49 protein-coding genes and 2 tRNA genes (1 of these 51 only partly in view) are annotated in these 57,237 nt (G+C 57.8%); 30 read left to right on the top strand and 21 right to left on the bottom strand.

Features of this window, described 5'->3' with window-relative positions; translation table 11 throughout:
* A protein-coding gene (locus tag ABJZ52_RS17915) for a DUF2867 domain-containing protein (RefSeq protein ID WP_348191582.1) crosses the window boundary here: on the bottom strand, positions 1-474 show its 5' portion. Its footprint begins 18 nt before the window's first position; 474 of the gene's 492 nt are visible here — the first part of the coding sequence; its start codon is at positions 472-474; its stop codon lies beyond the left edge, outside the window.
* A gap of 5 nt (positions 475-479) precedes the next feature.
* Positions 480-863 carry a hypothetical protein gene (locus ABJZ52_RS17910; protein ID WP_348191579.1) on the bottom strand — a complete coding sequence of 128 codons (384 nt, stop codon included), beginning with the start codon at positions 861-863 and terminating at the stop codon, positions 480-482.
* A 98-nt stretch (positions 864-961) separates the two neighbouring features.
* Between ABJZ52_RS17910 and ABJZ52_RS17905 the strand changes: the two genes are divergently transcribed.
* Positions 962-1,843, top strand: coding sequence for a LysR family transcriptional regulator (locus tag ABJZ52_RS17905; RefSeq protein ID WP_348191576.1), 882 nt, complete (start codon positions 962-964; stop codon positions 1,841-1,843).
* Positions 1,844-2,024: 181 nt separating this feature from the next.
* Here ABJZ52_RS17905 and ABJZ52_RS17900 read toward each other — a convergent pair whose 3' ends face one another.
* Positions 2,025-2,492 carry a MarR family winged helix-turn-helix transcriptional regulator gene (locus tag ABJZ52_RS17900; RefSeq protein WP_348192351.1) on the bottom strand — a complete coding sequence of 156 codons (468 nt, stop codon included), beginning with the start codon at positions 2,490-2,492 and terminating at the stop codon, positions 2,025-2,027.
* A gap of 70 nt (positions 2,493-2,562) precedes the next feature.
* Here ABJZ52_RS17900 and ABJZ52_RS17895 point away from each other — a divergent pair, with 70 nt between their 5' ends.
* Together ABJZ52_RS17895 and ABJZ52_RS17890 are read left to right on the top strand one after the other, a co-directional pair.
* Positions 2,563-3,612: a YHYH protein gene (locus ABJZ52_RS17895; RefSeq protein ID WP_348192348.1), complete on the top strand. Its 1,050-nt coding sequence runs from the start codon at positions 2,563-2,565 to the stop codon at positions 3,610-3,612.
* A 68-nt stretch (positions 3,613-3,680) separates the two neighbouring features.
* Positions 3,681-4,043 (top strand): hypothetical protein, encoded by a 363-nt coding sequence (locus ABJZ52_RS17890; protein WP_348192345.1) that lies wholly within the window; start codon positions 3,681-3,683, stop codon positions 4,041-4,043.
* 152 nt (positions 4,044-4,195) lie between these two features.
* Here ABJZ52_RS17890 and ABJZ52_RS17885 read toward each other — a convergent pair whose 3' ends face one another.
* The gene (locus tag ABJZ52_RS17885) at positions 4,196-5,047 is read right to left on the bottom strand and encodes a hypothetical protein (RefSeq protein ID WP_348192342.1); all 852 of its coding nucleotides are present in this window, start codon (positions 5,045-5,047) and stop codon (positions 4,196-4,198) included.
* Between the two features lie 217 nt (positions 5,048-5,264).
* Entirely contained in the window at positions 5,265-5,969 is a 705-nt protein-coding gene (locus ABJZ52_RS17880; RefSeq protein WP_348192339.1) for a GntR family transcriptional regulator, read from the bottom strand.
* A gap of 154 nt (positions 5,970-6,123) precedes the next feature.
* Here ABJZ52_RS17880 and dctP point away from each other — a divergent pair, with 154 nt between their 5' ends.
* The 5 genes from dctP to ABJZ52_RS17855 all read left to right on the top strand — a co-directional run bounded on the left by dctP (position 6,124) and on the right by ABJZ52_RS17855 (position 11,935).
* On the top strand, positions 6,124-7,122 hold the full coding sequence (dctP, locus tag ABJZ52_RS17875; RefSeq protein WP_348192336.1) for a TRAP transporter substrate-binding protein DctP: 999 nt from the start codon (positions 6,124-6,126) through the stop codon (positions 7,120-7,122).
* A gap of 139 nt (positions 7,123-7,261) precedes the next feature.
* A complete protein-coding gene (locus tag ABJZ52_RS17870; protein ID WP_348192333.1) occupies positions 7,262-7,750 on the top strand; it encodes a TRAP transporter small permease subunit in 489 nt (162 codons plus the stop codon).
* Positions 7,747-9,063: a TRAP transporter large permease gene (locus ABJZ52_RS17865; protein WP_348192330.1), complete on the top strand. Its 1,317-nt coding sequence runs from the start codon at positions 7,747-7,749 to the stop codon at positions 9,061-9,063. The genes ABJZ52_RS17870 and ABJZ52_RS17865 overlap by 4 nt, the downstream gene beginning before the upstream one ends.
* Complete coding sequence (locus tag ABJZ52_RS17860; RefSeq protein WP_348192327.1) at positions 9,060-10,418, top strand: malonyl-CoA decarboxylase; 1,359 nt, start codon at positions 9,060-9,062, stop codon at positions 10,416-10,418. The genes ABJZ52_RS17865 and ABJZ52_RS17860 overlap by 4 nt, the downstream gene beginning before the upstream one ends.
* A gap of 2 nt (positions 10,419-10,420) precedes the next feature.
* Entirely contained in the window at positions 10,421-11,935 is a 1,515-nt protein-coding gene (locus ABJZ52_RS17855; protein WP_348192324.1) for a malonyl-CoA synthase, read from the top strand.
* A gap of 80 nt (positions 11,936-12,015) precedes the next feature.
* Here ABJZ52_RS17855 and ABJZ52_RS17850 read toward each other — a convergent pair whose 3' ends face one another.
* Complete coding sequence (locus tag ABJZ52_RS17850; protein WP_348192321.1) at positions 12,016-12,765, bottom strand: SDR family oxidoreductase; 750 nt, start codon at positions 12,763-12,765, stop codon at positions 12,016-12,018.
* 95 nt (positions 12,766-12,860) lie between these two features.
* Here ABJZ52_RS17850 and ABJZ52_RS17845 point away from each other — a divergent pair, with 95 nt between their 5' ends.
* Complete coding sequence (locus ABJZ52_RS17845; protein ID WP_348192319.1) at positions 12,861-13,781, top strand: AraC family transcriptional regulator; 921 nt, start codon at positions 12,861-12,863, stop codon at positions 13,779-13,781.
* Positions 13,782-13,953: 172 nt separating this feature from the next.
* Positions 13,954-14,571, top strand: a complete 618-nt coding sequence (locus ABJZ52_RS17840) for a nitroreductase family protein (protein ID WP_348192316.1) — start codon at positions 13,954-13,956, stop codon at positions 14,569-14,571.
* A gap of 78 nt (positions 14,572-14,649) precedes the next feature.
* Here ABJZ52_RS17840 and ABJZ52_RS17835 read toward each other — a convergent pair whose 3' ends face one another.
* From ABJZ52_RS17835 to ABJZ52_RS17825, 3 genes are all read right to left on the bottom strand, one after another.
* Positions 14,650-15,210: a rhodanese-like domain-containing protein gene (locus ABJZ52_RS17835; RefSeq protein WP_348192313.1), complete on the bottom strand. Its 561-nt coding sequence runs from the start codon at positions 15,208-15,210 to the stop codon at positions 14,650-14,652.
* 119 nt (positions 15,211-15,329) lie between these two features.
* Positions 15,330-15,983 (bottom strand): cupin domain-containing protein, encoded by a 654-nt coding sequence (locus ABJZ52_RS17830; RefSeq protein WP_348192310.1) that lies wholly within the window; start codon positions 15,981-15,983, stop codon positions 15,330-15,332.
* Positions 15,984-16,179: 196 nt separating this feature from the next.
* A complete protein-coding gene (locus ABJZ52_RS17825; RefSeq protein ID WP_348192307.1) occupies positions 16,180-17,535 on the bottom strand; it encodes a hypothetical protein in 1,356 nt (451 codons plus the stop codon).
* Positions 17,536-17,602: 67 nt separating this feature from the next.
* Between ABJZ52_RS17825 and ABJZ52_RS17820 the strand changes: the two genes are divergently transcribed.
* Complete coding sequence (locus ABJZ52_RS17820; RefSeq protein ID WP_348192304.1) at positions 17,603-17,917, top strand: hypothetical protein; 315 nt, start codon at positions 17,603-17,605, stop codon at positions 17,915-17,917.
* A gap of 487 nt (positions 17,918-18,404) precedes the next feature.
* Positions 18,405-19,880: an ATP-binding protein gene (locus ABJZ52_RS17815; protein ID WP_348192301.1), complete on the top strand. Its 1,476-nt coding sequence runs from the start codon at positions 18,405-18,407 to the stop codon at positions 19,878-19,880.
* On the opposite strand, the gene ABJZ52_RS17810 is transcribed toward ABJZ52_RS17815, so the two are convergent.
* Both ABJZ52_RS17810 and ABJZ52_RS17805 read right to left on the bottom strand, forming a co-directional pair.
* Entirely contained in the window at positions 19,881-20,141 is a 261-nt protein-coding gene (locus ABJZ52_RS17810) for a hypothetical protein (RefSeq protein ID WP_348192298.1), read from the bottom strand.
* A gap of 170 nt (positions 20,142-20,311) precedes the next feature.
* Entirely contained in the window at positions 20,312-20,680 is a 369-nt protein-coding gene (locus tag ABJZ52_RS17805) for a hypothetical protein (RefSeq protein WP_348192296.1), read from the bottom strand.
* A 277-nt stretch (positions 20,681-20,957) separates the two neighbouring features.
* On the opposite strand from ABJZ52_RS17805, the gene hmgA reads away from it, so the two are divergent.
* From hmgA to ABJZ52_RS17765, 8 genes are all read left to right on the top strand, one after another.
* Entirely contained in the window at positions 20,958-22,307 is a 1,350-nt protein-coding gene (gene hmgA / locus ABJZ52_RS17800; RefSeq protein WP_348192293.1) for a homogentisate 1,2-dioxygenase, read from the top strand.
* Entirely contained in the window at positions 22,307-23,206 is a 900-nt protein-coding gene (locus ABJZ52_RS17795; protein WP_348192290.1) for an MBL fold metallo-hydrolase, read from the top strand. Before hmgA ends, ABJZ52_RS17795 begins: the two co-directional genes overlap by 1 nt.
* On the top strand, positions 23,203-24,216 hold the full coding sequence (locus ABJZ52_RS17790; RefSeq protein WP_348192288.1) for a fumarylacetoacetate hydrolase family protein: 1,014 nt from the start codon (positions 23,203-23,205) through the stop codon (positions 24,214-24,216). The genes ABJZ52_RS17795 and ABJZ52_RS17790 overlap by 4 nt, the downstream gene beginning before the upstream one ends.
* A gap of 142 nt (positions 24,217-24,358) precedes the next feature.
* A complete protein-coding gene (locus tag ABJZ52_RS17785; RefSeq protein ID WP_348192285.1) occupies positions 24,359-25,309 on the top strand; it encodes an MBL fold metallo-hydrolase in 951 nt (316 codons plus the stop codon).
* 5 nt (positions 25,310-25,314) lie between these two features.
* Positions 25,315-25,836, top strand: coding sequence for a DinB family protein (locus tag ABJZ52_RS17780; RefSeq protein ID WP_348192282.1), 522 nt, complete (start codon positions 25,315-25,317; stop codon positions 25,834-25,836).
* A gap of 46 nt (positions 25,837-25,882) precedes the next feature.
* A complete protein-coding gene (locus ABJZ52_RS17775; protein WP_348192279.1) occupies positions 25,883-27,499 on the top strand; it encodes an FAD-dependent oxidoreductase in 1,617 nt (538 codons plus the stop codon).
* A gap of 17 nt (positions 27,500-27,516) precedes the next feature.
* Entirely contained in the window at positions 27,517-27,702 is a 186-nt protein-coding gene (locus tag ABJZ52_RS17770) for a DUF2783 domain-containing protein (protein ID WP_348192277.1), read from the top strand.
* A gap of 264 nt (positions 27,703-27,966) precedes the next feature.
* Complete coding sequence (locus ABJZ52_RS17765) at positions 27,967-30,216, top strand: EAL domain-containing protein (RefSeq protein ID WP_348192274.1); 2,250 nt, start codon at positions 27,967-27,969, stop codon at positions 30,214-30,216.
* Positions 30,217-30,240: 24 nt separating this feature from the next.
* On the opposite strand, the gene ABJZ52_RS17760 is transcribed toward ABJZ52_RS17765, so the two are convergent.
* From ABJZ52_RS17760 to ABJZ52_RS17735, 6 genes are all read right to left on the bottom strand, one after another.
* The gene (locus tag ABJZ52_RS17760; RefSeq protein WP_348192271.1) at positions 30,241-31,185 is read right to left on the bottom strand and encodes a 3-keto-5-aminohexanoate cleavage protein; all 945 of its coding nucleotides are present in this window, start codon (positions 31,183-31,185) and stop codon (positions 30,241-30,243) included.
* Positions 31,182-32,129 (bottom strand): 3-hydroxyacyl-CoA dehydrogenase, encoded by a 948-nt coding sequence (locus ABJZ52_RS17755; protein WP_348192269.1) that lies wholly within the window; start codon positions 32,127-32,129, stop codon positions 31,182-31,184. The genes ABJZ52_RS17760 and ABJZ52_RS17755 overlap by 4 nt, the downstream gene beginning before the upstream one ends.
* 190 nt (positions 32,130-32,319) lie before the next feature.
* Positions 32,320-34,458: an autotransporter outer membrane beta-barrel domain-containing protein gene (locus ABJZ52_RS17750; protein WP_348192266.1), complete on the bottom strand. Its 2,139-nt coding sequence runs from the start codon at positions 34,456-34,458 to the stop codon at positions 32,320-32,322.
* Between the two features lie 502 nt (positions 34,459-34,960).
* Entirely contained in the window at positions 34,961-35,974 is a 1,014-nt protein-coding gene (locus tag ABJZ52_RS17745) for a YihY/virulence factor BrkB family protein (RefSeq protein ID WP_348192263.1), read from the bottom strand.
* 16 nt (positions 35,975-35,990) lie between these two features.
* Positions 35,991-36,572 carry an exopolysaccharide biosynthesis protein gene (locus ABJZ52_RS17740; RefSeq protein ID WP_348192260.1) on the bottom strand — a complete coding sequence of 194 codons (582 nt, stop codon included), beginning with the start codon at positions 36,570-36,572 and terminating at the stop codon, positions 35,991-35,993.
* Between the two features lie 68 nt (positions 36,573-36,640).
* Positions 36,641-36,901 carry a Rho termination factor gene (locus tag ABJZ52_RS17735; RefSeq protein ID WP_348192258.1) on the bottom strand — a complete coding sequence of 87 codons (261 nt, stop codon included), beginning with the start codon at positions 36,899-36,901 and terminating at the stop codon, positions 36,641-36,643.
* Positions 36,902-37,035: 134 nt separating this feature from the next.
* Between ABJZ52_RS17735 and ABJZ52_RS17730 the strand changes: the two genes are divergently transcribed.
* The 9 genes from ABJZ52_RS17730 to cysG all read left to right on the top strand — a co-directional run bounded on the left by ABJZ52_RS17730 (position 37,036) and on the right by cysG (position 50,761).
* Positions 37,036-37,623, top strand: a complete 588-nt coding sequence (locus tag ABJZ52_RS17730) for an ANTAR domain-containing protein (protein WP_153771185.1) — start codon at positions 37,036-37,038, stop codon at positions 37,621-37,623.
* 53 nt (positions 37,624-37,676) lie between these two features.
* Positions 37,677-38,846, top strand: a complete 1,170-nt coding sequence (locus ABJZ52_RS17725) for a CmpA/NrtA family ABC transporter substrate-binding protein (RefSeq protein WP_348192255.1) — start codon at positions 37,677-37,679, stop codon at positions 38,844-38,846.
* Between the two features lie 350 nt (positions 38,847-39,196).
* Entirely contained in the window at positions 39,197-40,603 is a 1,407-nt protein-coding gene (locus ABJZ52_RS17720) for a CmpA/NrtA family ABC transporter substrate-binding protein (RefSeq protein ID WP_348192252.1), read from the top strand.
* A gap of 92 nt (positions 40,604-40,695) precedes the next feature.
* Positions 40,696-41,778 carry an ABC transporter permease gene (locus ABJZ52_RS17715; RefSeq protein ID WP_348192249.1) on the top strand — a complete coding sequence of 361 codons (1,083 nt, stop codon included), beginning with the start codon at positions 40,696-40,698 and terminating at the stop codon, positions 41,776-41,778.
* A 9-nt stretch (positions 41,779-41,787) separates the two neighbouring features.
* The gene (locus tag ABJZ52_RS17710; RefSeq protein WP_348192246.1) at positions 41,788-43,557 is read left to right on the top strand and encodes an ABC transporter ATP-binding protein; all 1,770 of its coding nucleotides are present in this window, start codon (positions 41,788-41,790) and stop codon (positions 43,555-43,557) included.
* Between the two features lie 123 nt (positions 43,558-43,680).
* Entirely contained in the window at positions 43,681-46,134 is a 2,454-nt protein-coding gene (gene nirB / locus ABJZ52_RS17705) for a nitrite reductase large subunit NirB (protein ID WP_348192243.1), read from the top strand.
* Positions 46,131-46,478, top strand: a complete 348-nt coding sequence (nirD, locus tag ABJZ52_RS17700) for a nitrite reductase small subunit NirD (protein ID WP_153771191.1) — start codon at positions 46,131-46,133, stop codon at positions 46,476-46,478. Before nirB ends, nirD begins: the two co-directional genes overlap by 4 nt.
* 97 nt (positions 46,479-46,575) lie before the next feature.
* Positions 46,576-49,272: a nitrate reductase gene (locus tag ABJZ52_RS17695; protein ID WP_348192240.1), complete on the top strand. Its 2,697-nt coding sequence runs from the start codon at positions 46,576-46,578 to the stop codon at positions 49,270-49,272.
* Between the two features lie 52 nt (positions 49,273-49,324).
* Positions 49,325-50,761: a siroheme synthase CysG gene (cysG, locus tag ABJZ52_RS17690; RefSeq protein WP_348192494.1), complete on the top strand. Its 1,437-nt coding sequence runs from the start codon at positions 49,325-49,327 to the stop codon at positions 50,759-50,761.
* Between the two features lie 18 nt (positions 50,762-50,779).
* Here cysG and ABJZ52_RS17685 read toward each other — a convergent pair whose 3' ends face one another.
* From ABJZ52_RS17685 to ABJZ52_RS17670, 4 genes are all read right to left on the bottom strand, one after another.
* Positions 50,780-51,508: a hypothetical protein gene (locus ABJZ52_RS17685; RefSeq protein WP_348192239.1), complete on the bottom strand. Its 729-nt coding sequence runs from the start codon at positions 51,506-51,508 to the stop codon at positions 50,780-50,782.
* Positions 51,509-51,577: 69 nt separating this feature from the next.
* Positions 51,578-53,527, bottom strand: coding sequence for an adenylate/guanylate cyclase domain-containing protein (locus ABJZ52_RS17680; RefSeq protein ID WP_348192236.1), 1,950 nt, complete (start codon positions 53,525-53,527; stop codon positions 51,578-51,580).
* 52 nt (positions 53,528-53,579) lie between these two features.
* A complete protein-coding gene (locus ABJZ52_RS17675) occupies positions 53,580-55,757 on the bottom strand; it encodes a caspase family protein (protein ID WP_348192234.1) in 2,178 nt (725 codons plus the stop codon).
* Between the two features lie 416 nt (positions 55,758-56,173).
* Positions 56,174-56,250: transfer RNA gene (locus ABJZ52_RS17670), tRNA-Pro, on the bottom strand.
* 391 nt (positions 56,251-56,641) lie between these two features.
* Between ABJZ52_RS17670 and ABJZ52_RS17665 the strand changes: the two genes are divergently transcribed.
* A tRNA-Gln gene (locus ABJZ52_RS17665) sits at positions 56,642-56,716 on the top strand.
* Positions 56,717-57,237: the final 521 nt, after the last annotated feature.

The raw sequence follows: 57,237 nt of genomic DNA, 5'->3' as shown, positions 1-57,237 counted from the left end.
CACATCTGCCGCCGCGTGTGACGAAACCCGCCTCAGAGCATCCTTTGCGATCAGAATGTGAAACGGCATGATGCAGAGAAGATAAAGACGTCCTCCCAAATTGTGTACATGCACCCAAGTGGCGAGGGATACCCTCCTGTCTTTCGCTATGACCGAGACGCGAAAATTCAGGTGCTTGTCATTGAAACCTGCGATGACCTCCTCGCTCGTTTCGATTTCGACCGGGAACGGCCCGACTTTGTCGACAACATCAGGTCCGTCGGTGGATAGTCCAAAGACAAAGGCGACCATGCCACGCACCTTCAAAAGGATGCGGGCCCAGAGCGGAAAAGCCGTGATGATCTCGGCCGCGCGGCGGGGAGGAACCACCGCCGCGATGACGAAACAATCAAGAAAGTCATCAGGTTCGGCCCACTTCCAAAGCAGGCTGTCTGCCGGAAGTTCGCATTGGTGAACGATCGGGGTCTTGCTCATTTCTTTCAGACGCCTGCCGAAAGCACGTAGCTGCAAATGCCGAGCACGGCGATACAGGTGAAGAGTGGCATGGGCGGAAATTTCAAGGGGTTCGCGCCAGCTTGAACGGCGACGAATACGGCTGCGATAGCCAATCCTCCGGCAAGAAGCGCGTTGTAGAGAACCAGCAAGCCAGCCTCCAGAAAAAAACCACTGCCAAATGCGATGGTCATGAAGAGCATCAGGACGCTGTTGGCTTTCCATGAGAACATCAGTGTGTTGCGCGGATCTTCAGGCAGCGTTGTGTTTTTCAAGATGGGTGACGCGTTCTGTGCGGTCCCGATAGTCATGTGAGTGACGAGTGCCAGCAATGTAATGGCCGTTGCCAGGGCTAGGCAAATGAGTTGCATTTTTAGGTCCTTCCAGATGTCTCCTGACTAAGAACTAGCAACGAAATCACGCGACAGTTAGTTGCGCAGATAGAAAGTGGAGTTCTACAATCGCAACCATGCTTGAATGGAATGACTATCTCGTCATCTTGGCAATTGCTCGCAACAAGAGCCTCTATAAGACCGCACGTGCGCTCGGTGTCGCCGTCTCAACGGTTATGCGGCGTGTCGCTCAGATCGAAGAACGTGCGGGTGCCCCCCTGTTTCGAAAAGCGGAAAGGGGGTACGAGCCAACACATGTAGGCAAGCTACTGATTTCCAAGGCAGAGGAAATGGAGGCGCTCGCGCAAGCTGCGGAGCTTTCATTGAAATCCGCAGTCAATGCCGGTCAGAACAGGCTCCGCATCAGTGCGAGCGAGGTGATTGCTCCCTTTTTTGTCGCGAGGCATTTGGCGAAAATCCGCGAGAAATGTCCGAACCTCGATATTGCCTTGAGCGTATCGGATCGGAGCCCAAGTCAAACAGCAGAAGAGTTCGATATCTCTCTTTGGCCATCGACACCCTCCAACGAGGATCTGTTTGGGCGGAAGTTGACGAGAGTGAAGTGGGCTCTGTTTGGCATGACGCAATCGGAAGATATGCCCGCAGAGCTTTCGGCACGAAGCGGAGCCGTCGTAAACCTGTTCGGTCGTGATGGTGCAGAGGAAATCATCCCGACCTGCACCGATGCGGTCGATGTAACCACACCGTCGATGTCGACCAACTCTCTCATTGCAGCCGCATCACTTGCGGCGTCTGGCATCGGGTCCGCCTATCTTCCTTGCATCTTGGGACGAAACTGGCCTGGGCTTCAGCAGCTTACTTCGTCTGCCGATCATCAAATTGGTGAGCTTTGGGCCATCTACCGCAAAGATGCTGCGGACAGCCCGCAAATACGAACCTCCATAGATCTCCTCGTCGAAGCTGCAGCGAGTGATGAAAGCATGTTTCTGGGGAATTAGGTGCCGGGTATCCGTGGCGCCATCTTAAGAAGCTGTTTTTGAAATCTCAGTGAACGCCGGTGCAGCGACTAAAACCCGAAATTGAACGCAAGTTGCCGGAACATAAGTTGCCAGAACGCAAATTTGTTCGCTTCCCCGCCATTTGCCGGGGTTGTAATGCACAGACTTGTCATTCCGCCGCTTAGACCTCTTCGCCGGAATTAGCCCGGTCCGTTCCGGGGATCTTGCCGCCCAGGCCATTTCGGAGCTGACGGGCGAGGTTGAAGAGCGCCGGTGCGTCTTCGCCCAGAACCGCCTTGATGACGGCGTCGACTTCCGACCAGGCCGTGACTATCCCGTCCAGCAAAGTGCGGCCGTTGTCGGTCAACTCCAGGATGTTGCTCCGGCGCGAGGCTGGGTCAACGGAGCGGGTGAGATAGCCTGCCGCCAGTAGCCGTTCGGTCATGGTGCTCATGCTGGCGGCGCTGACGCCGAATGTCGCTGCTAGCTCTACCTGGGATACAGGTCCCATGCGGCTCATGGCTTCAAGCACAAGCGCCTGGCGCGGCTGAACACCCAAAGGAGCAAGCTTCTTGCGCAGTTCCGTTTCGACGAGATTGGCGCTGTGAAGCAGTCCGTGAAAATCGATCTGATCAACTTGCATGATCATTGTTAATATACTAAGTGTTTTCGCGCAACAAGTCGGGGGCGACCATTGCAAACACGTTGAGGGGTTCCTCATGCGCTTGAATTCGGCCGAAATTCGCAGATCTGCGAAGGCGGTTCGCCTGCTCTCCACCCTGGCCGCCGTTGTCCTTGCCGGACCGGCTGCCGCCCATGGAGATCACCCCGCCGATCCCGACCTTGCCCGCGTCGCCAGCTTCTTTTCCGGCGCGCAAATCGTCGAGGGGCCGACCAAGGTTGATTGCACCCTGTCGGAAGGGGCGAAGACAACCTGCTTCTCCATCACCGTCCGTCCGGATCCGCAGGATTACACGCCGGGCCCCTGGTGTCCGACGAATGTGTCGCAAGGCGCCGAGGCCGGCGGCATCTGGTTCCTGGATGGCAAGGCGGTCGATGTCGACGGTGACTTCATCACGCGACTGGCCGAGGTCTATGGAGATTCCAAATGGAAGCTCTACGATCCGGAAACCGGCGACGTGCGCTACACCGGCACCCTTGAGGCCTGCGAGGCGGCCGCACGGCCGGACGTTGATCCGCAATATCAGAACCACTGCGTCCAGTGCCTGCCCGAGTATATGCCCGAAGATGCCTCGGTGACGTATGTCATTCCGTTGGAACCCGTTCCCGGCAAAAGGCAGCAGGCGACGCAGCGTGGTGGCTCGGGGGTCGCCTCAAATGGGGTGCGCCTCGATGGACCTGCGCCGCTGGATGCGATCCTGGGCGCGCATACCATCGCGCCGTTTGATGACTGCGGCGGCCATGTGAACCTGCATGTCGGTTATCATTATCATGCGGTGACAGATTGCCTGTCGCCGGCCGCCACGACGCTGAAGGGGGTCGACCCCGAGGCGGCGGAGGCTCATGGCGGGCAGATCGGTATTGCCATGGATGGCCATGCGATCTTTCCGCATATGATGGCCGATGGCACCGAGCCGGAAGGCCTAGATGCCTGCTACGGCCGTGAAGGTGAGGGGCTGCCCTATCACTATCATGTGGGCTCTGCCGGTTCGAACCAGATCCTCGGGTGCCTGGCGGCCCAGACCGGCTGTGTTCTGCCTGAAAGTGGCATGGTCTGTGATGCCAGCCGCCGCCCTCCGCGGCCCTGAGGTCACGGCGCCCGCTTGCGGGCAAACTCCCCCAAAACTGAACCTGAAGCTTAAACAAGAGAGTTCAAATGAAACGTATGTCCCTGCGCTTCGCGCCGGCTGCTGCCGCCGTGTTGATGTCCCTGTCTGGTCTCGGCCAGGCTGTCATGGTCCAGCCTGTTCTGGCCGACGAGGCTGCTGCGTTCACGCCAATCCGGATCGAAAGGGTCCAGCTCGCCCAGTCCGGTCAGGGCAACTCCGAACGTCGGCCCCGGGGCGGGCGCCCGCCGCAGGAAGCGTTTGACGCCTGCCAATCAAAGGCCGTGAATGACAGCTGCCAGGTTACCCTTCCGGACGGCAACGCGATGACCGGTACCTGCATGGCACCGCCTCAAGGTGGCGACGGCGCGGTTGCCTGCGTACCAGCCGGTGGCCCGAAGCCGCGCGGCTGATCGACTGACTGCCAGAACGAGCTCCTGTTCTGGCGGCTGTCTAGGCAGCCTCGGGGCGAAGCGGCAGTTCAACAGTGTTGTGATTGACAGCTACTTTCCTCCGCTCAATTGCATGCCGAAGGGCGGTATTCGGCAAAGTCGCTTCGAAGTGTTTAACCGGGCATTTCGTCATATTCGATGATGAACCCCCTGTTGTAGCCAGAGGGTATGTCGCGCTCGCCATATTGGGAGACGGTGTCCCAATAGTCGCCCCAAGTGGCAACGGGCAAATTCAGCTCGCCAAACCCCATCACGTTCTGACGCCCCTGCCCATTGGGCTGGGTGTCGTCGCGCGGGTCGCGGTCTATGATGCCGTCGTCAAGGTTCTGTGCCCAGTTGCTGTATTCCCAGGGTTCGCCTGAAAGCCATTGCCATCCCTCGAGAGACACCTTTGTGTCGGATACCCGCACCCCGCCGAGGAACGGGCCGATCATGATGCGATAGTGGCTGTCAGGCGTGTAATCGTCCGGAAACCGCCAGAAATACTTGTCGTCATTAACAAGGCCGAAGACAAAGGCATTTTCCTCCGGTGAGGTGATAGAGGCGAGGTAGCCGCCCTCGGCTTCGGCGAGCACAGCGGCTTGCACCCAGCTCACATTCACACTGTGGACCAGAACGACCTCGTAATAATGCGTGTCGCCCTCGGGGCGAGTGAAGCTTCGGATCGGCTCACGCACATAGTCCACATCATCAGGTAATGCTTCGAAATTGTCGAAGAACGGATAGTTGACTGCAAAGCTGGCCGGGCCGACCTGGATCTCCTGCGATTGCAAATTGCCCTCGGGTGGTTTGCGGCGAAGCTTGCCTTCGCCAGGCTTTTGGCCACCTTGGGGATACATGCCGGTCGTCGGCAGTCCGCTGAGATCATGGAACCCCTCGGCAGGGGTGTAGTCTTGCGCGGTGGCTGGCCAGAGCGGAAAGGTGAATGAGACGGCAAGGGCGATGCAAAACTGTTTGCGTGTCATTGCGGTGGCTCCTTTTCCTGACCTCGTCGCGCGGCGCAGATCGCGTTGGTGAGGCCTTGCTTGCTTATTCCAAGAGCCGCATGACGCAGTCGGAGGCGAAACCTCTGAAGGTCTTTCCAAACGCAGGCATGTTGGGGACGTCTTGCCCCTGGACGCTTGCCGGCAGCAGGCTTTCAGAAGAGCCCGGCAGCTGCCGTCATGCAATCCGGATCAATGACTACACGGCCGCGTTGATCTGCTCGGCTGAGCTTCCCTGGCGGTGGGCGGAAACCGAGGCGACGAAGTCGTTGAAACGTTCGCCCTGGATCAGCACATGCTGGCGCATCGCTTCGGCAGCAGCGGCGGCATCGCCGGCGGCAATTGCCTTGACGATCTGCTCATGTTCGGCGTGCGAATTGGAAACGCGGTTCGGCACTCTCAGCTGCACGCGGCGGTAGACCTTCAGTCGGTTCTGCAGGTGCAGGGCCTGCTCTGCCAGAAAGCTGTTGTGGCTCGCGCCATAGATGGTTTCGTGAAAGGTCTGGTTGGCGCGGAAATAGGCGTCGGGATCCCCGTCGCGCTGAGCCTCGGAACAGGCGGCATGGGCGTCCTTCAACCGTATCAGTTCTGCGGATGTGATCCGGCGCGCCGCCAGCCGGCCGCAACTGGCCTCAAGATCTGCCATCACTTCGAACATTTCGATCAGACGCCCGATGCTGATGTCGCGCACGAAGCTGCCCCTGCGCGGGCGAATCTCGACCAGACCTGCAACCGACAACTCGATCAGCGCCTCGCGGATCGGCGTGCGTGAGACTTCAAACCTGTTGGCCAGAGTAACTTCGTCCAGGCGCGAGCCCGCCGGATAGCGGCCCGTGACGATGTCGTTTTCAAGCATTTCACGCAGGGCCTGAGCCCGTCGGGTTCTGGTCGGGTGCTTGGTCATCTTTTCAAAATATGCAAAGAGCTTATTCTTGTATACAAAATTCGTTGACTCGCATGCGGGCTCTATGATTGCCTGCGTGAAGGCGGATAACGCCGCAAGGGGCAGAGGAGCGGAAGGCCGGGAACCGGACGCTCGCCCCCGATGGGAGGAAATAATGAACTATTTTACGAAAACGGCACTGGCCATGAGCGTCGCGATGCTTGCTGCATCTCCGATGGCCCAGGCCGAGACAACACTCAAGGCATCGCACCAGTGGCCAGGTGGCAAGGGCGACGTCCGTGACGAGATGGTCCAGATTCTGGCCCGTGAAGTCGCCAATGCCAATGTCGACCTGAAGATCCAGGTCTATCCGGGCAAGTCCCTGTTCAAGCCGCGCGAACAGTGGGGCGCCATGGTCAAGGGCGTGCTGGATATCTCGGCATTCCCGCTTGATTATGCCTCGGGCCGTCACCCGGAATTTTCCGCGACCCTGATGCCGGGCCTGGTGCGCAACCACGATCGCGCTGCTCGCCTGAACACGTCGCCTTTCATGGATGACATCAAGAAAGTCATCAATGACGCTGGCGTTGTAGTGTTGGCCGATGCCTGGTTGGCCGGTGCCTTTGCTTCCAAGAAGCAGTGCATCACCAGCCCGGAAAGCATGAAGGGTCAGGTGACTCGCGCAGCAGGTCCTGCGTTTGAACAAATGCTGGTCGGGGCAGGGGCCTCCATCGCCTCCATGCCGTCGTCCGAAATCTACACGGGTCTTCAGACCGGTGTTCTGGATGCCGCCAACACGTCTTCCGGCTCCTTCGTTTCTTACCGGATCTATGAGCAGGCAACTTGCCTGACCAAGCCTGGCGCAAACGCCCTGTGGTTCATGTACGAACCGATCCTCATGTCCAAGCGCAGCTGGGACGAGCTGAACGAAGACCAGCAGAAGGCCTTGCTAGCCGCCGGCAAGGTTGCCGAAGAGTACTTCCTGGGTGAAGCGAAGAGCCTCGATGACAAACTGGTAGAGGCCTATTCGAACGCTGGTGTCGAGGTCGTGGAAATGTCGGGTGACGACTACGACCAGTGGCTCGCGATCGCAAAGGAGACTTCCTACAAGAACTTTGCCGAGAAGGTCGATGGTGGCCAAGCGTTGATCGACAAGGCATTGGCCGTCGAGTAACGCAAGCCTCCAAGCTCAAGTTCCTCCGGGCCTGTGTGCGTCAAGCCGCAGGTTCGGAGGACTTTTCTCACCTGCAAATACTCATAGATGTTGCGGGCGCTTTCGAGCGCTCTTGGCTGTCTGACGTCGGACCACATTCATGACTGCTTACATTCGCTGGGTTTCGGCCCTGTCTCGCTTGGCGGCCGTCGCTGCCTTGTTTCTTTTGGCCTCGGCCATCGTGGTCGTGACCCAGATGGTGGTCATGCGCTACTTCCTGAACGCCTCAACGGTCTGGCAGACAGAGTATGTGATCTATGCCTTGGTCGCGATGACATTTCTGGCGTCTCCGTTCGTCCTTATGGAAAAGGGTCATGTGAACGTCGATCTGCTTTATCTCAAACTCCACGGTTCTGCACGGCAAGTCGTCCAGACGCTGGCCGGTCTGGTCGGGCTCCTGTTCTGTGCCTTGCTCGCCTGGTCTGGCTGGACCTATTTCGAGGAGGCCTGGTCCTACGGCTGGACCACGGACACGGTCTGGGCGCTTCCGCTCTGGATTCCTTTGCTGCCTCTGCCCCTGGGTATTGGTCTGATGACGCTTCAATATATTGCTGAAGTCGCCAAGATCTGGAGAGGAGAGTCCGCATGAGCCCGCTGTTTACAGGCCTTCTCATCCTTTTTGCCCTGCTTGCGCTTCTTGGCATCGGTACGCCGATTGCCTTCGCCCTGGGCTTCGTTTCCATCGCCGCGCTCTTGATTGTCGACGGGGCCGGAAGCCTGTCCATTCTGGGCGAGACCTTCTTCGGCGGTCTGGCTTCCTTTGGCCTTGTTTCCATTCCCATGTTCATCCTGATGGGATCTGCCGTCGCGTCGTCTCCTGCAGGCAAGGATCTGTATGAGGCACTCGATCGATGGCTGAACCGGGTGCCCGGTGGCCTCGTGCTCTCCAATATTGGCGCCTGCTCGATCTTTGCAGCGCTCTCGGGCTCATCGCCGGCAACCTGTGCGGCCATCGGCAAGATGGGCATCCCGGAGATGACCAAACGCGGCTATCCCAATGAGATCGCCTCGGGCTCAATCGCGGCGGGTGGAACGCTCGGCATCCTCATTCCGCCATCGATCACGATGATCGTTTACGGCATTGCCACGGAAACCTCGATCGGTCGCCTGTTCCTGGCCGGCTTGCTTCCTGGTTTCATGCTGACGGCACTGTTCATGGCCTGGACAATCTACGATTGCCGTCGCCGTGGCATCGGCCTGTCCGCGCTGACCGAGCGCTTCACCATGAAGGAACGCTTTGCGGCCTTGCCGCGGGTGCTGCCTTTCCTGGCGATCATCATCGGCATTCTCTACGTGCTGTATGGCGGCGTCGCCACACCGTCGGAAGCTGCCGGTGTCGGCGCGCTCTTCTGCATCGTTCTGGTGGTGGTCATCTACCGCATGTGGAGCGTGACCAAGGTCACGGGCATGTTCCGCGACACGCTGAAGGAAAGCGTGATGATCATGATGATCATCGGCGCGTCGGAGCTTTTCTCCTACACGCTGTCCTCCATGTTCATCACCCAGTCGATCGCGGAATGGATCGCAGCTCTCGACGTGAACCGCTGGATTTTGATGGCGATCATCAACTGCTTCCTGCTATTCGCCGGGTTCTTCCTGCCGCCGGTCGCCGTCATCCTGATGACGGCACCGATCCTCCTGCCGATCATTCTGCAGGCGGGCTTTGATCCCTACTGGTTTGCGGTGGTTCTGACGATCAACATGGAAATCGGACTGATCACCCCGCCGGTTGGCCTGAACCTCTACGTGATCAACGGCATCGCACCGAACATCACGCTGGCCGAGATCCTGCGCGGATCGATCCCCTATGTCTTGTGTATGGTGGTCGGTATCGTCCTTCTTTGTCTCGTACCGGGCATTGCGACCTGGCTTCCCGAACTGATGATGGGCAAGGCACTATGAACACCAGCTTCTTCGGCGAACTCCTGACGTCAATCACCGAGCAGGGCCGGGCCCTGCTCGATGCAGGCCGCGGACGGAATGGCGAAGTGCCGCTCGTCGACCTGTGCGAGGCGCTCTTGTCCGGTCGCGGCGAGGCTTCGGGAGTTGCACTCGCCGGAGAAGTGCTTTCCATCTATCAGCAGCTAGACGGGGAGCGAAAGCTCTCCTTCTTTCTGTCCCTGCGCGATCATTTCGGAGCGGATCTGGACAAGGTGCGCGAGACGTCGGCGGCCCTCAATGATGCGCCGGAAGACATGACCCTCCTGCGCCGGCTGCATTCGGTGTCGGAGCCCCGGCGCCAGGAGCTGATCCGGCGCTTGAACCTTGCCCCCGGCGGCACGAAGGCCCTTGTGGCCATGCGCTCGGACCTTCTGGATTTTCTGCGCGAGCATCCTGATCTGCGGGAGGTGGACCGGGACTTTGAACACCTGTTCTCTTCATGGTTCAATCGCGGCTTTCTGGTCATGCGCAGGATCGACTGGAGCACGCCGGCCAACATTCTTGAAAAGATCATCGCCTATGAAGCGGTGCACCAGATCGACGGCTGGGAGGACCTGCGCAGGCGTATCGGTCTGGCAGACCGGAGGCTTTACGCCTTCTTTCATCCTGCCCTTGTCGATGATCTTCTGATCTTTGTGGAAGTCGCCCTGACCCGTGAAATTCCGGGTGCTATCGGGCCGATCCTGGCAGAACAGCGCGCGGAGATCACCGCCGAGGAAGCCAATACGGCGGTATTCTACTCAATCTCGAACTGCCAGAAGGGCCTGCGCGGCATCTCCTTCGGCAATTTCCTCATCAAGCAGGTTGTTGAAGAGCTGCGGCGGGAGTTGCCCTCGCTGAAGACCTTTGTGACGCTGTCTCCGGTGCCGGGTTTTGCCCGCTGGCTATCTCGTGCCTTGAAAGACGAGACCGGCCAGATTGCCGCACACCTCAATGAGGACCAGATCGCGGCCCTGTCAGAGCTCGACTGGCCTCAGGACGCAGAGGCGGCCAAGAAGCTTGAAACCGTTCTGCCGCACCTGTGCGCCCACTACCTGACCCGCGAGAAAGACCGCAACAATCGCCCGATTGACCCGGTTGCCCGTTTTCACATCGGCAATGGGGCCCGGCTGGAGAGGGTCAACTGGCTCGGCGACCTGTCGCCCAACGGTCTTTCCCAGGCTCACGGCCTGATGGTGAACTACTTGTATGATCTCAAGTACATAGAGCGAAATCACGAATCCTATGCGGCCAACGGAACCGTCGCGGCAAGCTCTGCCGTGGCCCGTCTCGCCAAAGCCGTACCTGAAGCCAAACAACTGACGCCGGTAAGCTGACAATGACAAATCACCTTTTCTCCGAAATTCGCGCCAACATGCCGGATCTTGCCAAGACGTTCCTCGAAACGGCGGAGGGCATGTCGCTTTCCTATGGTGATGTCATTGCCCGCTCGGCGCGCTATGCCAATGCGCTGGTCGGTTTGGGTCTTGCTCCGGGAGACCGCGTCGCGGTTCAGGTGGAAAAGACACCTGACGCCTTGATGCTCTATCTGGCAACGGTGCGGGCAGGTGGCGTGTTCCTGCCGCTGAACACCGCTTACACACCCGCCGAGATCGATTATTTCGTCACCGATGCCGAACCGGCGGTCTTCGTCTGCGACCCATCCCGTGCAGACGCGCTTCAGTCGACAGCATCAAAAGTTGGTGCAAGCCTTCAGACACTCGACGCGTCCGGGAAAGGGTCGCTTCTCGACCTTGCCGAAGCGGCCAGCGACACTTTCGAGGATGTCGCCAGAGGCGCTGATGATCTGGCCGCCATCCTCTACACATCTGGCACGACAGGCCGCTCGAAGGGAGCGATGCTCAGCCATGAGAACCTCGCGTCCAACGCCAGGACGCTGGTCAAATACTGGGAGTTCACGTCTGACGACGTTCTGTTGCATGCTCTGCCGATCTTCCACACACATGGCCTCTTTGTTGCGACCAACTGTCTGCTGATGGCCGGCGGGTCCTTGCTGTTCATGCCAAAGTTCGATCTGGATACTGTTCTGGAGCTTCTGCCGCGGGCGACCACGATGATGGGCGTGCCGACCTTCTACACCCGGCTTCTGGGGTCCGAGGCCTTCACCCGGGATCTCGTGGCACATATGCGCCTGTTCATTTCGGGGTCCGCGCCGCTTTCAGCCGAGACGCACAAGGAGTTCAGCGCGCGCACCGGCCATGCGATCCTTGAGCGCTACGGCATGACCGAGACCAACATGAACACCTCCAACCCCTATGACGGCGACCGGCGTCCGGGGACGGTTGGCTTTCCCCTGCCGGGAGTTGCGCTCAGGATTGCGGATCCAAAGACCGGCCGCGCGCTGGATCAGGGCGACGTTGGCATCATCGAAGTCAAGGGCCCGAATGTCTTCCAGGGCTATTGGCGGATGCCTGAAAAAACCGCCGAGGAGTTCCGTGCGGACCGCTATTTCATCACCGGCGACATGGGACGCATTGATTCAGATGGTTATGTGGCCATCGTCGGTCGGTCCAAGGATCTGATCATCACCGGGGGCTTCAACGTTTATCCGGCAGAGGTCGAAGCGGCGATTGATGAAATCGAGGGGGTTGCCGAAAGCGCCGTCATTGGTGTTCCACATCCGGATTTCGGAGAAGGTGTCGTTGCAGTCGTCGCTCCAAAGAAGGGCGCGAAGCTCGACAAGCCTGCCGTTACGCAAGCGCTTGCGGATAAGCTCGCCAAGTTCAAACAACCCAAGCAGGTGCACGTTTTGGACGCGCTGCCGCGCAACACCATGGGCAAGATCCAGAAGAATGTCTTGAGAGATCAATTCAAGGCAGACTTCGAAGGCTAGCCGCCTTTCCTTGGCGCAAAAACGCGCAGTGTTGAACGAGGTTTCAGGGCAGCGGTCTTCCGCTGCCCTTGGCGTTTTGTCTAGACGGCCAGGGCTTCGGCGTCACTGCCGGCAGGCAGATGCAGCGGGCAATTCGGATCGGTTACCGCGCGCCAGACCGCATGAACCACATCATCCGTTTTTGTGGGTTCAGCGGCCGCGCTTTTTTGAAGCTCGCTCACGGCTTTCTCCATGAAAGGCCTGTAGGCCTCAGGGGTTTCCTTTGCCTCTGCCATGAGGGCGCGTGCGTTGCTGCCAAAGCTGGTCGAGGGGGCTTGGCCCGGAAGAACCAGCCGGGTTTGTATCCCCAAGGGAGCAAGTTCCAGCGCAAGACACTCGGTATAGGCGTTCACGGCGGCCTTGCTGGCCGTATAGATCGACAGCAGTGGAAGCGGCTTCAGCGTCACGCTTGACGAGACATTGACGATGATACCGGCGCCTTTCGCACGCATTTGTGGCAGCACGGCCCGGATCATCTCGAAAGTGCCGAGCGTGTTTGTTTTCAAGATCTTGCGGATAGTCTCCTCCGCCGTGCTTTCGAACGGTGACAGCCAGCCAATCCCGGCGTTATTGACCAGCGCATCGATCGGGCCAGCAGCGGCGACCGCGTGGGCGATGCTCTGTGCGTTGGTCACATCCAGAGGAAGGACCCGCAATCGATCGGAGACAGGGAGCAGCGTTTCGTCCGGCTGCCGCATCGTAGCAACCACGGACCAGCCTTGTTGCAGAAAGTGGTGTGCGGTCGCCAGACCAAATCCGGAGGAACATCCAGTGATCAGTACGGTTTTCATAGCAAAGTCTCCTGCTGTTGGATGTCTTTGGTATCGACCGATTTGATCGGATGATCTATGGTTGGGAATCCTTTGTTTATTATTGAAAGTCCGAATTGGCTGATACGCTCTCAGAAGTGATCTCACTCTTGCGCCCCCAGGCACCCTATTCGAAACTAGCGGAAGCTTTTGGGCCGTTCCGCGTGCGCCGTGAGGATATTAACGAGGTCTTCTATTGCATGCTGCTTGTCGGCCGACTGCGACTGGAGGTCGATGGCAAGGCACCTTTGGAGTTGCGCGCTGGAGACTTCGTTCTTGTGCCGAAGGTGACCGGCCTGACGGTCTCCAGCCTCGATCCACCGGCACCGCCGGGCCTCGTCAGCTTGCCTGACTTTGGCGTGGACGGGATTGCTCGCATCGGTCGACCAGAAGGTCTTGTGGAGACGCCGCCCGAGGTTCAGCAGCTTATCGGTCACTGTCGTTTCGCCAGTCCTGATGCCGAGCTTTTGATGTCGCTTTTGCCCGAGATGGTCGTGGTGCGTGGTGAGGGACGCCTCGCGACTCTGGCTACGCTGGTTCGAGACGAGGCACGTGCGGATCGGCCAGCGCGCGATATGGTGGTTGAGCATCTCCTGCAAGTTCTTTTGATTGAGGCGTTCCGCGCCAAGACGCAGTTCGAGGCGGCACCTGGCCTTCTGCGCGGTCTGGCAGACCCAAGGGTCGGGCAAGCGCTGCGCGCCTTGCATCATGCGCCGGACCGGGGCTGGACAGTGCCTGAACTGGCGACAGAAGCGGGATTGTCCCGCTCCGCTTTCTTCACGCGCTTCACCCGAATTGTTGGCGTTCCGCCCATGAGCTATTTGCTGAACTGGCGGATGACACTTGCAAAGCACATGTTGCGCTCGGGCGGCTATGGCATTGCGGAGGTCACAGACAGGATCGGCTATGGTTCGGCAAGTGCCTTCAGCACGGCCTTCACTCGCCATGTCGGTTGCCCGCCGGCCAAATTTGCGAAAGGTGTTCCCGCTGCAGGGTAGGTGGAAATTACGTTCTACCGGCATTGTTCAATCAGCTGAAACGCACTGGTCAATTGTCTTGACAAAAAGTATCTTGATTTAAAGATAAAAATACGCACATTGCAAACCAGTGGCTTATCAGGTTTTACCCGACCAGGTAGGCTCCCGCCCCGATGTGCTTCAGGAGATGACCATGACGGTCCAGACCACCAAGGAATTTCAGATATCCGATCACCGGCACGCCGCGTATGGCGTCGATCCTCTTTTCGTCGGCCGCTGGTCGCCTCGCGCCTTTGACAGCTCCGACATGCCGGAAGCCGAACTGAAGACCATTCTGGAGGCGGCGCGCTGGGCACCTTCTGCTTTCAACGTTCAGCCTTGGCGCTTTGTCTACGCGCGGCGCGCAGATGACAGCTGGGAGACGTTGGTGAACCTCTTGAACCCGTTCAACAAGGACTGGGCGCAGCATGCCTCCGCATTGGTCTTCCTGCTGTCCGATACGCAGATTGACGGCCAGAATGGCGAGATCCGTCCGGCAGGCACCAATTCCTTCGATGCAGGGGCCGCTTGGGCTCAGGCCGCACTTCAGGCGTCGACTCTCGGCTACCATACCCATGCGATGGCGGGCATCTTGAAGGAAGACGTTCATCAGGCGCTCAACGTGCCTTCGAGATTCAAGGTGGAAATCGCCTTCGCTATCGGCAAGAGGGGCGATGTTGCAAGCCTTGCCGAAGGGCTTCAGGCGCGTGAGCTTCCAAGTCCTCGCAAGCCCTTGGCGGAAATTGCCTTCAACGGGACCTTTGGAGGCTGACAGGGGCGCTCGAGGCAACATATGACCCGGCAGTCGGCGAGAGACTGCCGGGATAGCTCTTCGACCAGTTTGGCGGCGTCAGAACATGTCCTCGGCTGTGCTCAGGCCCAGAACGGTCCAACTCTGCATGCCCCCGCGATAATAAAAAATCTTGTCCGTTGGAAAACCTTCGCGGGCCATTGCGCGGATGGCAATCGGGCTCTGACCGCAGGCAGGTCCATTGCAAAAGGCGATGACGTTGTCCGCTGTTGTGCAGTCCCACGCGCCGGATGAGCTCGTGCAACCGAGCTCATCCAGCCGGCTGGCAACTTCTGTGTAGGGGATGTGAACACTGCCGGGGATCGTGGCCTGTGTACGCCATTCCAGCGTCCGCATGTCCACGACCTTGGCGCTATGCGTTTCCAGTGCATCCAGAACGTCAAGCTCGCCAACCGGCGTGACGCCAGGCACAGGCACCATCGGCTGAAGCACGCCGCCGATCAGCGCGGCATCAGTTTTTTCGCGCGTGATGTCGAAGGCGCCGTCTTCGGTCTCGATGGTGATCACCGTATCCTTGTCTCGGATTGGCAGTCCATCGCCAGCAAAAACGGCGCTTGAGATCAGCGCCAGAGCCATAAGGCCCGTGAAGAGCGTTTTCATGATTTCCTCCGCATATGCCGCAAGCGCCAGTGTGTTCGGTTAGTCTACGACATATGCAGAAAATCATATGTTTTTAATATTGTCCATCGGCAAAAGGACGCGGAAAATCGGTCAAAGGTTCAGCCCAGGTGGCCGGTCTTGCGCCAGACCTTTGCGCCTGTTTCGGTGCGGATCGTGTGGCTGGATCCGGGCGGCAGCCTCAGCCATGTGCCTTCATGGTAAGAGCCGTCATCATCGGAAAAGCTGCCCGAAATAACGAAGTACTCCGCGCCGCCTGGAAGAGAAACCGGGCGGAATGCGCAGGCTCCGGTCCATTGCAACATATCGACTTGCTCATGCGGGCTCGCGAAAAGCGGCAGGATTGCTTCACCCTCACGCCCATCCTGCCAGGCGCTTGCATCTGTGGTGTTGACCCTGACATAGGTATCGTCGTCCGGCGCCATCTGCCGCAATTTGACGAGGATGATCCCGCCTGGTGCAGAAGAGGGTACATGGGTGGAGCCGGGAGGATTGCGGACATACATGCCTTTGTGGAAATCCCCGGTCTCGTCAGAAAAGACGCCTTCGAGCACCAGGAACTCTTCGCCAAGGTCATGTCGGTGGGCAGAAAATGACGAGTCCGGAGCATAGCGCACAAGACTGGTTGCCCGGGCGACTTCTGCGCCATCTCGTTCCAGCATCCGGCGCTCAACGCCGGCCATCGGCGATGCGATCCAGTCAAGCGAAGAGCTGTCGACAACCGCACGTTTGGAAAGGTCAGCGTGGATTTGCATGAGTTTGGACGTCCCTGCGATGGTGGCCGCTGGTTCCGTCGGCCGATTGGCTCAGATGCAGCAGCATGTATCTGACTTGCAGATAAGGCCCGCCGGGCAAACTTCAAAGGCCTTGGTATGTGAAAAGTCCGTGAACTGAAAATACCGCTGCCGTGATCGGTTCATGATCTGGCTCGAGCGCCTTGACGCAGCTGGCTCAGGTCTCGGGCGGCTCCCAGCCAGCTTCCTTCAGCGCAGAGATCAGGTCGTCGACGGGAGCGCGCTCCGTGAAGAAAGAATACAGAAACCGGTCGAAACGGGAGTTTGGCCAAGTTGCCTGGAACTGTTCGAGCAGCTCTTGCGCATGCTCCAGCTCTCCTGCCTTCTGGTTGGCGGCAATCAGATAGGCAAAGTTGATTGGCCCCGAAGGGCCGCCGGTTTCCATGTTTCGCTCGATGGTCTCAATCGCACCCGCAAAGTCACCGAGGTGAAATTTCGCTGCCCCCACGCAGACCTGGAAGAGATGCCCATCCAGGGGAAGAGTTTCATAGCGCGCGGGATCCGTGACCGAGATCGTTCGCGTGTAGTCCCCACTGAGAACCGAAATGAGGGCATCGAAATCGACCGCAAACAGGTCTGCCGGCGCGATCTCCATGGCTCTGGCGGCGTGAATGCGGGCGTCGGCAATGTCTCGGCGTGCAAAGGCCGCCCATGCAAGGGCGGACTGGGTCCATGCGTCGGCCGCGTTGAATTTTTCGGCTTCCTTGGCATGAAATTCTGCCAGATCCACGAGGGCGTCGCGCTCTGCGCCTGGTGGCAGGTGAAAGGATTGAAAGCCGATCACTTGCGCCAGCCCGGCATGGGCCCCGAAGTAGTGTGCATCCAGTTTGACGGCGTTCTCATACAAGGCCCGCGCTTCTGCCAGCTGCTTCTTGCCAAGCTCGGGGTAATAGAAGTTGCGAGCCTGCTCTGTCAGGTTGAACGCGTGGACGGAGGCAGGGGATTTTTCAAGGAAGGCTTCGCGCAGCGCTGTGCGCCGACTTTCAGACTGCGGAGTTGGCGGCGCAAGGGTCACGGTTTCATGTTCGTGAGAGACGAACATGTGGATGACCGAGAAAATGGCGGCCGCAAGGGCCACCGTTGCGGCAACGGCCAGCACCACAGGGCCGGGCCGCCAGAAAGATCGCGGTGGCGTGGGCGCCGTGCGGCGTTCTGAAGTCTCGAATCGCGCCGCATACTGACCAGGGTCGATGTGAATGCGGATGCGGTCGTTCTCGCCCGGCCCGGCATAATAATCTTCAAGGGCGCGGCGAAGTCTGCGTGCATCGACGCGCACCAGATTTGAACTGTCACCTTCCTTGTCGGGTGAACGCTTGTAGACGTCTTCTGCAATCGTCTTGCCGAAGATCTGCGCGCCCCGACCCTCGTAGGTCTCGATGACCACATAGCGGAGAAAATCCTGCAGCCTTTGTGCTGCAACGAAGCCGTCACTGGCACAGATCGCATCGAGAGTTGTCTCGACCGTTTCCCTGTCCGGAAGTGTTGGTTGTTCGATTTTTTTCCTGCCGCCCATACCCGATCTTATCCTCCGTCACGGCGTGAGAGAAGGGTGATACACCGTGAAACCGGTGAACTAAACCGTGAAACACTCCCTTTTTGTGACAATTCTGGTGAATATCGAACGCATCGAACTTGTTCGCTGCAACCTTTCAGACACGGGCAGTGGGAGGCGCGAGTTGACGGGATGGCAGAAGAAATTCGGTCTCGCAGTGGAGGAGATCGGCAGGCTGCGACTGCTGGATGAGGTCTTCGACGAGATCTGTCGGGACTATGAAGTGATGCTTGAAGAGCTTTCCAAAGGCGGTGACGCCGCGCTGGAAAGTGATGTTGCCCAGACCCTTGAGGGGCTCGAAGGCGAGATCAGGAAGCACTTGACGAGATTGGGCGCCCGTTAGCGGACAGCCCCGCCGGCTAAATGCTGGCACGGATATAGTTTTTGCGGAGCATCAGGTGATGTGACGTGAAGAGGGAAGGCAAACCGATACGAAGGTCAAAAGGCCCAGGTTTTGCCAAATCCCCAGGTCGAAAAAAGGCCCCATCGCCGCCTTGAAGCAAGGTACCGACCTAGCCCCTGTCGCCATATGGCGGCAGGGGTTTCTTCTTGGGGGCACATGTTGCCCCGATTGCTCAAGAGCTGTAGATACTGTCGGCGTCCTCTGGTCTGATTTGAGATGCCGGTTTCGATCCATGCCCTCAGCGATGCTTTGCCTGTGACTTTCTGTATGGAGAGCTCCCGCTCTCGTTGCACAGGTCCGGGAATCAGGGAACTTTGGCTGCAGAATGTGGTGCCTGCTCGGTCCATCGGTCTGACCATGAAGCCACAGGACGGACGAGGACCACAAAAGGCATGTGTGTCGCCGCGGGCGATCTTCGGGAAGTTGAATGACGGTTAGTATCGACATCGGGGAAATGGCGGGTAACGCCCGCGCCGGAATGGATCTGGAAGAACTTCTGGCCACCCGGCTCCTGGTACAGGGCAACTCCGGATCGGGAAAGTCGCACCTTCTGCGCCGCCTGCTGGAGCAGTCCACACCCTGGGTTCAACAGGCAATCATCGATCCGGAGGGAGATTTCGTCTCTCTTGCAGAAAAATACGGTCATGTTGTCGTCGATGCGGTCGGCACGGAAAAAGATCTCCAGATGATCGCCGGCCGTGTGCGTCAGCACCGCGTGTCCGTTGTGCTCAATCTCGAGGGGCTCGATGCCGACCGGCAGATGAAAGCCGCCGCCACATTCCTTGATGGTCTGTTCGACGCTGACCGGGATCTTTGGTACCCCATGTTGGTGGTTGTGGACGAAGCCCAGTTGTTTGCCCCTGCAGCAGCCGGTGAAGTGAGCGAAGAAGCGCGAAGGCGCTCTCTCGGGGCCATGACGAACCTCATGTGCCGCGGACGTAAACGCGGCCTGGCAGGCATCATCGCGACGCAGCGGCTGGCAAAGCTCGCCAAGAACGTCGCTGCCGAAGCGTCCAATTTTCTCATGGGCCGAACTTTCCTGGATATCGACATGGCCCGTGCCGCCGATCTTCTGGGCATGGAGCGCCGCACGGCTGAAACCTTCCGCAATCTGGACCGTGGCCATTTCGTCGCGCTCGGTCCGGCGCTCTCTCGTCGGCCCGTGTCTGTGAAGATCGGACCGGTCGAAACCGCAGGGCGTGGGGGAACTCACAAGCTGATGCCGTTGCCGGACCAGCCCAAGGAAGAGGCCAAGGATCTGATCTTCACGCGCTCTGCCGATGAGGAAGCGCCGCGGCGTGTGCGCACGCCCGAGCCGGTTGCCTCGACGTCGGATGTTCTAACCCAGCTGTCTGGTGCAGAGGATGCTGCCGAGGCGGAGATCGAACCGGCGGCAAGTCTTCTTGACTATGGTGAGCGCGAAGAAACCATCGACAAGATCATTGGTGAGATTCTCGACGAACCGGACGCGGCGTTTCAGCCGATTGCATCGCTTTATCAGGACTTTCAGGTGCGTTGCCGTATCGCCAAGCTGGTCGGCGGTGCGCCAGACCTGCAGGCCTTTCGCGAAAAGCTCTCGGTTGCGCGCGCAGGTGTCGAGAAAGGCGATGTGGATGACAGCGACTGGCAGCAGGCCGAACTGATCGCTGCAGAGCTTCCCGAGGACATGCGCGGGGTCTACCTGCTTTTGGCCAAGGCGGCGCTGGCCAAGGCGCCGTGTCCGGGCAATATCGAAATCGCAACAGCCTATGGCACCCGGTCTCCGGGACGCGCGCGCTGGTTGCTCAGCCATATGGAAGAGCGCGGTTTTCTGGTTTGCGCGACGGATCTGCGTGGCAACCGTATCGTGACCCTGACGGATCTGGGCTGGCAGACAGCCCCCGGCGACGAAGCGGCCGCCTGATCAGATTGCCGGTGGGGTTCTGCCGGAACGTCGTTCGGCGTTGAAGCGTGCTGGCACAAACGATTGCAGCAAGAGCACAAGCATCGCGATGGCAACGGTGACCAGTGGCCAGAAAACGGTGATCAACAGGATCAGCGCATAGCTGATCGGATGCGTGCCGTCGCGACTGTCAAGTTCCAGCCAGCAGACGGTGAAGAACGGAAGCGCCAGCAGCATGTAGACGAGGCACATCGCAAATGTCGTCATGTCAGTCAGAAGCATTGAGTGCCCCATCGCTCAATGAAAATGATCGTTAACAACGTGTTAACATGCTTCTACTGTTATCATTGCGCAAAGATCCGGTAAACTAAACTTGAATGCGGCAGTCGTAAAACGTTGGGAAATAGTTAATTGCGTTTGTCTCAAAGAGCCATGTTGCCATGGAGCTGAAGTCATAGAGCAGGGCGCATGCGTTGTGGCTTGGCTGAAAGTGATTTCATTGCATCGTCAGCTGAGTTGAGCAGGTATCGCAACTGGCTGATTTCCTGATCAATGCCGGCAATGGTGCGGCTGAGGACGCCATCGAGATAACTGCCTGCAGGGGCGTTCTCTCTGACTGTTTCTGCCTTGTCACGTGTCTTGCGCAGGTAAAGCAGGATCGTCTGAACTTCGGGTGATGTGACAGGCGTGGCGCGGCTCTTATGTGCCTCATCACCGTCAAATTGTTCGTGGGGAATACCTAGACGGGAATAGCCAATGCCGGCGGCGTGTGTCGCGATCAAATTTTCAGGGCCTGCGGTGTCTGTCAGCGGAAAGCGCATGTCTCAAACCTCAAATGTTCTTATTTTGTTCTTATAGCGAACAATCTCCCGAATAACAAGTCAGGCACGTTGGGGCAGGTGGGCTGAGCGCCGTTCTGTGGACTTTCTTGAGCTGTGAGGGAGCGCGAAACGGCCAGGGTCCAACGATTATGCGTGCGGTATTGAACGGTTCAAAAGGCCAGAGTCGGCCAGGGGTCTTCAAGGCTTGACCCTTCCGGATCAGAAAGTTACAAATGAAACTAATTTGCATGCGCCCTGTTTTGGGAGGAATCAGCATATGCGTCACGACACCGTTCAGACCGCGGGCCAAAATGCGCTCGAGTACATGCCCGGCTTTGGCAACGATTTTGAGACTGAGGCGCTTGCCGGCGCTTTGCCGCAGGGAATGAACAGCCCGCAAAAATGCCCGTACGGTCTTTATGCCGAGCAATTGTCCGGCACGGCGTTCACCGCTCCAAGCCATCAGAACGAGCGCACATGGTGTTATCGCATCCGGCCGTCCGTGAAGCATTCCACCCGTTATGCGAAAATCGACCTGCCTTATTGGAAGTCGGCGCCCCATGTGGATCCGGATGTGGTGTCGCTTGGACAGTACCGCTGGGACCCGGTACCACACACGGCGGAAGAGCTGACCTGGCTGACCGGCATGCGCACGATGACGACGGCTGGAGATGTGAACACCCAGGTTGGCATGGCGAGCCATATCTATCTGATCACAGCCTCCATGGTTGACGAGTATTTCTATTCAGCCGACAGCGAGCTTTTGATCGTGCCCCAGGAAGGCAAGTTGCGGCTGGCGACAGAACTCGGGGTCATTGATCTGGCGCCGCAGGAAATCGCGATCATCCCCCGTGGGTTGGTCTACAGGGTCGAGCTGCTTGAAGGGCCGGCGCGCGGCTTTGTCTGCGAGAACTATGGCCAGAAATTTGAGCTGCCGGGACGCGGACCGATTGGCGCCAATTGCATGGCCAATCGGCGCGACTTCAAGACGCCGGTCGCCGCCTTTGAGGATCGTGACGCGCCTTCCAGGATCACCATCAAATGGTGCGGCCAGTTTCATGAAACGAAAATTGGCCATTCCCCGTTGGATATCGTTGCCTGGCACGGCAACTACGCGCCGGTCAAATATGACTTGAGTACCTATTGCCCGGTCGGGTCGATCCTTTTCGACCATCCCGATCCGTCCATCTTCACCGTTCTGACGGCGCCGTCCGGAGTTCCGGGAACCGCCAACATCGACTTCGTTTTGTTTCGGGAGCGCTGGATGGTGGCTGAGGATACCTTCCGTCCGCCCTGGTATCACAAGAACATCATGTCCGAGTTGATGGGCAACATATACGGTCAGTATGATGCGAAGCCGAAGGGCTTCATTCCCGGCGGCATGAGCTTGCACAACATGATGCTGCCTCACGGACCGGACAAGAATGCTTTCGAGGGCGCATCAACGTCGGATCTGAAGGCTGAAAAGCTCGACAACACCATGTCCTTCATGTTCGAGACGCGCTTTCCGCAGCATTTGACCAGATTTGCGGCAAAGGAAGCCCCTCTGCAGGATGACTACATCGACTGTTGGGATAGTCTCGAGAAGAAATTCGACGGCACCCCTGAGGGCAACTGGAGCAAATGATGGCACAGGCAACGGGAAACGCTGCGCAGGATCGTCTGGTCATTCTGGGATCCAAGGGCGGTCCGGCCATCCGTCCGGGAGGGCCATCACCCGCCAGTTCTCTTCTGCAGGTCGCAGGCCGGACTTGCGTCATCGACTGCGGACTTGGAGTGACCCGTGGGTTGGTGGAGGCAGGTGTCTGGCTTAAACATCTGGATCTGATCTTCATCACTCACATGCATTCCGATCACGTGCTGGAACTCGGCCCGCTGATCCACACGGCTTGGACGACAGGGTTGTCGACAAAGGTCACGATCTATGGTCCGGCAGATCTGCAGGACTACTGGGACGGTTTCCTGGCCTCGATGCGTTATGACATCGATCTCAGGATTGAGGATGAGGGAAGGCCGGATCTGCGTGATCTCGTGGAGATTCGACTGATCGGCGAAGGTTCACTGGACGTCCAGGATGACGCGCTGAAGATTTCAGCCCTGCGAGTCGACCACCCACCGGTCATTGATTGTTTCGCACTCAGGTTCGATGTCTCCGACAACATCGGTTCATGGTCCGTTGTGTTCGGGGCAGATACGGCCTATTTCCCGCCGCTCGCCGATTTTGCAAGTGGCTGCGATATTCTGGTGCACGAAGCCATGCTTCAGCATGGAGTGGATCGGATCGTTGAAATCACGGGCAACGGCGAACGGCTGCGTCAACATTTGATGGACAGTCACACGCTCGCTCCGGATGCGGCAAGGATCGCAGCAAGCGCGCAAACGCCTCATCTGGTGCTCAATCATCTGATCCCGGCGGACCTGCCCGGATTTGAAGAGCAGGACTGGCTCGATGCGTGCGCGCCCGAATTCTCAGGAACAACAACAGTCGGATACGACGGTCTGACGATACCGAGGAAACGTTCATGAAACTTGCATCGCTCAAGGACGGCAGCCGGGACGGAAAGCTGGTCATCGTCAACAAGGAACTGACACGCTGCACCGAGGCGATGCATATCGCGCCGACGCTTCAGGCCGCACTCGACGATTGGAACAAGGTCGCGCCAAAACTGCAGGTGCTGGCCGAGAGCCTCAGCCACGATGCGGTTCCATCCCTGCGCTTTCATGAGCATGACGCGCTGTCTCCGTTGCCTCGCGCCTACCAGTGGGCCGATGGCTCGGCTTACGTCAATCATGTGGAGCTGGTGCGTAAGGCACGCAAAGCGGACATGCCGGACAGTTTCTGGACCGACCCGCTGATGTATCAAGGGGGCTCCGACAGTTTCCTTGCGCCGCGCGATCCGATTCTGATGGCGGACGAAGCCTATGGCATTGATATGGAAGGCGAGATTGCAGTCATCGTTGGCGACGTGCCCATGGGCGCGAGCCTCGAGCAGGCACGTGCCGCGATCCGCCTCGTCATGTTGGTCAATGATGTGTCCCTGCGTGGTTTGATCCCGGCTGAACTTGGCAAGGGATTTGGCTTCTTTCAATCCAAACCGTCCTCGGCGTTTTCCCCTGTCGCCGTCACGCCTGACGCGCTGGGCGATGCCTGGGATGGCGGCAAGCTCTCTTTGCCGCTGCGTGTCGACTACAATGGCAAGGCCTTTGGCCGCGCCGAAGCGGGCATCGACATGACATTCGATTTCCCGCAGCTCATTGTCCATGCCGCAAAGACCCGGCCTCTGTCTGCCGGAACGATCATCGGTTCGGGCACTGTTTCCAACAAGCTGGATGGTGGTCCGGGCAAACCGGTTTCTGAAGGTGGTGTCGGTTATTCCTGCATTGCCGAGATCCGCATGATCGAGACCATCAAAGACGGACAACCGAAAACACCTTTCATGAAGTTCGGCGATACGGTCCGCATCGAAATGATGGACAAAGCCGGTCATACGATCTTCGGAGCGATTGAGCAGGTGGTTCAGCCCCACGGCGCTTAATCGTCGACTTTCGACCGCCGCCGTCATGTTCGGGATCAAGCTCGGCATGACGAGAGCACGACTGAGCATACGAGCAATTTGGGCGTTGACGCGCCGAGACAGAAAAAGCCCCTGAAACACGGGCGCATATTAGGACGGGTACATGACCAAGAAATTCGCATCAGCTGGCGACATGGCGAAAAAGGAAATTTCCTTCACGGAGATCGGCCGCGACCTGTGGGCCTTCACCGCAGAAGGGGACCCGAATTCGGGCGTGATCATTGGCGATGACAGTGTCATGATCATCGAGGCGCAGGCCACCCCACGCCTTGCGAACAAGGTCATCGAGAAGGTTCGCACCGTCACCGACAAGCCGATTTCCCACCTGGTGCTGACCCACTATCACGCCGTCCGTGTTCTGGGAGCGTCGGCCTACAACGCTCCGACGGTGATCATGGGCGATGCCGCCCTTGCCATGGTCGAGGAGCGTGGCGCCGAGGACTGGGCGTCCGAATTCGAGCGCTTTCCGCGCCTGTTTCAGGGGCATGAGAGCATTCCTGGTCTGACCTACCCGACAACGACCTTTTCCGAGCGCATGACGGTCTATCTGGGCAAGCGCCGGGTGGATCTGATGCATCTTGGCCGCGCCCATACGGCCGGAGATATCGTCGCCTGGGTGCCAGACGAAGAGGTGATGTTCACGGGCGATATCGTTGAATATCACTCTGCCTGTTACTGCGGCGACGGCCACTTCGAGGAATGGGGTGACACGCTCGATATGATCCGTTCTTTCGACCCTCAGTCGATTGCGCCGGGGCGTGGGGACGCATTGATCGGACCGGAGATGGTGGAAGCTGCCATCGATTGCACCCGTGACTTCGTTGAAAGCACGTATCGTCCAGTGACAAAGGTCGTTGCTCGTGGCGGTACATTGAAGGAAGCTTGGGACGCAGTGCGCGCCGAGTGCGATGAAAAGTTCAAGGACTTTGCCATTTACGAACACTGCCTGCCATTCAACGTGGCTCGGGCCTTTGATGAGGCGCGAGGCATCGAAACCCCGCGCATCTGGACTGCTGAGCGTGATGCCGAGATGTGGGCGCAGCTGCAGGGGTAATGCGCATGGAGGCAATCGAGCAGCTGCGTCTCCAGGCGCGTAACAACGCCTGGGCCAACCAGCGCTTTTATGACGCTTGCTGCCAGCTGTCGCAGATCGAGTTTGACGCCGGGCGTTCCGGCTTCTTTCCCTCGATCCGGGAAACGCTGCAGCACATCCTCGCTGTCGATCGCTACTATCTGGATTCACTGAAAGAAGAGGGCCGGGGACGTTCGCTTTATGATGATCTCCTGCCGCGAACAGCTGCCGAACTTCAGGCAATGCAGGTTGAGGTGGATGCAGCGCTGATCGCCTTCTGTGACACACTTTCACCTGATGACCTGACAAAGTCAGTAGAGCAGGACCGTGGAGAAAAGGGCGTTCGCCGGGAGCGGATCGACCGCACCTTGCTGCACCTCTTTCAGCACCAGATCCATCATCGGGGCCAGGCTCACGCAATGCTGTCCAGAACCAGCGCTGCGCCTCCTCAGCTGGATGAGTTCTTTCTTGAATTTGACCGGCATGAGGCGGCCCAAAAACTGCAATAGACGACAACTGCAATAGACGAATGTCCCTGGTTCCCGGGAGGAACGCATGACCAAGATCTTCGAAACGCCGCTCTATCCATACGAGCGTTCGCCGGATCAGGATGCAACATCAACAGTCAATCATCCTGTCGTGGTCATCGGCGCTGGTCCGGTGGGGCTGGCAACCGCCATCGACTTGGCCATGTCGGACATTCCGGTCGTGGTCCTTGACGAGAACGACAAGGTCAGTTTCGGCTCCAGGGCCATCTGCTTTTCCAAGCGCACGCTGGAGATCATGGACCGGCTTGGTTGCGCGGATGCCTTCGTGAAGAAGGGCGTCGTCTGGAACGTCGGCAAGGTCTTTTTCGGAGAACGTAAGGTCTATGACTTCAACCTCCTGCCGGAGGAAGGGCACAAGCATCCCGCCTTCGTCAATTTGCAGCAGTATTATTGCGAGCTCTATCTCGTCGAGCGTGTGCGCCAGCTGCAGGCTGAAGGCAAGCCGATCCAGATCCGGGGCAACAACAGGCTGTCTGCACTTGAGACCTCTGCAACAGGCAACAGCCTGAGCGTTGAGACACCTGAAGGTGCTTACGAACTCACCTGTGACTGGCTGGTTGCATGCGATGGTGCGAATTCCCCGACCCGCAGTATGATGGGCCTCGACTTCATCGGTCGAGTATTCGAGGACAATTTCCTCATCGCTGACGTGACCATGAAAGCCGATTTCCCGGTGGAGCGCTGGTTCTGGTTCGACCCGCCGTTCAACAAGGGACAGTCGGCGCTTTTGCACAAGCAACCCGACGGGGTCTGGCGGATTGACCTGCAGCTCGGCTGGGACATCGACAAGGACGAAGAGAAGAAGCCGGAAAAGGTCATTCCCCGTCTGAAGCAAATGCTCGGAGAAGATGTAGAGTTCGAACTCGAATGGGTGTCTATCTACACCTTCCAATGCCGCCGTATGGAAAGTTTCCGCCATGGCCGCGTGCTCTTTGCAGGAGACAGCGCTCATCAGGTTTCGCCGTTCGGCGCACGTGGCGCAAATTCCGGATTTCAGGACGCGGAAAACCTTGCATGGAAACTCAAGCTTGTTCTGCAAGGCAAGGTATCTGACGGTCTGCTCGACAGCTACAACGAGGAGCGTGTTCAGGCGGCCGACGAGAATATTCTGAATTCAAGTCGCTCGACGGATTTCATTACACCGAAGTCTGAGATCAGCAGGATCTTCCGCAATGCGGTTCTTGATCTGGCTGAGGTGCAGGCTTTTGCCCGTCCTCTGGTCAATTCCGGCCGGCTGTCCCTGCCCAGCACCTATGACGGATCTACGCTCAATGGTGAGATCATCGCCCAATTGCCGCAGAGAACGCGGCCCGGCGCCCCGGCTTGCGACGCGCCCTTGGGTGAAGGCTGGCTGCTGAACCAGTTGCCGAGCGGTTTCACTTTGCTGGGTCTAGGGTGCGAGGTGCCCAAGAACACGGACTTTGGCGGGTTTCTCCTACACGGCCTGTCCGTTTCTGCAGCTGACGTGGGATCAGACCTCAGGGAACGGTATCTGTCGGACGCTAAAGCCGCAGTCTATTTGCTGCGGCCCGATCAGCATGTCGCTGCGAGGTGGCTGGCATATGATGCCAGGGACGTTGCAACCGCGATGAACAAAGTGCTCGCCAACACGGCCGCCCAATGAGAAAGGTTCCTGGCAAGATGACCGAGAACATCGGCTTCACCCACCCTGATGACTTCTATGCCCAGCTTCTTGCCGCCCATGACGGGCTCAGCAAGGCAGAGAGCGACGCATTGAATGCGAGGTTGATTCTGGTGCTTGCAGCATTTGTCGGCGATCAGGACAAATTGACGGAAGCATTGGAGCTGGCCGCGCGTAAAGAGTAGGCTGCTTTTCTAGAGATCGTTTCTCGATTTTTGTGTTGAATAATTATTTTGATATTGTTCTTTTTGTCGAAATTCATGCGATCCAAATTAATGTCGATTTTTTCTTTTAAGGGTGCTGGGTTATGAGGATAGTGTTTGGATTTTCAATGAGGTTTATTGTTAGTCAGTAATTTTAACAATGACTATATTGACGGTTTCGATGTTCTGAATTTGTTATGAAATTCCCGCTACGGTTGCCAAGTGGAACTACGTAGCGGGGACCGTATGAGCGAAGGCAGCTATCCTCTGCCGGAGAATGAAGCAGGGCGCCTATCGTCCCTGCGCGCTCTGGATATTCTTCGATCACCCAAAGACCCCGAGTTTGACGCCATCACCGAGTTGGCAGCATCCATCCTTGAGTGTCCGATTGCGCTTGTGAGTCTCGTTGAGGAACAACAGCAATGGTTCAAGTCTTGCGTTGGTGTGGCTGTGGAGTCGACGCCACGTGACGTCTCGTTCTGCACTCATGCGATTGCCACGGGAAAGCCACTGGTGGTTCCCGACACGCATAAGGATCCACGCTTCACGGACAACCCGCAGGTGACGGGCGAACCCCATATTCGGTTTTATGCTGGCTACCCTCTTTCCATTGACCGGGTTCATTATCTGGGGGCCTTGTGCGTCATGGACGACAAGCCTCGCCAGCCTACCGAGTTTCAACTCCAGCAGCTGGAACGTCTGGCGCTAGTGGTCGAGGGGCTGCTGCGCTCTTACAAGACCATGGCGCTCGCCAAGCAATCGAGCATCCTGGCGCATGCGCAAAACGCGAAAGTAGCGAGCCAGCACAAGCTTCTGAAGCAGATCGAGAGCCTGGCCAACATAGGTGCATGGCGGCTCGATCGGGACACAAATACTATAACTTGGTCCGATCAGGTTTTCAGGCTGCATGAGTTGCCGATCGGGACACCTCTCGATCTCGAAATGGCTTTGTCCTTTTATCCCGAGGAGACGCGCCCGGATGTGGAGGAAACGATCTCTCGGTCTATCGCCGCGGGAATACCTTTTCTTGTCGAGACGGACTTTGTTACCAGCACCGGACGGCAAAGGCGTGTTCGGTTCTCGGGCGAACTTGAAGATGCTGGCTCGGATGAAAACATGCTGATTGGCGTCATCCAGGACATCACGGAACAACACGAGCACGAGCAGGTTCTGTGGCAAGCAGCTCACATTGACTCGCTCTCCGGCCTTGGCAACCGGCACTGGTTTCAATCCAGGCTGGAAGAGATGATGAAGGGCTGTGGCGGCACACCTTGCGAGCATGCCCTGATCCTGATCGACTTGGACGGCTTCAAGCTTGCGAATGACAGTCTTGGTCATCTGGCCGGAGACGAGGTCATTCGAGTGGTTGCCGAACGGATCCGGGAGAGCTCCGGAGAAGGTAGTTTTTGCGCGAGAATTGGCGGGGATGAATTCGCGGTGATTGTGCCGGTGAGCGCCCCGGAAACACCGGCCGAGACGGCGAACAAACTGATTTCACGGATCAAGGATCCTATCCCGTTCGAAGGGACATCCGTTTATGTCAGCGCTTCGATTGGCCTCGCCTTTGCCCCGCAAGACGCATCAAGCGCCGAGGACCTGATGAAGTGCGCGGATATGGCTCTTTACCGGGTGAAACGCTCCGGGCGTGGACGGGTCGGCTATTATGAAAAGACGTTGAAGCAAGTCTTTGATAGCCGCCAGAAGGCGATTGACATTGTCCGCAGTGCGCATCGGTCTCACCGACTTGAAACGCACTATCAGCCGATTGTGAATCTGAACGACATGTCGATCAAAGGGGCGGAGGCTCTCGTGCGTGTGTCCGACCCAAACGGCAGCCTGCTTGGGCCTGAGGACTTCTGGGATGCCTTTAAAGACCCTGAGAGCGCACGCGTGGTCGATAGCAGCGTTTTCCAGATTGTACTGGCAAACCTAAGACATTGGCGGAGCCAGGGCTTTGCGCCTGGACGGATCAGCATCAACGCATCGAAATACTGGTTCCAGACTGATGATTTCGCGTCCGGATTTCTGGCGCAGTTGGGCGCTAGCAGCATTCCGGCAGACATGATCCGCCTTGAAGTGACTGAAAGTGTTCTGCTGAACGACGAGATAGAGTGTGTTCATCGCATTTTGTCCGAGTTGCGCGAGGCGGGCGTCTCGATCACGCTTGATGACTTCGGTGCCGGTTTCGCATCCCTGACGCATCTTCGCGACTATCCGATCGACGCGATCAAGATCGACAGATCATTCATCAAGGCTTTGTCCTTGTCTCACCAGAACACCTTGATCGTTCGCTCGATCGTCGATCTGTCGAAGAGCTTCAATCTGACGGTTATTGCCGCGGGTGTGGAAAGCTATGCGGAAGCCAGGTTCCTTCAATCCATCGGTTGTGACCAGGCCCAGGGATCTCTTTTCAGCGAGGCGGTTGATGCTGCCGAGTTGCAAAAGGCCCTTGCAGATCAGGAAAGCACCACGGCGCCTGTAAGTTATGTTATCTAGCGCGTCGCGATGCCCCTTTCTTTTTTAAAATCCGACCCTGTCAGGTCCCTTGAGCGACAATATCTCGCGCGCTTCATCGGGTGTTGCGATCTGAAGTCCAAGGCCCTCGATGATTTTGCGGACCATCGTGACTTGATCAGCGCTGGACTTGGCCAACTTGCCTTTTCCGGCCCAAAGGCTGTCCTCAAGCCCGACCCTGACGTTGCCGCCGAGGGCTGCTGCCTGTGCCGCGATCTTGAGTTGGGCTGAACCTGCTCCCAATACCGACCAGCGATAGGCATCTCCAAACAGGCGGTCCGCGGTCCGTTTCATGTGCAGGACGTCTTCGGGATGGGTTCCGATCCCGCCGAGAAGACCGAAGACCGACTGAACGAAGAACGGCGGTTTGACGAGGCCCCGATCGACAAAATGCGCAAGGTTGTAGAGGTGCGAGATGTCGTAACACTCGAACTCGAAACGGGTGTCGTTCTCGTAACAGGTCGACAGGACGTATTCGATGTCCTTGAAGGAGTTGCGGAACACCAGATCCCGGGTGGACTCCAGAAACGGCTTTTCCCAGTTGTGCTTGAAGCTGTCGTATTTCTCCGCCAGGTGAAACAGGCCGAAGTTCATGGATCCCATGTTTAGCGAAGCGACTTCCGGTTTGAACTGGGCGGCTGGCCGCACCCGTTCCTCCACAGTCATGTATGGGCTGCCGCCGGTGGTGAGATTCAGGGCGGCATTTGTTGACTGTTTGATGCGCGGCAAAAAGCGTGCAAAGCCCTCAGGGCTTTGATCCGGCTTGCCGGTTTCCGGATCTCTGGCATGAAGATGCAAAACTGCCGCCCCGGCCTCTGCCGCCTTGACAGCTTCGGCGACGATTTCATCCGGTGTGATCGGCAGGTGCGGCGACATGGTCGGCGTGTGGATTGAACCGGTGAGCGCACAGGTGATGATCACCTTGCCCTTGAGCGGATTGACTGCACTCATTGTCCTGTCTCCCTGTCCTGGGTGCGCTTATGGGCGGCCAGAGCCATCAGTCGCCGGTCCCGCCACTTCTGGCGTTCTTCGAGTTGGTCGGCAGACAGACGTTTTCGGCGATCGTTTTCAATCTCATCGAGCACAGGCCCTGCCCAGTCGACGCGGGTCTTCATTTGCTCGAACATGTTGGCGAACATGCCCTGATAACGGGTGGCATAGTCCCGCACGCCGCCCGGTGCATTGAGGTCGATGGTCTCGAACGGACCCATGAAGGCCCAGCGGGCAGCCAGCCCCTCACGGATGCCTATGTCGACATCTTCTGCGCTGGCATGACCGCCCTCAACGAGCCGGAAGGCTTCTTCCAGCAGTGCGCCCTGCATGCGGTTCATGATGAAGCCGTCGATTTCACCGGTCATCATGATCGGCGATTGACCGGCTTCGATCATCAGCCGGCGGGTGGCTTCCATCGCGTCCTGGTTCGTCCAGGGGGAGGGGACAACCTCGACAGCCTTGATCAGGTAGGGAGGATTGATCGGGTGCGCGACAAGACAGCGTGAGCGTCCATCAAGGTGTTCGGTGAACTTTGACGGCAGCAGGGCCGATGTCGAACTCGCCAGGATTGTCTCCGGCGCAACGAGTTTGTCGAGCCGGGTATAGAGCTCTTTCTTTATCTCAAGGTCTTCTGGCGCGTTCTCCTGAACGTGAATTGCGTCCTTCAGCGCTGTTGCAAGATTAGCTTCGGCGGACAGGCGAGGCATGACTTCGGCCGGTTCTTGGCCATTCAGCAAGTCGTTTGCCGCGAGGTCTTCAAGCACGTCAGCGATATAGGATATCGCGGCATCCGGTGCAGCCGGATCCACGTCCCAAAGGCAAGCCTCGTAGCCCGCCCGGGCAAATGAGATGGCCCAGGCTCGGCCGATAAAGCCGGACCCCACGATAGCGATCTTCGACATGGTGTCTTCTCCCGAATGCTGGAGCCTTGCCGCGCGTCGTTGGGAATGCGCGGCCTCCTCACAGGCTCCGAATTCGAAAAGACAAGCAAATTCACGCTGAAGAGAAAAGGCTTGAGAGGGGCGAAAGTGTTCGCTTGCTCAGATTGAAGGGAAGACCGTCAGTTGCGATCAGCATAGAGGCACTTGTCGCTCAGAAACTCAGGCGAAGTGTGCCTTTGATGCCGTGATCTTGTGCATGGGCACCCAGCTGGCCGGAGTAGCGCAGATCAATGAGCGTATTTTCGGTCATTGCCATGTCGAGACCGGCATCGAATACGAGCGTGTCGCGCTCCAGTGGCAGGCCGGAAATGGTGAAGCTGCTGGAACCGGATGCATAGGACATGGTGCTTTCCGGAGTGATTTCGCCGAAGGCATGCCGCCAGCCGACTGACCCGCTCACCCGGAATGCGCTGGTATCCGACAGGTCGATCTCGTGCCCAAGGCGGATCCCGAGCGTGGAGAAAAGATTGGTCTGATGCGTGGAGCTTACGTTCAGAGCTGCAGCGTTGCCTTTTTCAGTGAAATTCTCCGTGTGGTTGCTGATAAGGCTCAATCCGGCGAAGGGCTCGAAGCTTGAGGCAAGACCAAAGGGAAGACCATAGGCAGCTTCCATCCAGGCTTGACCAGTCCAGCCGGTGTAATCAGCGGTCAGGAAACCTGGAAGGCCGGAGATGCCGGTCTCTCGGCTGGCATCAATCTGGTTGTAGGTCGCTCCGAGGCCTGCTTGCAGTCCGATGGGACCGAACTGGGCGCTGCCATAGACGAAACCATGATACCCGTCGATCCGGGACTTGGAAAAGCGGTCCGAGGTGCTTGAGAAAGTGCGGGAATAGCCAAAGGCCATGCCAAGCCGCGCGGCGTCGTTCACCAGCGCATCGACGCCGGCCATCATTCCCGCGGTTGTCGTATCCGTGTCGGCTGCCGATCCGGTGCCACTAACACTGAGGAAGTTTCCATAGCCGCGGAACCAGATCTCCGGGCCGCTCAGGAACGGTGAATAGCCTTCGCCATCGCCGTGAAAAGCGGTAGCACTTGTGCTTCCAAGTGAGTTTTGCGTGCCTTGCATACGCCCTGTGATGACGCCAGAGGAGGCGAAGGCTGAATGGAAAGAACCGCTTGCCGCACTTGCATGGGTTTCGCCAGTCAAGCCGTTATAGATCAAGCTTGCCGACTGACTGCTGGTTGTGCCGATGAAAGCGTCATGGACGGCATGTCCATCGCCAAATTCCTCAATGATCCTGCCAACGGCCTTCTCGTTTCCCGTCACTGCCTTTGATGTTACTGCCTTCGCACTTTTGGTCAGCGTCAAATAGCCTTTGGTACCCTCAAAGCGGGCACTGGCATCCAGAAAATGATAGCCGGATTCGACCTTGAGCCCGTATGCGGTGCTGTTGATCTCGAAGCCTTCCTTGGTTTCGATGATGGTGAATTCCTTGTCGAGCTCCGGCGTGAAGCCGCGCTTGTTGGCGTTCACGGCCAGATGGATGATTGCGTACGTCAGGTGATCCAGAGAGCTTGTATAGGTCGGGTTGACCAGATCCTTGGCGACATAAAGATCCGCATGGTCATCCAGCGCGGTTGCGTCGAAAAGCATGGTGGAATCGTTACCAAAGACGAGCTGGTTGTTGACCGAAGTCGAAGGCGAGGAGCCATTGTTCCGGTCGATCATATGCAGCGTGCCGCCATAGAACCAAAGCGTTGTGTTGTTGTAGTAGGAGTTTGTGTTGGTCGTCAGATTGATGGTCTTGGCCTTTAGGACACTACCGCCATTGACCTTGAAAACATCATAGATATTTGCGCTGGGATCCGGCGTGATTGTGAGCGCGTCGACACTCAGTGTGGAGTTGTCGATCGAGACTGCCGGCTTGTAGGCGTAGCCGCTGGGGTAGGGTGCGCCCTTTGCGTTCACGGTGAACGTGCTGATATCTGCAAGTGCGCCGTCAGACATCGTGAAAGTCTGATCTGTGGAGCTTGAAACGCCCAGCACAACCTTGTTCGCGGTTAGAGAGCTGCCGGATCCGGAAATATTCAAGTTGCCTATCCCGGATCCCACGGCATGGGTTTCCGCACTGTCGTGGTAGTAGCCTCCAGTCAGTAACCGATCTGTTGTGACCGTTGCGCCATTTTCGATCGAAAGCGTGCCCGCGCCACCGTTCTTGCCCAGATAGATATGGGACGTCACGGCAAGGCCGGCTTTGCTGCCGGAAACCTTCAGGCTGCCGAGCGCGCGAACAATAGAACTGCTTACAAACTTGTGGTTCTCACCGATCGTGATGTTTTTGACAGGCATTTTGGTCACGCCGTAGTAGGAATCGACCGCGGTATCTGTAATGCTTATTTGGTAGTTCTTATTGCTTCCATGTTCCCCGATGATCACATCACTACCACCCGTGTGGTCGGGCCGATGACGATCGTGCCAGCAATCTTTGTCAGTCCAGTTTTTGCTGAGGCTTGTGCATTCAACGTAATGGTCGGCACGTGCGGATTGCGGGGCGACAATGGCCGGTACCAATATCGCCTTGGTAATTGCTAGTGTCAGGACGTGTGGTGAAACGCAGGTCACGCTGGCAGTTCGACGCTTCGAATTCATTGGCCACGTACCCTGTAAGCAACGTGAAGAGAGTATATTTTGAAATTATTAGCTAAAGAAAAACTGCCCCTTCGCGGTTAATAAATCCTTGTCGCAGGGATCAACGGCCTCAAGCCAGGTCGGTCGCAAGACCAGGACATGGAGCATCAAGAGGATTTGTGAAATCGAGCCCGTCTTCAGTCCTGCGCTGCGGCAGTCATGATTAAGGGGCCTGGCTGTTACCCAGATTATCGGCGACGGCCGCGTCTCTTGAGCCTCTGGGTTCTTTCGGGTCCACGGTCGTGTCTCTTGCGGTCTGGCGCTCTATCTCTGCGTTCACTTCAGCACCCAGTAACACCACATAAGTGGACAGGTAGATCCACATCATCATGCCGATGACGGCGCCCAGCGAGCCATAGGTCGCGCCGTAGTGACCGAAGTTCGACAGGTAGTATGCAAATCCGGCAGAAACACAGACGAGGCCCAGGGCGCTGCCTGACGAGCCAAGACTGATCCAGCGCCACTTCGCAGGCTTGCGGCTCGGGCCCCAGCGATAGAGGGCACTGATACCGATCACGCTCATGACAACGACCACGAGCGGCAGAAAGGTGCCCGCCAGCAGGGAATAGATGCCGCCGAGACCGAGGAACTGAAACACCAGGGGAATGACAACCGCCGCGTTCACAAGGATGAGGCCGAAGACCATGACGCTCAGCGTGAACAGCAGGGTAACGGACTTGAGATGAAAGAACCCTCGGCTCTCTTTCTCATTGTAGGCAACATTCATGGCCTGAAAGAGCGCGCTGACACCCTTGTTGGAGCTCCATATCGCAAGCGCAAGCGAAAACAGGAAGGAAAGCCCCAGGCTTTTGCCGGGGCTTGAAATCAGCCTCTGCAGTTCTTCGCGAATGATGTCGAGTGAACTTGCCGGGATCAGTCCGTTCAGCTCGTCGATCTGTCGCGCGAGGCTGCTCGGGTCAGTCAGTAGTCCGTAGAGAGAGACAAACGCGGCGAGAGCGGGAACGATCGACAGGATGATAAAGAAAGCTGAACCGGCTGCGACGAGACCGATCTGATCCTTCTGCAGCTGCCCGAACACGCGAAAGCCAATGTCTAGCCAGCCTCTTGCGGGGATGTCGCGTAGACTGCTTGCATGCCGCCCACGCGCTGTGTCGTCCTCCGGCGAGCTGGAGACGACCTCAGGATGAAAGGCAGAGGGTTGTGATTTACCGGACATTCAGGACAACCCTTGATCAGGAAAGTAAAAGCAGGAAATAGACCGCTGCGCCGGTTGCAAGCAAGCCTGCGAGGGTCACGAGGCCGTCACGGGTGAGAAGACCCAGCGACAGCAAGGCAATTGCGCCGCCTGGAAGAGCGGCGGCGGTCGGGATCAAGGTTGCGGGGAAAACCGCCAGCGCGAGCATGATGCAGAGCAAGGCGACGATGCGAGGCATCGGCGGCCTGGCCAGTATGGGGAGGTGGTTGCCGAGGAAACCGTCGGCTCGCCGAGCGTACGGACGGATCCGGTCGAGCACGGACAGCAGCTTGTCCTTTGGAACCGACCGCTCTCTGAGAAAGCGCGGCAGCCAGATACGGCTCGAGCCGATCAGGATCTGGGCCGATACCAGGATGATGAGGGTTGCAAGAACAACCGGAACGCCCGGAATTGCGCCTACCGGAGATATCATTACGACGGCGGGCAGGAATAGCAGCGGACCGGCGGCGCGACTTCCCGAGGCGTGCAGTATGGCATTCACATCAGCACCGTTTGTGCTCACTTCATCTTCCAGTGAATCCAGCACTTCGGTCACTGAGCTGTTTGGTCCGGCTGACATGCGACATTTCCTTGTGCGATCGCCTGGGGGTCAACCGCCGAACCTCGTTAAACGTTCCAGGGCACTCCTCAATGAGAACGAAGCGCTTCGATCAGATCATCCTTCGCCATGGAGGAGCGTCCATCGATGCCAATGTCCTGAGCCCGTTTGTAGAGCTCGTCCCTTGTCCAGTCCTCGTAGGGGGGAGCGCTGCCGCCATTCCTCGACGGTGTTCCTCCACCGGCTTTTGCATTTGAAATGCGCGCGGCCTTTTCCTTGCTCATGCCGTCGTCTCTCAGGTCTTCATAAAGCTCATCGTCCTTGATCGATGGACCATGTGACTTGGTCATTGGATTTCTCTCCTCTTAACGCGGTTCTTTCGTGAAACGGCCGAGGCGAGCCGAAGTTCCCAAGATCCGGGATGAAGGCTATTCCAATGGTAATGATGCATTGCACAATTATTTCGCATGCGCATAATGGCGCCATGACGCCATCGCTTTCCATATTGGTCATCGACGATAACAAGATCCGGGCCTCCATTATCGAGCAGGGCCTCCTTGACGCTGGTCATGACAAGGTGATCGTTGTCGATCAGATGGATGGTCTTCTGCGCAAGATCACCACCATCGAGCCAGATGTGATTGTGATCGATCTGGAGAACCCGAACCGGGATCAGCTGGAGCATATCTTTCAGGTCACGCGTGCGGTTCAGCGCCCCATTGCCATGTTTGTCGACAAGTCCGAGAGCGGCTCGATTGAGGCCGCTGTGGACGCTGGCGTGTCTGCCTACGTGGTTGATGGGCTGAAAAAGGAGAGGGTCAAGCCAATCCTGGACATGGCGATCAGTAGATTTCGAGCCTATTCGCGCCTGAACCGGGAGCTGGAAGAAGCGCGCACCGAACTGGCTGAACGCAAGACCATTGACCGTGCCAAGGGCATCATCATGAAGTCCAAGGGCATCTCGGAGGATGAGGCTTATCGTCTGCTGCGCAAGACAGCAATGAACCAGAGCCGGAAGATTATCGAGGTGGCGCAAGGGCTCGTCATCGCCAGCGGCCTTTTGGAGGATTAGGCGATGGACATGCTCTCCTTCTTCTTGTCAGACACTTCGAACAGGACAGGCTCATGAGTACGCGGTCAAGCGACACCGTTATTGCCGGGTACATCCCGCTTCTCGACAGCGCCCTGCTGGTGGCAGCAGCTCGCCTTGGATTTGCCGAGGAAGAGGGGATCGACCTGCAACTCGTGCGTGAGACATCTTGGGCCAACATCCGCGATCGAATTTCGGTTGGGCATTTCGACGTTGCACATATGCTCGGCCCCATGCCGATTGCCGCATCTCTCAACATCACCAGTCTTGCTGTTCCGATGCGCGTTCCCATGGCGCTTGGCCTGGGAGGTAATGCGATTACGGTGTCTTGCGCGATCTGGGACCAGATGTCTTCGGCAGGTGCCGGAGAGGAGGGCGATCCCTTCTCGACCGGCTCCTCGTTGGCCGAAGTGATTGCTCGGCGCAAGACCGTAGGTGGTGATCGTTTGCGCTTTGGCGTTGTGCATCCTTTTTCAGGTCATGCGTATGAGTTGCGCTACTGGCTTGCTGCCGCGGGTGTCGATCCGGATGCGGATGTGGAGATCACTGTTCTGCCGCCTCCACTGATGCCTGATGCCTTGGCTGTTGGCCAGATCGATGGCTATTGCGTTGGCGAGCCTTGGAACACTGCGGCGGTTCAGGCAGGTACCGGACGAATTGCGACGTTCAAAGAGGCCATTTGGCCGGCCAGTCCCGAAAAGGTGCTGGGTGTGACGGCAAATTGGGCCGAACGCAATCCGGATCATCTGGATCGCCTCGTGAGGTCCTTGGTCCGATCTGCGGAATGGTGCGGGAACAAGGAAAACGCACCGCAACTCGCAGCTTTATTGGCATCTGCCGAGTTCCTTGATTGTCCTGCAGGCCTCTGCCTTCCGGCGCTGACCGATCAGATGCGGTTGAGCAAGGAAAGTTCCGCTCTGGAGGTTCCATTTATGACGTTCTCGGGTCCGCTCGCTCATTGCCCGCGCCTGGAGCATGGTCTGTGGTTCTATTCCCAGATGGTGCGTTGGGGGCAGGCACGCTTTAATGCCGCGGACCTTGAGATTGTTAGGGGTACATTCAGCAGTGCGATCTATCGCAGAGCCTGTGGTGTAGATAGCCAGTCTGCTCTCGGACAACCTCAGCCAGCCCGTTTCTTCGATAAGCACTCCTTCGATCCCGATGGGATTGAGGCTTATGTCGAGGGTTTCAACGTCAGGGTTTGAGCAGATGTCAAATTGCTGCAGGTGCGTAAAAAATAGACTGATGCCGAAGAAATGGGCCTGAAAATGATGCGCCGCCAAAATATCAAATCGCACCGAAAATAAAGTAAGTTATTGATAGTAATTATGAAAAGATAAAATAGAGAGTTTGGCACGGACCCTGCATAGTAGGTTGCAGAGCCAACGAAGGCCTTCCAGAGATAACGCCCGAAGCAGGGCGGAACGGCAAAGCCGCCGATGCGATCAAACCATGCTCCTCCCGCATGTGATGATCCATCGGCGGCTTTTTTTATTTCTACCCCGTGCCGGGTGAAACAGGCCGGGAACTTGCCAGAATGAGGGATCAGCAAGTGATGAAAAAAACAGACACGCTCACCATTGGCCGCAAGCTTTTGCTTGGCACAATGTTCGCCGCTGGACTGACGGCAACATTGATGCCGGCTCAGGCTGAAATGCTTGACGTCGAGAAGGACGAATTGAAGTTCGGCTTCATCAAGCTCACCGACATGGCGCCGCTCGCCATCGCCTACGAGAAGGGCTATTTCGAGGACGAAGGTCTCTTCGTCACCATCGAGCCTCAGGCGAACTGGAAGGTTCTTCTGGACCGGGTCATCACCGGCGAACTGGACGGAGCGCACATGCTGGCGGGCCAGCCGATCGCGGCCACCATCGGCTTCGGTACCAAGGCTCACATCGTGACGCCATTCTCCATGGACCTGAACGGCAACGGCATCACCGTTTCCAACGAAATCTGGGAAATGATGAAGCCGCACCTGGAAATGCAGGACGACGGCAAGCCTGTCCATCCGGTCAAGGCAAGCGCCCTGAAGCCGGTGGTCGAGCAGTTCAAGGATGAAGGCAAGCCCTTCAACATGGGCATGGTTTTCCCGGTCTCCACTCATAACTACGAGCTTCGCTACTGGCTGGCTTCCGGCGACATTCATCCCGGCTACTACTCCAAGACCGATATCTCCGGCCAGATCCAGGGCGACGCGCTTCTGAGCGTAACGCCGCCGCCGCAGATGCCGGCCACTCTGGAAGCAGGTACGATTTATGGCTACTGCGTGGGTGAGCCGTGGAACCAGGCGGCTGTCTTCAAGGGCATCGGCGTTCCGGTTATCACCGATTATGAGATCTGGAAGAACAACCCGGAGAAGGTCTTTGGCCTGACCAAGGAGTTCACCGAGAAGTACCCAAACACAACACTGGCTCTGACCAAGGCTTTGATCCGGGCAGCCAAGTGGCTCGACGAGAATGACAACGCGAACCGTATGGAAGCGGTTGAAATCCTGTCGCGCTCTGAATATGTCGGCGCAGACGCGGAAGTGATTGCCAACTCCATGACCGGCACCTTCGAATACGAGAAGGGTGATAAGCGCGACGTTCCGGACTTCAACGTCTTCTATCGCTACTTCGCGACCTACCCCTACTACTCGGATGCGGTTTGGTACCTGACCCAGATGCGTCGTTGGGGCCAGATCACCGAGCACAAGCCGGACAGCTGGTACGACGAAGTCGCCAAGTCCGTCTATCGCCCAGACATCTACCTGCAGGCTGCAAAAATGCTGGTCGAAGAAGGTCATGTTGGTGAAGCCGACTTCCCTTGGGAAACCGACGGTTACCGTGAGCCGACACCAGCTGCCGACATCATCGACGGCATCGCCTACGACGGCCGCACGCCCAATGCCTATATCGACAGCCTTCCGATCGGCCTGAAAGGCAAGCAGATCGTGGACGGCAGCGAGGTCGTCGGCGGCTGATCGCGCTCAACAAAACCAGGTGGCGGGCATTACCGTCCGCCACCTGAAAAACAAGAACACGACAAAAAGTCTCCAGACAAAGGACCATGTCCATGGCCAATGCCGACATTTCAGCAGGTTCTGATGTTGCCCGCGCCGCGCGCCGGGAGCGTCTTTTTACGAAGATCAACAAGGCATCGAGCTGGCTGGATGCATTGGGCTTCTCCTGGCTGGTGCCTCTGCTCAAGATTGCTGCAGGCGACAGCGTCAAAGAACAGATGGCCGAGCTGAAGCGCGTTCTGGTGATCCCGCTGCTAGGGATTGCAACCTTTCTGGTTCTGTGGGGTGTTCTTGCACCACAGGTTCAGACGTCTCTGGGCGCGGTTCCCGGACCTGCCCAGGTCTGGACGCAAACGGTCAACCTTTGGGAAGATCATGTCCGTGAGCGCGAGAAGGCCGATGCCTTTTATGAGCGCCAGGACGTGCGCAACGCCAAGCTTGTTGCGGAAGGAAAATCCGACAAGGTCAAGCACAGGACCTATACCGGCAAGCCGACCTACATTGATCAGATTGGCACATCTCTCATCACTGTCGGACTTGGATTTTTCATCGCAACTGCGATAGCGGTTCCGCTCGGTATCGCCTCTGGTTTGTCGCGCAGTTTCAATGGCGCCATCAATCCGCTTATTCAGATCTTCAAGCCGGTCTCCCCGCTTGCGTGGCTTCCTATCGTCACCATGATCATTTCGGCGACCTATGTCGATCCGTGGGATTGGTTGACCAAGTCGCTTTTGATCTCAGCTGTCACGGTTACCCTGTGTTCCATGTGGCCGACGCTGATCAACACCGCGCTCGGCGTGGCATCTGTCGACAAGGATCTGATGAACGTCGGCCGCGTGCTTCAGCTGCCGACCTGGAAGACCATCACCAAGCTGGTGCTGCCGTCCTCGCTTCCGCTGATCTTCACCGGTCTCCGCCTCTCGCTGGGTGTGGGCTGGATGGTGCTGATTGCTGCGGAAATGCTGGCGCAGAACCCGGGCCTCGGTAAATTCGTCTGGGACGAGTTCCAGAACGGATCTTCCCAGTCCCTTGCCAAGATCATGGTCGCTGTCTTCACCATCGGCATCATCGGATTCATGCTCGATCGCTTGATGTTTGCATTGCAGCGCGCCTTCACCTTCTCGGCGAACCGGTAAGGAGCGACCATGTCATTCCTAGAGATCTCGGGTGTATCGAAATCCTACGGCGAAGGTGCTCATCGCACCGACGTATTGGACAGCATCAATTTGAAAGTGGACGAGGGCGAGTTCATCGCCATCGTCGGTTTCTCCGGCACAGGCAAGACCACCTTGATTTCGCTTCTGGCCGGTCTGATCGAGCCGGATACGGGCGGCATTGTCTTCAAGGGTCGCGAGATTGATGGACCGAGCCCGGAGCGGGGCGTTGTCTTTCAGTCCTACTCCTTGATGCCCTGGTTGACAGTTGCGGGAAACGTTGCCCTGGCCGTCGACAGCGTGTTCAAGAAGAAGCCGTCCGCCGAACGCGGCGCGATCGTCGACAAGTACATCAAGATGGTCGGCCTCGAGCACGCGCGTGATCGCATGCCTGCGGAATTGTCCGGCGGCATGCGTCAGCGTGTTGCCGTTGCACGTGCACTGGCCATGCAGCCGGAGCTTCTTCTGCTGGATGAGCCGCTTTCAGCTCTTGACGCTCTGACCCGCGCCAAGCTTCAGGATGAGTTCGCTGCGATCTGCGATGAGGAAAAGAAGACGATCATTCTCATCACCAATGATGTGGATGAGGCGATCCTTCTTGCCGACCGGATCATTCCCTTGAAACCTGGTGCGAAGGCAACGCTCGGACCAGAGTTCAAGGTGTCTTTCAAGCGTCCTCGCGACCGTGCGGAAATGAACTCGGATGATGATTTTATCCAACTGCGCGCATCCATCACCGAATATCTGATGGAAGCAGGAGCCGAGCGCGGCTCGGAGAACGAGCGAGAGATATCCCTGCCCAATATCGTGCCGATCACACAGCGGCCTGGCAAGGATGCCAAGGCGGATAAACTACCTGAAGCCTATCAAAGGGCTGCAAAGACCCAGGTGGAAGACCGCTACCTCGAATTCAGTCAGCTGAAGAAGGTCTATCCGACTCCAAAAGGCCCTTTGACTGTGGTCGATGGCTTCGACTTCAAGATGAAGAAGGGCGAGTTCATCACGCTGATCGGCCACTCTGGCTGCGGCAAGTCTACTGTTCTGTCGATGGTCGCGGGGCTAAACCCGATCACCGAGGGTGCGATTGTCCTGGACGGCACTCATGTCACCAAGGCCGGGCCTGATCGGGCGGTGGTGTTCCAGGCGCCAAGTCTCATGCCCTGGTTGACTGCTTACGAGAATGTCGAGCTTGGCGTGGACAAGGTCTATCCCGATGCGACCAAGTCGGAAAAAATCGACATCATCGAATACTACCTGTCCAAGGTCGGTCTCGGCGACTCCATGCAAAAGGCGGCCGCGGACATGTCGAACGGCATGAAGCAACGTGTCGGGATCGCGCGCGCCTTCGCCTTGTCACCGAAGCTTTTGCTGCTCGATGAGCCATTCGGGATGCTGGATAGCCTGACCCGCTGGGAGTTGCAGGACGTCCTGATGGATGTCTGGAAGCGCACTCAGGTGACTGCGGTCTGTGTTACCCATGACGTCGATGAAGCGATCTTGCTCGCCGACCGGGTTGTGATGATGTCGAACGGTCCCAACGCCCGGATCGGGAACGTCATGGAGGTGGATCTTCCGCGTCCACGCTCACGCAAGGAATTGCTGGCTCACCCGGACTACTACGCCTACCGCGAAGAACTTCTGGACTTCCTGGAAGCCTATGAAGGCGGTGCGGATCCGAGCGAAGAACAACTTCAATCCATTCAGCAAAAACGCGCCAGCCGGCTCGCCCGTCAAAAGGCAGCCATTGAGGCGGCCGAGTAGCCAAAGGAAACATGCCATGACGCCAGATAAAATCCAGCTCGTGCAAACATCCTTCACCAAATTCATTCCCGTCGCGGATGAGGCTGCCGGCACCGGCAGCACCGAAGCAGCAGAGTGATCAAGATGACAAAACAAAAACTCGTTGTTGTCGGGAATGGCATGGCGCCTGGGCGCATGCTGGAATTCCTGTTCGAGAAAGATCGGGACGCCTATGACGTCACGATCTTCAATGCGGAACCGAGGGTGAACTATAACCGGCTGATGTTGTCTCCGGTTCTCTCCGGCGAAAAGACATATGAAGACATCATCACTCACGATGACAGTTGGTATGCCGACCATGGCGTGACGCTGCACAAGTCGGCGAGAGTTTCCGAGGTCGACCGCGAGGCGAAAACGGTTACGTCTGAAAACGGCATCACGGCAGCTTACGACAAGTTGGTCATCGCTACCGGGTCCAATCCTTTCATCATTCCTCTGCCAGGAAAGGATCTCGAAGGTGTTTTGACCTACAGAGATCTCGACGATGTGGAGAAGATGAAGGATGCGGCTGCTCACGGTGGCCGGGCCATTGTGATCGGTGGTGGTCTGCTCGGTCTTGAGGCCGCTGCAGGTCTCAAGATGCAGGGCATGGAGGTGACAGTGCTTCACCTGATGCCGACGCTGATGGAGCGACAGCTCGATCCGGCAGCTGGCTATTTGCTCGAGGAAGAGTTCAAGCGCCGTGGCATCGACGTGAGGACCAAGGCCAACAGCCATGAGATCCTTGACAATGGTGCCGGCAAGGTTGCCGGGATCAAGCTGGACGACGGCAGTGAAATTGAAGCCAGCATCGTCGTCATGGCAGTTGGAATCCGTCCGTCTGGCGATCTGGCCAAGTCCTTGGGTCTTGAGGTCAACCGGGGCATCATAGTCTCCGACGACATGCGAACATCTGACGCTGATATCTTTGCACTCGGCGAATGCGTTGAGCACGGCGGCATGTGTTATGGCCTCGTCGCGCCACTCTACGAAATGGCGGGTGTGATCGCGGACAACCTTCTGGGGGGGAGCTCCGAATACAAGGGCTCGGTCACCGCGACAAAGCTCAAGGTCACGGGCGTCGATCTCTACTCGGCTGGTGACTTTGCAGAGGCCGAGGACCGTGAAGAGATTGTCCTGCGCGATGCGTCGGCCGGGGTCTACAAGCGGCTCGTTCTCAAGGACAACAAGATCATTGGTGCTGTTCTCTACGGAGAGACGGCAGACGGTCCATGGTTCTTCGACCTACTGAAGAAGGAAACAGACGTCTCCGAAATGCGAGAGACGTTGATCTTTGGCCAAGCCTACCAGGGGGGCGCCCCCCTGGACCCTACGGCGGCCGTTGCAGCCTTGCCGGATGATGCAGAAATCTGCGGCTGCAACGGCGTTTGTAAGGGTACTATTGTCAATGCCATCCATGAAAAGGGTCTGACCGGGCTCGACGACGTTCGGGCACACACCAAGGCGTCCGCGTCATGCGGCACCTGCACCGGACTTGTGGAGCAGCTCCTTGTAGCAACCCTCGGCGATGCCTATGACCCGGCCGCCGTCCAGCCCATGTGCGGCTGTACGGATCTTGGTCATGGCGATGTGCGCCGGCTGATCAAGGCCAAGGAACTGAAGAGCATTCCAGAGGTCATGCAGGAGTTGGAATGGACCTCATCCTGTGGCTGCGCAAAGTGCCGGCCGGCTCTGAACTACTATCTCGTGGCCGACTGGCCTGACGAGTACGCAGATGACTACCAGTCACGCTTCATCAACGAGCGCGTGCACGCCAACATTCAGAAGGACGGCACCTATTCTGTTGTCCCGCGCATGTGGGGTGGCATGACTTCGTCGAAGGAGCTGCGTGCGATCGCCGATGTGGTCGACAAATACGACATCCCGGCGGTCAAATGCACTGGCGGCCAGCGTATAGACATGCTGGGTATCAAGAAAGAAGACCTGCCGGGTGTCTGGGCTGACTTGGGCGAGGCAGGCTTCGTTTCAGGTCAGGCCTATGCCAAAGGGCTGCGCACGGTAAAGACCTGCGTTGGGACAGACTGGTGCCGCTTCGGGACGCAGGACTCGACTGGCCTGGGCATCAAGCTCGAGAAGTTCATGTGGGGCTCCTGGACACCGGCCAAGCTGAAACTGGCAGTGTCGGGTTGTCCGCGCAATTGTGCGGAGGCCACCTGCAAGGACATTGGTATCATCTGCGTCGACAGCGGCTATGAGATACACTTTGCCGGCGCAGCTGGGCTCGACATCAAGGGCACGGAAATCCTGGGCAATGTTGCAACCGAGGAGGACGCGCTCGAACATGTCGTTGCACTTGCTCAGATGTATCGCGAGCAGGGCTTCTATCTGGAGCGCATCTACAAGTGGGCCAAGCGGATCGGCGTGGAGGAAATTCGGCGCCAGATCATGGAAGATGCGACAATGCGCAAACGCTACTTTGACGCTTTCGTCTTCTCCCAGAAATTTGCACAGGTTGACCCATGGTCGGAGCGCGTCTCCGGCAAGGACAAGCATGAGTTCAAGCCCATGGCTACACTGTCTTTGGAGGCTGCAGAATGAACGTCGTCACCAAGGATTGGGTTGCGATCGGCGACCTTAGCGACATTCCGCGCCAGGGTGCCCGGGTCGTCAAGACAGATGCAGGCTGCATTGCTGTGTTCCGCACAGTCAACGACGAGGTCTATGCCCTGGATGACCGTTGCCCGCACAAGGGTGGCCCGCTCAGCAATGGCATTGTCCATGGCTCCTCGGTCACTTGTCCGCTTCACAATTGGGTCTTCGATCTGGCAACGGGTCTCGCACAAGGAGCTGACGAGGGAGCCGTCCTGACCACACCGGCAAAAGTCGAAAGTGGCAAGATCCTGCTGGCTGTTGATGCCCTCGCGTCTCGGGCCGCAGGCTGACCACAGATTTCAAGAAAAGGCCCCATCGCCCAGAAAGCCGAATAGACCAAAAAGGTAGAGCCCGGATCTGGCGAGGAAACAAGAAAGAGAGAGACAGGTGACCGAAGAAGGACAAGAAGCCACGGTTAAAACCACCTGTCCGTATTGCGGTGTCGGTTGCGGTGTTCTCGCGAACATCGCAGCCGATGGAAATGTAACCGTCAAGGGCGACCCGGATCACCCTGCCAACTTTGGTCGGCTGTGCTCCAAGGGGTCAGCCTTGGCGGAGACGCTTTCACTGAGTGATCGTTTGCTTTATCCGCAGATCGGCGGTGAACAGGCATCCTGGGATCAGGCCCTTGATCTGATTGCATCAAAGTTCGCAGCAACCATAGAAGAACATGGGCCCGACAGTGTTGCTTTTTATGTCTCGGGCCAAATTCTGACTGAAGACTATTACGTCGCCAACAAGCTCATGAAGGGCTACATCGGTTCGGCGAACATCGACACCAACTCCCGCCTGTGCATGGCCTCTTCGGTTGCCGGCCATCGGCGCGCATTCGGGTCGGACACAGTTCCTGGAACCTATGAAGACCTTGAGCTTGCGGACCTGATTGTTCTGGTCGGTTCAAACCTTGCCTGGTGTCATCCGGTGGTTTTCCAGCGGATCGAGGCGGCAAAACGCAAAAATCCAGCACTGAGGGTGGTTGTCGTTGATCCTCGCCGGACGGCTACATGCGAACTCGCGGATCTTCATCTGGCGCTCAAGCCAGACACAGATGTGGCCTTGTTCAACGGCCTTCTTTCGTTCCTCGCGGATATAGACGGCCTTGACCGCTCCTTTATCGACCAGCACACGCATGGTTTTGAAGCTGCATTGGAAGCAGCCGGCCCACTGGACATGGTGAAGGTCGCTGATCAGACCGGTCTGTCGGTTCACGATCTTGCGACATTCTACACAATGGTGGCGCGCACTGAAAAAACGGTCACGGTCTATAGTCAGGGTGTCAACCAGTCGGTCGTCGGCACCGACAAGGTCAATGCGATCATCAACACTCATCTTGCGACCGGTCGCATCGGTCGTGCAGGCATGGGGCCGTTTTCCATCACTGGGCAGCCCAACGCCATGGGAGGACGCGAGGTTGGCGGATTGGCCAACATGCTTGCCGCCCATATGGCCATTGAGAACCCGGAACACCGTCAGTTGGTGCAGGACTTCTGGCAGAGTCCGGACATGGCTCGGCGCCAGGGCTTTAAGGCCGTCGATATGTTCGGTGCGGTGCGTGATGGCCGGATCAAAGCCATTTGGATCATGGCGACCAACCCGGTCGACAGCCTGCCGGCCGCAGACGAAGTTGCCCTTGCTCTTAAGCATTGCCCATTTGTCGTTGTCTCTGATGTCTCGACAGAGGTCGATACGCTTCCCTATGCTCATGTGTCGTTGCCCGCTGCAGCTTGGGGCGAGAAGAACGGTACGGTTACAAACTCTGAACGCCGGATTTCCCGGCAGCGTCGCTTTCTGGACCTGCCCGGCGAGGCGAGGGCGGATTGGCGGGCGCTGTGCGAAGTGGCCAAGCGCATGGGCTTTGCGGAAGGATTCAATTACACGGGCGTCGATGAGGTCTTTGCCGAACACGCGGCCCTGTCGGCTCATGAGAACGATGGTACACGCGACTTTGACATCGGCGCGTTCGCCGATATCAGCCAGCAGGACTATGACAATCTGACACCCGTGCAGTGGCCTGCACGTGCAGGGGAGGCAAAGCGCGACAGCCGGTTCTTTGCAGGCGGCGGGTTCTTCACCAGGGACCGCAAGGCCAACTTCGTCGCGGTAGAAGCGACGGCTCCGGCAAGAAGGGAACGTACTTATCCCTTTGTCCTCAATACGGGACGTATCCGCGATCAGTGGCACACCATGACGCGCACGGCGAAAACCGCGCGTCTGTCGTCTCACATCGCAGAACCCTTTGCGGAAATTCATCCTGAAGATGCCGCCGCGATTGGCCTTGGCGACGCGGAGTTGGTCGAAGTGAAAAGCCCGCATGGCCGCGTTGTGGTCAGAGCACTGTTGAGTGAAAAGGCGCAAAAGGGATCTGTCTTTGTTCCCATGCACTGGACCGACCAATTTGCCTCGAAAGGTCGTGTCGATGCGGTTGTTTCTCCCGAAACAGACCTCTTCTCAGGTCAGCCGGGGTCGAAGTTTACGCCCGTCGCCCTGACGCCCGTTTCGTGCAGCTGGTACGGCTTTGCCGTCCTGCGCGACAGGCCGGAGGCCATTCCGGCCGACTACTGGGCTTTGGCTCAAGCTCCGGGTGGTTGGCGTGTCGAACTGGCGGGGCTAACTCAAGACGATCTTAAAAAGATGGCTTGCGCACTTTTACCCGGAGAGGCTGAAGACGCGGCATTCCTAAGCTATGAGGATGGGTGCGAAGGTGTGCAACGCCTCGCTCTCTGGAATGGCTGCGATCTGATCGCTGCATTTTTCTTTGCACCGGAGCCTGTTGCCGTCTCCCGGCAATGGGCGACATCTCTTCTGGAGACGAAAGCCGAAAGTCCGGTCGATCGTTACCGTGTGCTGGCCGGCCGGTCGGCGGCGGATCGGCCGGATCCTGGCGCAATTGTGTGTTCCTGCTTCCAGATTGGTATCAATCAAATCACTGCGGCTGCGGGAGAAGGGGCGTCAACCGTTGATGCCATCGGTTCGGTGCTCAAGGCAGGGACCAACTGCGGATCCTGCCGATCCGAGATCAAAAGCCTGCTGGATGGGCTTGCTCACAAGGAGACGGCCGATGTCGACATCGCGCAAGCCGGTTGAGATCAAATCGATCTCGCAAGCTTCATCGGGCGGGCGTGGACGTCCTCCACGCATGGGGCCGCTGGCCAGCCTGCCGGTCTTCTTTCCTCTTGAAACGCGCAAGATCCTCTTGGCGGGCGGGACGGAAGCGGCAGCCTGGAAGGCCGAGCTTCTGGCGGCGACCGGAGCTGAGGTTCATGTCTACGCCGAAGGCCTAAATCCGGTCATGGCAAACCTCATAAAGACCGGCGGTGTGAACGGTCGGTTTGTTCATCATGCACGGCCTTGGAGTTCGGACAGCTTTGCCGGAGCGGCGCTGGCAATTGCGGATGCGGCAAGCGACGGAGAAGCACGGGCCTTCTACTGTGCCGCCAAAGCCGCGGGTGTTCCGGTCAACGTAATCGACAATCCGCCATTCTGCGAATTTCAGTTCGGCTCTATCGTCAACCGCTCACCTGTGGTGATCGGCATCTCGACCAATGGTGTCGCGCCGATCCTGGGTCAGGCGATCCGACGCAAGATTGAGACGCTTCTGCCATTGTCTCTTGCCGCGTGGGCAGGGTTGGCGGGCAGGGTCCGCAGCGCGGTCATGGAACGACTGGAGCCAGGTCCCCAGCGCCGCAGATTCTGGGAAGTTTTCACAGATCACGCATTTTCTGAGCGCGAGGCGCCCGAAGCTGAGGCAGAGGTCGCAGCACTGGTCGAAGCAACAGGTGTCGCGCAAACGGCAAGAGAAGGACGGGTAACGCTCGTGGGAGCTGGACCGGGCAGCGCTGAACTGTTGACATTGAAAGCTGTGCGCGCGCTCCAGGCAGCCGACGTGATCCTCTTCGATGATCTCGTCGCCGACGAGGTTCTGGAGCTCGCCCGCAGAGAGGCCAAACGCATGTTGGTCGGTAAACGCGGCGGTCGCGAAAGCTGCAAACAGGAAGACATCAACGACCTGATGGTGGAGCTTGCCAAGAAAGGCAAGAACGTCGTGCGTCTCAAGTCAGGAGATCCGATGATCTTCGGCCGCGCAGGAGAAGAAATCGAGCGCTTGCAGTCAGAAGGAATTCCTGTTGCGGTGGTCCCGGGCGTGACCTCTGCTTCGGCCATGGCCTCGGCCCTCGGCATTTCTCTCACCCACCGCGATCATGCACAGGCTGTACGTTTCGTCACAGGCCATTCGAAGAAGGGCGACCTGCAGGAAAGCGTGGACTGGGCCGGTCTGTCCGATCCGGCGACCACCACTGTATTTTACATGGGCGGCCGTATGGCCGGTCGCATTTCGAACCGGTTGATCCGGGAGGGACGCTCACCCTCGACACCGGTTGTTGTTATGGCAGGCATTGCGCGCCCAGAAGAAAAGCGCTGGCAGGGAAAGCTCCGCGATCTGGAAATCGGCGTCGCGGCGCTTGATACCAGCGAGCCGGTGCTGATTGGCGTCGGGGAAGTGTTTGATATGCTAGGCACAATGGTTATGCCTGAGCAGCCGGAACAGAAGGTGGCGACGGCATCCTTAGCATGAACTTTTGATCCGGAGCGCTTAGTTCACTTCAACACCGTCATGGACCCGCTGGATCAGCGCAATCGCCTGACGTTTGCAATTGTTCTCGGTGAGCCATGTCAGAAGTGCGCCGGGAAGGGCCTCATCCAAAGCCTCCGGAAGGGTGTTGAGGGTCAGTGCCCGCAAGTCACCGTCAATGCTCACTGCCAATCGCCCGTCGGCGGCGAAGTCGCTCGGTAAGGTCAAAGTGGTCTGGTCCTTGGGCCAGGAAATGTCGGTGATGCGCCCTGCGGAGCTCCGCACCGAGACAACAGCGGAAGTTGAGGCATCTCTGCGTGCAAGGGTCAATTCCGACTGTCGAACGCAACGCGGACCAGAGCTGGCAACACTGGCATGCCAGATGCTGGCCGGGATACGAAATGCGCCGTCAAGGTTGCGTGATGCACCAAGCACATTCGACCGCGCGTCCGGGTCGCCCAGAAGAACTTTCAGAGTATCCCAGCTTGCGGGAACAGGCGAGGTAGATTTCGTCGAGCTGTCGTCCTCAAGAGAACCTTCAAACGGACCGTCGATCACGTGCATTTTGCCGCCCTGGGACAGGATCGTGACTCGGGCTCCGCTGGGCAGCGTCAGCACGGCCGTAGGCGTCAGAATATCACCCGGCAGGTGGTCAGTGTCCCCGCTGGCCGCAACGACGACCATATCCGCCCAGGCAGGGACGGCAAAGCAACCAAGCATCAAGGCCATAAGCCATGCCATGTATCGCATTTGAACTGCTCCCTAGTTTGTCGCCCAAACCATAGACTGCGCCCTGCTCGGCAGAAAGGCACCAGCCAATCATTTCTCCGACAGCGTTACTTTCGTTCCAGCAGCGCCATCGCGCAATCGCTCAATGTGAAATCGGGTCGGTCCATCGCCCGGTTTCAACTCAGCGACGCTTTCAAGGCAGGACAGCGCGTCCGGACTGCCTTCAGACATCTTCAGATAGGCTGCCTGATAGGCTTGCATCCAGTCGGCGGAAAGATCTTCGTCGGAAATTGGTTCGAAACAGGCAACCGGCTGGCTCCGGCCCTTAAGCACCAGATCTCCCAGAGGGCGGAAGTGGTGTCCGGGACATTTGGCGGCGACGGTGTTGCTGACGCAAATGCGTGTGCCGAGAAACTTGTTCGCACCTTCCAGGCGCGCGGCAGTGTTCACGGTGTCGCCAATACCCGTATAGTCAAAGAACCGGCTGCCGCCGAAATTTCCGATGACGGCCTCGCCGTGGTGAATGCCTATCCGGGTTACGCCGAGAGCAATGGACCGGTCGTTGGCGTCTGCCCGGAAGCTCTCGCAAAAGGTGTCCAGCGCGAGAGATAGGTCAAGAGCGTGTCTGGCTTGGTGCGCATCCACATCCGGCGCTCCGAAAAAGCAGACGACCGCATCGCCAATAATCTTGTCGATGATCGCGCCATGCTCGGTCGCCAAATCGCAGATACGGTCCAGATAGCTGTTGAGCAGCTCCGCCATCTGCTCCGGAGGCAAGGTCTCCGACAGGCTGGTGAAGCCCTGCAGGTCGGTGAACAGATAGGTGACCGGACGTTTTTCACCACCAAGCTTGAGGGAGATGTCACCACTGGTCAGACGTTTGACCAGCGCAGGACTTACATATTTTGAAAAAGCGGAGCGCAGGAACACGCGTTCCGAGCGATCCTTGCGCCAACGTATCAGTGCCATGATGAGTGCAGAGCACACGGCTGCAGCTGGCGGTCCGAGGACGGGAAGGAGCAGGGTCTCAAGCGACACCAGCATCCACGCGGCAAAAAGGTATGTGCCGATGGCGAGAAAAAGCAGCGTGAAGTAGGTGAGAGGCCGTGCAATCATCAGAAAGCCGAAGCTCGCAGCCAGCCCGGCAAGCACCATCAAGGCAATACTTTGAAGAAGGGAGACGGCCCCAAGCGAGCGCCCGGACAGAAGCTGCGCCAGAATCGTTGCGTGAACCTCTATGCCCGTCAACGTCCCGGCTTCCGAACCCACCATTGAAACCATGGGTGTGGGATGCTGGTCGACATAGGGCAGGTCGGTCCCGATGAGCACGTATTTGTCTGTGAACCAGGCCTTCGGAAGATATGCGACTGTTTGAGCGGGATATTGCGGAAAGGGCGAGGTGCCGTCGGATCTGTATTGATAGATGATGCGTTCTGCCGTCAGCTTGCCAGGCAAGGACTTTCCAGAAAGAGCTTCTGTAAAGCTTGGCGCAGACCTCCCGTTTTCCTCTTCAATCCGTGGGAGATGCCGAAGAATACCGTCAGCCTCGTCCCGCTGCAGCACGATGGATGCATTCTCGCGGCCTGAAAGCACGGCCTGCAGATGGGCCGCCTGCTCAGGCGTAAGGTGTTCTCTGGTGCCTGCTTCCGCAAGGATGACGGGAGCTTTGGATCTGTCAATCGCATCAAGCAGCTGCTGGTCCTTGGCAGGCTCGCTCGGCCCATCAAGAAGCACATCCAGACCGATCTTTTTAGGTGAAGCAGCGTCGATGGTCTCTATCAACTGTGCCAGAAAACCGCGGTCGATGGGAGATCTGTAGGGAAATTGCGCCAGGGTTTCTTCGGTGATCGTCACGAGCACGATGTCGTTTTCGCAATCGTTGCAATCTCCGAGAACAGAGATCGCTAGCAGATCACCCAGGGTCGGCCCAAGGCGCGACGACAATGGCAGCGTCAAGGCCGCCGCCAACGCGCCAACTGCGAGGGCAACCAGGTATCTTTGGAACGGACGTGCGACCCGCCTTGGCTTTTGTGCCATCATCGTCTTGAGGCACCGACTGGAAAGCAGTCGCTGTATCTTCGAGGCAAAAGGGTCATTTTGGGGCGTCGAAGCGCTTCACGTCCGAAGTCGTGCCGTCCGCATAGGTCAGCTGTACGGAGACATATTCCGTCGACTTTGGAATATTCGCGAAGACGACGGATCCCGGTCCGCTTCTGGGGATCGCATGTGGGTTGTCAGGATCGCATTCGCCGATCTCGAAAGCTGTATCTGGTTGATCGCTGTTCACCGCGTAACGAACCGATGCAATGGCGCAGCGATAGCTGATCAACTGCGTGAAATAGGCCAGCTGCTTGCCATCCCAATCCTGATAACTGATCCAACCGTTCGATAGACGTTCAAGAATGTCTTTCTGGGACTTGATCAGAGCTGCATTCGGATTGAACGCGATCTTGAACGGCCCCCGAACATCGCCATGAACATCGGTGTATTGCACCTCCACGTCGGTCGGACCGGCATTTCCCGGCAGTTCGAAGCCAGGGTAGGGGATCGGTTGTCCCGTCGTTGGGTTGAGGGCTCCGTTGACAAATCCGGTCGACCGGAAGTCCTCGCCCGGCAGCCGAACGAAGATTTCCTGCGCGCTGTCGGCAATGGCCAGGGACAGCATCCAGCCCTGATTGCTGCGCATGGCATTCAGCTTGACCGGATTGGCAAGTGCCTGGGTGTTGAGGCCTGACAACGCCGCCAGTCGCGACTTGGCGTCCTCGATGCGCTGGGCGGCCATCTGCTGGTCAATGAAATATCGCAGGTAACGGCCATCTTCCACGCCTTCAAGGAAACGCGTCAAGAGATCGAGTTCCGTCGTCTTGTCTGCCATCGACTGCTGGCCAAGCCTGGATTGTGAGTAATCAAGGCTCAGCTCATAAAGGGCGGGAACAAACTCCGGATAGGCATCGACGAAGGCACTGAAGCGCCGGATTCGTTCGTCTCGTTCCTGCAACAGGATTTCGGCGAACAAGGTTGTTGGATCGCTGCGACCCTGGGTCAGCGAGTGATAGAATTCACGTGCACCAGCCCGGCCCTCCTGCGCTCTGAGTACGGCCTGAAACCGGATGTGTGGGTCGACCTGTGGTTCTCCGAACGCGAAGTACTTCAGATAATCCTGCCGGGCCTTTGGATAGTCGCCCTTGATCTCGCGCATGCGGGCATTGGCATAAAACTCCAGTGGGCTTTGCGGATTTTCAACAAGCAGGGAGCGGCTTTGAAGTTTAGCAAACAATTGCTCGATCTCGCCGGCGGGACTGCTGCCGATCTGCGCGAGGCGCGCCTTGGCAAGTTCGGAGAAAGAACCGCCGGGAAAGCGATCGAGATAGGCCTGGATTTGCGACCTGTCGTCACTGGCTTTGACATCGTTCCAGAATTGCAGCTCCAACTGGATCGTGCTCGCATCAGCTGGCACATTTGCCGCAACTTGGTTCTGGTCCGTGATGTCCGACGGTGTCAGCACGATATCGGCCGTCAGGGACGAGTGGTCCCAGGGTACCTGATCGCCGTTCGTGGCTTCGACGACCTGCTTGCGAACACGTTTGAACACGGTTTCGACCGTCGCGCCGGGAACGCGAATTTCGCGCGAAATTGCAAGCGTGTAGGGGCTGTTGAGCCCCGTGCCGTCCGTGGCTGTGCTTCCAGGTGCTGTCGCGAACGAAATGAAGCTTCCGCGTGGCGTGCTGTTCAAGAAGGCAAAGCCGCCAACGGTCCCCCCTGCTGAACGCGACAGGGCAGTGTTGCGACAGGCATCGAAGATGACGATGTTCGCGCCGTCATGGGCCGATTCAACCGCGGACAAAACCCAGTCCACTGACAGGGCCTCAAATTCAGCGTCAATTTCATCGCGCAGGTCTGCGCCCAGAGGGGCAAGGTAGTTCTGGCCTCCTGCTTCAAAGCCGTGGCCGGAGTAATAGACGACGGCGATGGCGCCCGGATCGGTCTTTTTAAGCTTGTCGGCGAAGTCTCGAACGGCACGCTTCATGGTGCGCAGGTCCGCATTCAGAACGAGGTCGACTTCAAATCCTGTGGACTTCAGACTGTCGGTGATCAGCGCCGCGTCATTGGCCGGGTTCTGGAGGCGCGTCAGTGTCGCGCTGTCGTAATCCGCATTGCCGACCACCAATGCCAGACGCTCGGCTGCGAAGGCCGGACCGAAAAGCGGAGAGCAGATAAAAAAGCAGGCAGCCATGACGAGGCGAAAGCGTCGTGTGAATAGCGGTTTCATTGTCGTCCCCCGGATCTTCGCGTTGAGCTTGACCTGTCCTGATCGCTCCCGTCAATGCGGGAACCCTGCAGTTATCAGATTACAGCGTTATCAGGAAACGTTGGGGGCATGCGTGATGCTGGTCACAATGAGGTCAGCCCGGAAGGAAGCGTATATTTGCGCGCTTGATCAACAAGGGGAGGTACGCCCATGCACTCTATCTGCTGCAGGGGCGACAAGTGATGGCCTTGGACAGGATCATAGTGCGAATTGATCGCACGTGGCGGAACTTTGAGCCTCGCGTATCGATACGCAATGACGCTTGTTCGAAAATCAAGGAAGGCGGAAGGACCACGACACTGCCTATCGCCAAAGACGCAATCGGCAGGCATCTGGGGAAACAGCTTCAGGTCTTGTGAGATGCAAAGACCAGAAAATGGTCGGAGTGAGAGGATTCGAACCTCCGACCCCCTCGTCCCGAACGAGGTGCGCTACCAGGCTGCGCTACACTCCGATCCAGTATTTCAAGCATTTGGAAGCTTGTCGGGAACAGCGAAACGATCCGCCTCGCTGACGTGGCGGTCTATTAGCACCGCTTTTTTCACCTCGCAAGAGGCTTGTCGTTTGCTGAAGTAAAATTCCGCCGTCTCAGGATCTGCGCCGCGGAAACCGCTGCTTTCGCGTCGTTGCAGGAAAGGTTGGGTTGTGTTGCCGACAGCGGCTTTTGTGACCTGTTGTTGGCGCCGTGAAATTGTCTTTTTGGCGCGCGCTTCCCGTCGGTCTCTTTGCTCATTTCGGCAACATCTTATCGATGCTGGGGAAAACCCTGCGGGGTCCCCATATTCTATACTGCTCCGGGTCTTGCACTCGCCAAAAGGCGGGGCTATACACCGTCTCCACGGTATTGGGGTGTAGCCAAGCGGTAAGGCAGCGGTTTTTGGTATCGCCATGCGAAGGTTCGAATCCTTCCACCCCAGCCATTTTCCTCCAAATATGCTTATTTGATATTGAGTTTGCGGCAAGTTCCCGACTTTTCAAAGCCTTGTGCTGTCTCTGTTTTGGTATTGAAGGCGCCAATTGCGGATTATTCCGCTCACGGTTCCAAAAGTCTCTGTTTGCGGTTTTAGCGCATGGGGTTTGCGGCTGGGGAGATCAGGTGAGAGACTGGATAAGCGCGCGTTGGTCTTCAAAATCGGACGGCAGCGTCTGGCGCAGAAGCCAGTCCGACGTGAGGGATACCGGTTGCTGTCCACGCAGAATATCCCGGACAATATCCGGTGCCAGAAACGCGAGCGATATGACCCGCTGGACAGTGTTGACGGATTGGTTTTCGCGCTTTGCGATTTCAGAAAAACTCTCGCTGAACCGCCCCGGGTTTGCCGGAGGCTGTTTGGTTTAAGTTATGCTGCCACCGCCGGTTGATCCTGCGTGGCGTAGTATCGTTCCTCCGCTTCAGCCGGAGGGATGTTTCCTATGGTCTCCAGAAGACGCCGGTGATTGA

It is taken from the genome of Roseibium sp., assembly GCF_039982295.1.
Taxonomy (GTDB): domain Bacteria; phylum Pseudomonadota; class Alphaproteobacteria; order Rhizobiales; family Stappiaceae; genus Roseibium.
Note: the sequence above shows the minus strand (reverse complement) of the source record. Positions and strands in the feature narration are given on the sequence as shown.

Excerpts from the sequence above, each read along its gene's own strand:
- ABJZ52_RS17910 (WP_348191579.1), bottom strand. The coding sequence starts at position 863 with ATGCAACTCATTTGCCTAGCCCTGGCAACGGCCATTACATTGCTGGCA.
- ABJZ52_RS17905 (WP_348191576.1), top strand. The coding sequence starts at position 962 with ATGCTTGAATGGAATGACTATCTCGTCATCTTGGCAATTGCTCGCAAC.
- ABJZ52_RS17900 (WP_348192351.1), bottom strand. The coding sequence starts at position 2,492 with ATGATCATGCAAGTTGATCAGATCGATTTTCACGGACTGCTTCACAGC.
- ABJZ52_RS17895 (WP_348192348.1), top strand. The coding sequence starts at position 2,563 with ATGCGCTTGAATTCGGCCGAAATTCGCAGATCTGCGAAGGCGGTTCGC.
- ABJZ52_RS17890 (WP_348192345.1), top strand. The coding sequence starts at position 3,681 with ATGAAACGTATGTCCCTGCGCTTCGCGCCGGCTGCTGCCGCCGTGTTG.
- ABJZ52_RS17885 (WP_348192342.1), bottom strand. The coding sequence starts at position 5,047 with ATGACACGCAAACAGTTTTGCATCGCCCTTGCCGTCTCATTCACCTTT.
- ABJZ52_RS17880 (WP_348192339.1), bottom strand. The coding sequence starts at position 5,969 with ATGACCAAGCACCCGACCAGAACCCGACGGGCTCAGGCCCTGCGTGAA.
- dctP (WP_348192336.1), top strand. The coding sequence starts at position 6,124 with ATGAACTATTTTACGAAAACGGCACTGGCCATGAGCGTCGCGATGCTT.
- ABJZ52_RS17870 (WP_348192333.1), top strand. The coding sequence starts at position 7,262 with ATGACTGCTTACATTCGCTGGGTTTCGGCCCTGTCTCGCTTGGCGGCC.
- ABJZ52_RS17865 (WP_348192330.1), top strand. The coding sequence starts at position 7,747 with ATGAGCCCGCTGTTTACAGGCCTTCTCATCCTTTTTGCCCTGCTTGCG.
- ABJZ52_RS17860 (WP_348192327.1), top strand. The coding sequence starts at position 9,060 with ATGAACACCAGCTTCTTCGGCGAACTCCTGACGTCAATCACCGAGCAG.
- ABJZ52_RS17855 (WP_348192324.1), top strand. The coding sequence starts at position 10,421 with ATGACAAATCACCTTTTCTCCGAAATTCGCGCCAACATGCCGGATCTT.
- ABJZ52_RS17850 (WP_348192321.1), bottom strand. The coding sequence starts at position 12,765 with ATGAAAACCGTACTGATCACTGGATGTTCCTCCGGATTTGGTCTGGCG.
- ABJZ52_RS17840 (WP_348192316.1), top strand. The coding sequence starts at position 13,954 with ATGACGGTCCAGACCACCAAGGAATTTCAGATATCCGATCACCGGCAC.
- ABJZ52_RS17835 (WP_348192313.1), bottom strand. The coding sequence starts at position 15,210 with ATGAAAACGCTCTTCACGGGCCTTATGGCTCTGGCGCTGATCTCAAGC.
- ABJZ52_RS17830 (WP_348192310.1), bottom strand. The coding sequence starts at position 15,983 with ATGCAAATCCACGCTGACCTTTCCAAACGTGCGGTTGTCGACAGCTCT.
- ABJZ52_RS17825 (WP_348192307.1), bottom strand. The coding sequence starts at position 17,535 with ATGGGCGGCAGGAAAAAAATCGAACAACCAACACTTCCGGACAGGGAA.
- ABJZ52_RS17815 (WP_348192301.1), top strand. The coding sequence starts at position 18,405 with ATGACGGTTAGTATCGACATCGGGGAAATGGCGGGTAACGCCCGCGCC.
- ABJZ52_RS17810 (WP_348192298.1), bottom strand. The coding sequence starts at position 20,141 with ATGCTTCTGACTGACATGACGACATTTGCGATGTGCCTCGTCTACATG.
- ABJZ52_RS17805 (WP_348192296.1), bottom strand. The coding sequence starts at position 20,680 with ATGCGCTTTCCGCTGACAGACACCGCAGGCCCTGAAAATTTGATCGCG.
- hmgA (WP_348192293.1), top strand. The coding sequence starts at position 20,958 with ATGCGTCACGACACCGTTCAGACCGCGGGCCAAAATGCGCTCGAGTAC.
- ABJZ52_RS17795 (WP_348192290.1), top strand. The coding sequence starts at position 22,307 with ATGGCACAGGCAACGGGAAACGCTGCGCAGGATCGTCTGGTCATTCTG.
- ABJZ52_RS17790 (WP_348192288.1), top strand. The coding sequence starts at position 23,203 with ATGAAACTTGCATCGCTCAAGGACGGCAGCCGGGACGGAAAGCTGGTC.
- ABJZ52_RS17785 (WP_348192285.1), top strand. The coding sequence starts at position 24,359 with ATGACCAAGAAATTCGCATCAGCTGGCGACATGGCGAAAAAGGAAATT.
- ABJZ52_RS17780 (WP_348192282.1), top strand. The coding sequence starts at position 25,315 with ATGGAGGCAATCGAGCAGCTGCGTCTCCAGGCGCGTAACAACGCCTGG.
- ABJZ52_RS17775 (WP_348192279.1), top strand. The coding sequence starts at position 25,883 with ATGACCAAGATCTTCGAAACGCCGCTCTATCCATACGAGCGTTCGCCG.
- ABJZ52_RS17770 (WP_348192277.1), top strand. The coding sequence starts at position 27,517 with ATGACCGAGAACATCGGCTTCACCCACCCTGATGACTTCTATGCCCAG.
- ABJZ52_RS17765 (WP_348192274.1), top strand. The coding sequence starts at position 27,967 with ATGAGCGAAGGCAGCTATCCTCTGCCGGAGAATGAAGCAGGGCGCCTA.
- ABJZ52_RS17760 (WP_348192271.1), bottom strand. The coding sequence starts at position 31,185 with ATGAGTGCAGTCAATCCGCTCAAGGGCAAGGTGATCATCACCTGTGCG.
- ABJZ52_RS17755 (WP_348192269.1), bottom strand. The coding sequence starts at position 32,129 with ATGTCGAAGATCGCTATCGTGGGGTCCGGCTTTATCGGCCGAGCCTGG.
- ABJZ52_RS17750 (WP_348192266.1), bottom strand. The coding sequence starts at position 34,458 with ATGCCTGTCAAAAACATCACGATCGGTGAGAACCACAAGTTTGTAAGC.
- ABJZ52_RS17745 (WP_348192263.1), bottom strand. The coding sequence starts at position 35,974 with ATGTCCGGTAAATCACAACCCTCTGCCTTTCATCCTGAGGTCGTCTCC.
- ABJZ52_RS17740 (WP_348192260.1), bottom strand. The coding sequence starts at position 36,572 with ATGTCAGCCGGACCAAACAGCTCAGTGACCGAAGTGCTGGATTCACTG.
- ABJZ52_RS17735 (WP_348192258.1), bottom strand. The coding sequence starts at position 36,901 with ATGACCAAGTCACATGGTCCATCGATCAAGGACGATGAGCTTTATGAA.
- ABJZ52_RS17730 (WP_153771185.1), top strand. The coding sequence starts at position 37,036 with ATGACGCCATCGCTTTCCATATTGGTCATCGACGATAACAAGATCCGG.
- ABJZ52_RS17725 (WP_348192255.1), top strand. The coding sequence starts at position 37,677 with ATGAGTACGCGGTCAAGCGACACCGTTATTGCCGGGTACATCCCGCTT.
- ABJZ52_RS17720 (WP_348192252.1), top strand. The coding sequence starts at position 39,197 with ATGAAAAAAACAGACACGCTCACCATTGGCCGCAAGCTTTTGCTTGGC.
- ABJZ52_RS17715 (WP_348192249.1), top strand. The coding sequence starts at position 40,696 with ATGGCCAATGCCGACATTTCAGCAGGTTCTGATGTTGCCCGCGCCGCG.
- ABJZ52_RS17710 (WP_348192246.1), top strand. The coding sequence starts at position 41,788 with ATGTCATTCCTAGAGATCTCGGGTGTATCGAAATCCTACGGCGAAGGT.
- nirB (WP_348192243.1), top strand. The coding sequence starts at position 43,681 with ATGACAAAACAAAAACTCGTTGTTGTCGGGAATGGCATGGCGCCTGGG.
- nirD (WP_153771191.1), top strand. The coding sequence starts at position 46,131 with ATGAACGTCGTCACCAAGGATTGGGTTGCGATCGGCGACCTTAGCGAC.
- cysG (WP_348192494.1), top strand. The coding sequence starts at position 49,325 with ATGGGGCCGCTGGCCAGCCTGCCGGTCTTCTTTCCTCTTGAAACGCGC.
- ABJZ52_RS17685 (WP_348192239.1), bottom strand. The coding sequence starts at position 51,508 with ATGCGATACATGGCATGGCTTATGGCCTTGATGCTTGGTTGCTTTGCC.
- ABJZ52_RS17680 (WP_348192236.1), bottom strand. The coding sequence starts at position 53,527 with ATGATGGCACAAAAGCCAAGGCGGGTCGCACGTCCGTTCCAAAGATAC.
- ABJZ52_RS17675 (WP_348192234.1), bottom strand. The coding sequence starts at position 55,757 with ATGAAACCGCTATTCACACGACGCTTTCGCCTCGTCATGGCTGCCTGC.